The organism is Agreia sp. Leaf335 (genome assembly GCF_001423605.1).
In the GTDB taxonomy this organism is placed as follows: domain Bacteria; phylum Actinomycetota; class Actinomycetes; order Actinomycetales; family Microbacteriaceae; genus Agreia.
In genome coordinates this window covers 735,091-792,268 of record NZ_LMOQ01000001.1, presented here as the reverse complement: position 1 = coordinate 792,268, position 57,178 = coordinate 735,091, and the positions used below count along the sequence as shown (strand labels likewise).

At 67.0% G+C, this 57,178-nt stretch carries 53 protein-coding genes and 1 tRNA gene (2 of these 54 running past the window's edge); 27 read left to right on the top strand and 27 right to left on the bottom strand.

The genetic code is table 11. The features are described 5' to 3' along the window. On the bottom strand, positions 1 to 597 hold the 5' end (the start) of the coding sequence (locus tag ASF79_RS17650) for an efflux RND transporter permease subunit (RefSeq protein ID WP_055852035.1). 2,970 nt of this gene lie to the left of the window's left edge; only the first 597 of its 3,567 coding nucleotides appear in the window; the start codon lies at positions 595 to 597; its stop codon lies off the left edge, out of view. A 152-nt stretch (positions 598 to 749) separates the two neighbouring features. Between ASF79_RS17650 and ASF79_RS03795 the strand changes: the two genes are divergently transcribed. From ASF79_RS03795 to ASF79_RS03775, 5 genes are read left to right on the top strand one after another with little or no spacing between them, the layout of a single operon-like run. Next, positions 750 to 2,324, top strand: a complete 1,575-nt coding sequence (locus ASF79_RS03795; protein ID WP_055852034.1) for an AAA family ATPase — start codon at positions 750 to 752, stop codon at positions 2,322 to 2,324. Next, positions 2,321 to 3,034 (top strand): hypothetical protein, encoded by a 714-nt coding sequence (locus tag ASF79_RS03790; protein ID WP_055852031.1) that lies wholly within the window; start codon positions 2,321 to 2,323, stop codon positions 3,032 to 3,034. Before ASF79_RS03795 ends, ASF79_RS03790 begins: the two co-directional genes overlap by 4 nt. Then, on the top strand, positions 3,031 to 5,001 hold the full coding sequence (locus ASF79_RS03785; RefSeq protein ID WP_055852028.1) for a VWA domain-containing protein: 1,971 nt from the start codon (positions 3,031 to 3,033) through the stop codon (positions 4,999 to 5,001). The genes ASF79_RS03790 and ASF79_RS03785 overlap by 4 nt, the downstream gene beginning before the upstream one ends. Next, entirely contained in the window at positions 4,994 to 5,695 is a 702-nt protein-coding gene (locus tag ASF79_RS03780; protein ID WP_156366150.1) for a phosphohydrolase, read from the top strand. The genes ASF79_RS03785 and ASF79_RS03780 overlap by 8 nt, the downstream gene beginning before the upstream one ends. A gap of 8 nt (positions 5,696 to 5,703) precedes the next feature. Then, the gene (locus ASF79_RS03775) at positions 5,704 to 7,059 is read left to right on the top strand and encodes an AMP-binding protein (RefSeq protein ID WP_156366149.1); all 1,356 of its coding nucleotides are present in this window, start codon (positions 5,704 to 5,706) and stop codon (positions 7,057 to 7,059) included. Positions 7,060 to 7,067: 8 nt separating this feature from the next. Here ASF79_RS03775 and ASF79_RS03770 read toward each other — a convergent pair whose 3' ends face one another. Beyond that, entirely contained in the window at positions 7,068 to 8,444 is a 1,377-nt protein-coding gene (locus ASF79_RS03770; RefSeq protein WP_200933522.1) for a glucose-6-phosphate dehydrogenase, read from the bottom strand. A 56-nt stretch (positions 8,445 to 8,500) separates the two neighbouring features. On the opposite strand from ASF79_RS03770, the gene ASF79_RS03765 reads away from it, so the two are divergent. Further along, positions 8,501 to 10,294 (top strand): glycoside hydrolase family 15 protein, encoded by a 1,794-nt coding sequence (locus ASF79_RS03765; RefSeq protein WP_055852018.1) that lies wholly within the window; start codon positions 8,501 to 8,503, stop codon positions 10,292 to 10,294. 22 nt (positions 10,295 to 10,316) lie between these two features. On the opposite strand, the gene arfB is transcribed toward ASF79_RS03765, so the two are convergent. Beyond that, positions 10,317 to 10,739, bottom strand: a complete 423-nt coding sequence (gene arfB, locus ASF79_RS03760; RefSeq protein WP_055852015.1) for an alternative ribosome rescue aminoacyl-tRNA hydrolase ArfB — start codon at positions 10,737 to 10,739, stop codon at positions 10,317 to 10,319. Positions 10,740 to 10,775: 36 nt separating this feature from the next. On the opposite strand from arfB, the gene ASF79_RS03755 reads away from it, so the two are divergent. The 4 genes from ASF79_RS03755 to ASF79_RS03740 all read left to right on the top strand — a co-directional run bounded on the left by ASF79_RS03755 (position 10,776) and on the right by ASF79_RS03740 (position 14,562). Then, positions 10,776 to 11,510, top strand: coding sequence for an alpha/beta hydrolase (locus ASF79_RS03755; protein ID WP_055852013.1), 735 nt, complete (start codon positions 10,776 to 10,778; stop codon positions 11,508 to 11,510). Further along, complete coding sequence (locus tag ASF79_RS03750; protein WP_055853112.1) at positions 11,507 to 12,514, top strand: alpha/beta hydrolase; 1,008 nt, start codon at positions 11,507 to 11,509, stop codon at positions 12,512 to 12,514. The genes ASF79_RS03755 and ASF79_RS03750 overlap by 4 nt, the downstream gene beginning before the upstream one ends. Before the next feature lie 30 nt (positions 12,515 to 12,544). Further along, complete coding sequence (locus ASF79_RS03745; RefSeq protein WP_156366148.1) at positions 12,545 to 14,029, top strand: hypothetical protein; 1,485 nt, start codon at positions 12,545 to 12,547, stop codon at positions 14,027 to 14,029. Between the two features lie 149 nt (positions 14,030 to 14,178). After that, entirely contained in the window at positions 14,179 to 14,562 is a 384-nt protein-coding gene (locus tag ASF79_RS03740) for an MmpS family transport accessory protein (protein WP_055775312.1), read from the top strand. 51 nt (positions 14,563 to 14,613) lie between these two features. Here the strand turns inward: ASF79_RS03740 and ASF79_RS03735 are convergent. Then, positions 14,614 to 14,686, bottom strand: a tRNA-Lys gene (locus ASF79_RS03735). Between the two features lie 83 nt (positions 14,687 to 14,769). On the opposite strand from ASF79_RS03735, the gene bcp reads away from it, so the two are divergent. Then, positions 14,770 to 15,252: a thioredoxin-dependent thiol peroxidase gene (gene bcp / locus ASF79_RS03730; protein WP_055852008.1), complete on the top strand. Its 483-nt coding sequence runs from the start codon at positions 14,770 to 14,772 to the stop codon at positions 15,250 to 15,252. Between the two features lie 18 nt (positions 15,253 to 15,270). After that, positions 15,271 to 15,621, top strand: coding sequence for a DUF2200 domain-containing protein (locus tag ASF79_RS03725; protein WP_055775317.1), 351 nt, complete (start codon positions 15,271 to 15,273; stop codon positions 15,619 to 15,621). Positions 15,622 to 15,649: 28 nt separating this feature from the next. Here the strand turns inward: ASF79_RS03725 and ASF79_RS03720 are convergent, their stop codons facing one another. Then, entirely contained in the window at positions 15,650 to 16,015 is a 366-nt protein-coding gene (locus tag ASF79_RS03720; RefSeq protein WP_235500619.1) for a hypothetical protein, read from the bottom strand. A 279-nt stretch (positions 16,016 to 16,294) separates the two neighbouring features. Here ASF79_RS03720 and ASF79_RS03715 point away from each other — a divergent pair, with 279 nt between their 5' ends. Beyond that, the gene (locus ASF79_RS03715; RefSeq protein WP_044442296.1) at positions 16,295 to 16,543 is read left to right on the top strand and encodes a WhiB family transcriptional regulator; all 249 of its coding nucleotides are present in this window, start codon (positions 16,295 to 16,297) and stop codon (positions 16,541 to 16,543) included. An 85-nt stretch (positions 16,544 to 16,628) separates the two neighbouring features. Here the strand turns inward: ASF79_RS03715 and ASF79_RS03710 are convergent, their stop codons facing one another. From ASF79_RS03710 to ASF79_RS03700, 3 genes are read right to left on the bottom strand one after another with little or no spacing between them, the layout of a single operon-like run. Next, positions 16,629 to 18,122 (bottom strand): sensor histidine kinase, encoded by a 1,494-nt coding sequence (locus ASF79_RS03710; protein WP_055775320.1) that lies wholly within the window; start codon positions 18,120 to 18,122, stop codon positions 16,629 to 16,631. A gap of 4 nt (positions 18,123 to 18,126) precedes the next feature. Further along, entirely contained in the window at positions 18,127 to 19,398 is a 1,272-nt protein-coding gene (locus ASF79_RS03705; protein ID WP_055852005.1) for an AAA family ATPase, read from the bottom strand. A 5-nt stretch (positions 19,399 to 19,403) separates the two neighbouring features. After that, positions 19,404 to 20,048: a flagella basal body P-ring formation protein FlgA gene (locus ASF79_RS03700; protein ID WP_055775325.1), complete on the bottom strand. Its 645-nt coding sequence runs from the start codon at positions 20,046 to 20,048 to the stop codon at positions 19,404 to 19,406. A gap of 86 nt (positions 20,049 to 20,134) precedes the next feature. On the opposite strand from ASF79_RS03700, the gene ASF79_RS03695 reads away from it, so the two are divergent. Continuing rightward, entirely contained in the window at positions 20,135 to 20,416 is a 282-nt protein-coding gene (locus tag ASF79_RS03695; protein WP_055775327.1) for a helix-turn-helix domain-containing protein, read from the top strand. A 17-nt stretch (positions 20,417 to 20,433) separates the two neighbouring features. Here the strand turns inward: ASF79_RS03695 and ASF79_RS03690 are convergent, their stop codons facing one another. Next, entirely contained in the window at positions 20,434 to 21,048 is a 615-nt protein-coding gene (locus ASF79_RS03690; protein WP_055852002.1) for a hypothetical protein, read from the bottom strand. A gap of 341 nt (positions 21,049 to 21,389) precedes the next feature. Between ASF79_RS03690 and ASF79_RS03685 the strand changes: the two genes are divergently transcribed. After that, positions 21,390 to 21,863, top strand: a complete 474-nt coding sequence (locus ASF79_RS03685; protein ID WP_200933520.1) for an Rv3235 family protein — start codon at positions 21,390 to 21,392, stop codon at positions 21,861 to 21,863. Positions 21,864 to 21,980: 117 nt separating this feature from the next. Here ASF79_RS03685 and secA read toward each other — a convergent pair whose 3' ends face one another. The 6 genes from secA to mtrA form a co-directional block, all read right to left on the bottom strand. After that, on the bottom strand, positions 21,981 to 24,839 hold the full coding sequence (secA, locus tag ASF79_RS03680; protein WP_055851999.1) for a preprotein translocase subunit SecA: 2,859 nt from the start codon (positions 24,837 to 24,839) through the stop codon (positions 21,981 to 21,983). 170 nt (positions 24,840 to 25,009) lie between these two features. Beyond that, entirely contained in the window at positions 25,010 to 25,735 is a 726-nt protein-coding gene (hpf, locus tag ASF79_RS03675; RefSeq protein ID WP_055851995.1) for a ribosome hibernation-promoting factor, HPF/YfiA family, read from the bottom strand. A gap of 11 nt (positions 25,736 to 25,746) precedes the next feature. Then, entirely contained in the window at positions 25,747 to 26,559 is an 813-nt protein-coding gene (locus ASF79_RS03670) for a ComF family protein (RefSeq protein WP_055851993.1), read from the bottom strand. 91 nt (positions 26,560 to 26,650) lie between these two features. Then, positions 26,651 to 28,339: an LpqB family beta-propeller domain-containing protein gene (locus ASF79_RS03665; RefSeq protein ID WP_055851991.1), complete on the bottom strand. Its 1,689-nt coding sequence runs from the start codon at positions 28,337 to 28,339 to the stop codon at positions 26,651 to 26,653. After that, a complete protein-coding gene (gene mtrB, locus ASF79_RS03660) occupies positions 28,336 to 29,961 on the bottom strand; it encodes an MtrAB system histidine kinase MtrB (protein WP_055853109.1) in 1,626 nt (541 codons plus the stop codon). Before mtrB ends, ASF79_RS03665 begins: the two co-directional genes overlap by 4 nt. 69 nt (positions 29,962 to 30,030) lie before the next feature. Then, a complete protein-coding gene (gene mtrA / locus ASF79_RS03655; RefSeq protein ID WP_055775346.1) occupies positions 30,031 to 30,711 on the bottom strand; it encodes an MtrAB system response regulator MtrA in 681 nt (226 codons plus the stop codon). A 126-nt stretch (positions 30,712 to 30,837) separates the two neighbouring features. Between mtrA and ASF79_RS03650 the strand changes: the two genes are divergently transcribed. Genes ASF79_RS03650 through ASF79_RS03630 form a run of 5 tightly spaced genes read left to right on the top strand, consistent with a single transcriptional unit; the run spans position 30,838 to position 36,275 of the window. Further along, entirely contained in the window at positions 30,838 to 31,989 is a 1,152-nt protein-coding gene (locus ASF79_RS03650) for a hypothetical protein (RefSeq protein ID WP_156366147.1), read from the top strand. Between the two features lie 13 nt (positions 31,990 to 32,002). Then, positions 32,003 to 32,689: a DUF4129 domain-containing protein gene (locus ASF79_RS03645; RefSeq protein ID WP_055851985.1), complete on the top strand. Its 687-nt coding sequence runs from the start codon at positions 32,003 to 32,005 to the stop codon at positions 32,687 to 32,689. After that, positions 32,686 to 33,897: a DUF4350 domain-containing protein gene (locus ASF79_RS03640; protein WP_162239061.1), complete on the top strand. Its 1,212-nt coding sequence runs from the start codon at positions 32,686 to 32,688 to the stop codon at positions 33,895 to 33,897. The genes ASF79_RS03645 and ASF79_RS03640 overlap by 4 nt, the downstream gene beginning before the upstream one ends. Positions 33,898 to 33,943: 46 nt before the next feature. Beyond that, complete coding sequence (locus ASF79_RS03635; RefSeq protein ID WP_055775354.1) at positions 33,944 to 34,918, top strand: AAA family ATPase; 975 nt, start codon at positions 33,944 to 33,946, stop codon at positions 34,916 to 34,918. Between the two features lie 25 nt (positions 34,919 to 34,943). Next, positions 34,944 to 36,275 (top strand): DUF58 domain-containing protein, encoded by a 1,332-nt coding sequence (locus ASF79_RS03630; RefSeq protein ID WP_055851982.1) that lies wholly within the window; start codon positions 34,944 to 34,946, stop codon positions 36,273 to 36,275. Between the two features lie 18 nt (positions 36,276 to 36,293). Here the strand turns inward: ASF79_RS03630 and ASF79_RS03625 are convergent, their stop codons facing one another. Next, entirely contained in the window at positions 36,294 to 37,289 is a 996-nt protein-coding gene (locus ASF79_RS03625) for a stage II sporulation protein M (protein ID WP_055851978.1), read from the bottom strand. Between the two features lie 17 nt (positions 37,290 to 37,306). On the opposite strand from ASF79_RS03625, the gene ASF79_RS03620 reads away from it, so the two are divergent. Beyond that, entirely contained in the window at positions 37,307 to 38,182 is an 876-nt protein-coding gene (locus ASF79_RS03620; protein WP_082495662.1) for an RDD family protein, read from the top strand. On the opposite strand, the gene ASF79_RS03615 is transcribed toward ASF79_RS03620, so the two are convergent. Genes ASF79_RS03615 through ASF79_RS17010 form a run of 3 tightly spaced genes read right to left on the bottom strand, consistent with a single transcriptional unit; the run spans position 38,179 to position 40,409 of the window. Then, a complete protein-coding gene (locus ASF79_RS03615) occupies positions 38,179 to 38,652 on the bottom strand; it encodes a hypothetical protein (RefSeq protein WP_055851975.1) in 474 nt (157 codons plus the stop codon). The genes ASF79_RS03620 and ASF79_RS03615 overlap by 4 nt on opposite strands. Positions 38,653 to 38,669: 17 nt before the next feature. Continuing rightward, positions 38,670 to 40,154: an adenosylhomocysteinase gene (gene ahcY, locus ASF79_RS03610; protein WP_055851972.1), complete on the bottom strand. Its 1,485-nt coding sequence runs from the start codon at positions 40,152 to 40,154 to the stop codon at positions 38,670 to 38,672. 48 nt (positions 40,155 to 40,202) lie between these two features. Beyond that, positions 40,203 to 40,409 (bottom strand): DUF3499 family protein, encoded by a 207-nt coding sequence (locus ASF79_RS17010; RefSeq protein WP_055775369.1) that lies wholly within the window; start codon positions 40,407 to 40,409, stop codon positions 40,203 to 40,205. A gap of 114 nt (positions 40,410 to 40,523) precedes the next feature. Between ASF79_RS17010 and ASF79_RS03605 the strand changes: the two genes are divergently transcribed. Beyond that, positions 40,524 to 40,973, top strand: a complete 450-nt coding sequence (locus ASF79_RS03605; protein ID WP_055775371.1) for a metallopeptidase family protein — start codon at positions 40,524 to 40,526, stop codon at positions 40,971 to 40,973. 12 nt (positions 40,974 to 40,985) lie between these two features. On the opposite strand, the gene ASF79_RS03600 is transcribed toward ASF79_RS03605, so the two are convergent. From ASF79_RS03600 to ASF79_RS17285, 5 genes are all read right to left on the bottom strand, one after another. After that, entirely contained in the window at positions 40,986 to 42,419 is a 1,434-nt protein-coding gene (locus ASF79_RS03600; RefSeq protein WP_055851970.1) for a DUF5719 family protein, read from the bottom strand. Continuing rightward, the gene (locus ASF79_RS03595; RefSeq protein ID WP_082495661.1) at positions 42,409 to 46,209 is read right to left on the bottom strand and encodes a glycosyltransferase; all 3,801 of its coding nucleotides are present in this window, start codon (positions 46,207 to 46,209) and stop codon (positions 42,409 to 42,411) included. Before ASF79_RS03595 ends, ASF79_RS03600 begins: the two co-directional genes overlap by 11 nt. Before the next feature lie 86 nt (positions 46,210 to 46,295). Next, positions 46,296 to 46,616, bottom strand: a complete 321-nt coding sequence (locus tag ASF79_RS03590) for a WhiB family transcriptional regulator (protein ID WP_078714135.1) — start codon at positions 46,614 to 46,616, stop codon at positions 46,296 to 46,298. A 170-nt stretch (positions 46,617 to 46,786) separates the two neighbouring features. Continuing rightward, positions 46,787 to 47,746 (bottom strand): UDP-glucose 4-epimerase GalE, encoded by a 960-nt coding sequence (galE, locus tag ASF79_RS03585; protein WP_055851965.1) that lies wholly within the window; start codon positions 47,744 to 47,746, stop codon positions 46,787 to 46,789. Then, on the bottom strand, positions 47,731 to 47,886 hold the full coding sequence (locus tag ASF79_RS17285) for a hypothetical protein (RefSeq protein WP_156366146.1): 156 nt from the start codon (positions 47,884 to 47,886) through the stop codon (positions 47,731 to 47,733). Before ASF79_RS17285 ends, galE begins: the two co-directional genes overlap by 16 nt. A 71-nt stretch (positions 47,887 to 47,957) precedes the next feature. On the opposite strand from ASF79_RS17285, the gene ASF79_RS03580 reads away from it, so the two are divergent. Beyond that, positions 47,958 to 48,917, top strand: coding sequence for a GlxA family transcriptional regulator (locus tag ASF79_RS03580; protein WP_055851962.1), 960 nt, complete (start codon positions 47,958 to 47,960; stop codon positions 48,915 to 48,917). Between the two features lie 346 nt (positions 48,918 to 49,263). Beyond that, positions 49,264 to 50,109, top strand: a complete 846-nt coding sequence (locus ASF79_RS03575) for a hypothetical protein (protein WP_146077675.1) — start codon at positions 49,264 to 49,266, stop codon at positions 50,107 to 50,109. A gap of 70 nt (positions 50,110 to 50,179) precedes the next feature. Here the strand turns inward: ASF79_RS03575 and manA are convergent, their stop codons facing one another. Next, on the bottom strand, positions 50,180 to 51,412 hold the full coding sequence (manA, locus tag ASF79_RS03570) for a mannose-6-phosphate isomerase, class I (protein ID WP_055851956.1): 1,233 nt from the start codon (positions 51,410 to 51,412) through the stop codon (positions 50,180 to 50,182). A gap of 174 nt (positions 51,413 to 51,586) precedes the next feature. Here manA and ASF79_RS03565 point away from each other — a divergent pair, with 174 nt between their 5' ends. After that, entirely contained in the window at positions 51,587 to 52,765 is a 1,179-nt protein-coding gene (locus ASF79_RS03565) for an acyl-CoA dehydrogenase family protein (protein ID WP_055851954.1), read from the top strand. Here the strand turns inward: ASF79_RS03565 and ASF79_RS03560 are convergent. Next, the gene (locus tag ASF79_RS03560; RefSeq protein ID WP_055851951.1) at positions 52,762 to 53,556 is read right to left on the bottom strand and encodes a polyprenol monophosphomannose synthase; all 795 of its coding nucleotides are present in this window, start codon (positions 53,554 to 53,556) and stop codon (positions 52,762 to 52,764) included. The genes ASF79_RS03565 and ASF79_RS03560 overlap by 4 nt on opposite strands. Positions 53,557 to 53,742: 186 nt before the next feature. On the opposite strand from ASF79_RS03560, the gene ASF79_RS03555 reads away from it, so the two are divergent. Then, positions 53,743 to 55,119, top strand: coding sequence for an O-antigen ligase family protein (locus tag ASF79_RS03555; protein ID WP_235500618.1), 1,377 nt, complete (start codon positions 53,743 to 53,745; stop codon positions 55,117 to 55,119). Then, positions 55,116 to 56,426, top strand: coding sequence for an O-antigen ligase family protein (locus tag ASF79_RS03550; RefSeq protein WP_235500617.1), 1,311 nt, complete (start codon positions 55,116 to 55,118; stop codon positions 56,424 to 56,426). Before ASF79_RS03555 ends, ASF79_RS03550 begins: the two co-directional genes overlap by 4 nt. 150 nt (positions 56,427 to 56,576) lie before the next feature. On the opposite strand, the gene ASF79_RS03545 is transcribed toward ASF79_RS03550, so the two are convergent. Next, a protein-coding gene (locus ASF79_RS03545; protein ID WP_156366145.1) for a hypothetical protein crosses the window boundary here: on the bottom strand, positions 56,577 to 57,178 show its 3' portion. 1,639 nt of this gene lie beyond the right edge of the window; 602 of the gene's 2,241 nt are visible here — the last part of the coding sequence; the start codon falls outside the window, past its right edge; its stop codon occupies positions 56,577 to 56,579.

Here is a 57,178-nt window from a genome sequence, read left to right as displayed (position 1 = left end):
CTGATCGATCTTGAACGCGACGAGTGCCGCGGGATCGAGGGTGACCAGAACGCGCTCCTGGGTGCGGCCGGCCACCTCGACGCCGCGCACGCCGGGCACCTTCTTGATGGCGGGAACGAGAACCGAATCGACGCGCTCCGCAAATGTCTCGATGCTGTCATCACTGGTCAGGCCGAGAGCGAGCACGGGGATGTCGCCGGTGCTGCCATCGATGACGGTTGATGTCACGCCACTCGGCGCGGAGGTGAGCGCCGTCTTGGTGGCCGCATCAACGTCGGCGATGATCTTGCTGCCATCGCCTCCGAATGCCCACGTCACCGTAACCTGGGCCGATCCGTTGGACGTCGTCGATGTGACATCGTCGACCCCGCTCACCCCCTCCAGCGCCTGCGCGAGCGGAACGATGACCTGCTTGTCGAGCGTCGCGGGCGAGGCGCCCGCCTTGGTGACGACCACAACGGCTGTGGGCTGCTCGATGGCGGGCAGCAGCTCCTGCTTCATCGTCGATGTCGCCCACAATCCGACCCCGACGATCAGCAGGCTGAGGAGAGCGACGATCGCGCGGTTGGCGAGGCTCAGGCGGGTAAGCAGGATCATGTGGAGGCGGTCTTTCTGACGTCAGAGGTACGAACCTCCACACCATGACAGTCCGCGATCCACCGGAGCGTCCTCAGAAAGACCCACATCTACTCAGGGCACATGGGCCCCTGGTACCACTCCTGACGTCGCCCCTTTCCTAGACTGAGATCATGCCCAATCGCTGGAACAAGATCTCGGCCTCACCCACGCGAACCGGCACAGGGGCATCCCACCCTGGCCTCACTGCCGAAGACCTGTTCAGAGAGCACACGTCGCAGCCGAACGTCGCGCTCGACGAGAAGCTGCGTCAGGTCTACTACTGGCTGGTCAACAGGGCCGTCATCTCGCCGTTCTACGACATCGAGTTCTCCTTCGACGCACCCCTCAGCTTTCCGCTGGGCGACGCCGGCGCCGAGCTGCACCTGCCGACGGACCAGTCGTATTCGTCGAACGTTCTGCTGCCCCTGCTCACATTCGCCCTGGGCGGCAAGTGCCTTCTGGTCGGCGGACCCGGTCGCGGCAAGACGACCCTTGCGGTACTGATGGGGGTGATCGCCGGGGGCACACCGCAGGAGGTGCGCCGGAGTGTGCAGCAGGGCCAGCCCCAGCTCACGGTCGGCGATCTCGTCGGGATGCCGCTGCCGCGCGACCTCGTCAACGCAGCCAGCCTGCCCGAGATCGAGATCGCCTGGCGAGGCTGGCTCACCAGGCCGGTCAAGATCATCGACGAGTACAACCGGATTCCCACCAAGACCCAGTCGGCCCTCCTCACGATGGTGGCGGAGGGGTACGTCGAGAGCTACGACCAGATGCTCTCAACAGCACCCGAGTCGGGTGTCGAGAGCTGGTTCTTCACGGCCAATGATGATGCCGGAGGCGGAACCTTCCCCGTCATCCAGGCGCTCAAAGACCGGGTCGACGTGACCGTCGCCGCTCTCGGCTTCAACAGTCGCTTCTTCGATGAGCTGATCACCCGGGTCGAGGCGGGCGAGAAGCCCGAAGAGCACGTTCCCGCAGAACTCGTTTTCGCGCCGGCCGAGCAACAGGCGCTGGCCGCGGCTATCCGGGCCGTTCCCGTTCCGCGCACGGTACGTCGACAACTCGAGTTCTTCGCGAGCCAATTCGAGTTCGTGCAGCACGGTGGGCGACGCTTCGAGTACCGCACCAAAGACACGGTGATGACCGGCGGCGGCCAGGTCGGCGAGGTGATCGACAGCAATACGGGAGCCGATCTGCAGGTCGACATCGGCGCCCAGACCACGAACAGCCTCTCGGCCCGCGCCTTGCAATCGCTCATCACGTACGCGAAGGCGATGGCCTACTTCCGGGGCGTACCGGCCGTCGGCCTCGACGACGTCGCGGCGGTGCTTCCTTTCTCTCTTCGCGGCAAGCTGCTGCCGAACGAACTCCACCCCCGCTTCGAGACCGGCGCCGATCGCGAGCTCGCCACCGATTCGATCAGCTGGCTCGCCGATCTCTTCGATCAGTCCTGCCGGCAGTTCGCGTCGCTCGGACTCGCCAAGAGCGATGCCGTAGGCGAGCTGCTCGCTACCTTCGCTCAGGGCCTCGACGGCGTCAGCCAGGTTGAGGGCTCGCGCAGGCTGACCGCGATCGAGTCGCAGATCCAGGTGATCTCGCGCCAGAAGAAGCTCTACGGGCGGCACTTCGACGACCTCGTCGCGCTGAAGCATCTGCACCAGCGTTACAGCAACTACCTGCAGTGGCTCGAAAGCCGACCACGATGATCAGGCGTCCGGGGCACACGGTCAACGACACCCTCGGCCGAACGACTGCCTCGCCGCTCCCCGCCGTCGAGGGCCTCGATGCTCGGCTCGCGAGCGCCAACGTCGCGTCGTGGGGCGGAGACCCCGAGCTGTACACCCGTTTCTTCGGCACATCGCTCGAGCTCGAGCGAGGCGGATCGACGCAACAGCCGACGACACAGACCGTCTTGGCCCTCGCCGCGCTGGCGGCATGGCGCTCGGGTGTGCTCGACCTGAGGCAGGATGCGCTGGGTCGGCTCACCAAGGCGCTCGAGAGCGGCTCGGTCACGGCCTCGGTGCTGGCGAGCGCCCTCGGCCTGCAGGCGGGCGAGCTGGTGGATTTCGTTCGATGCCAGGCCGAGAGCCCATTCGGATGGCCCGCGCGGGGCTCAGGAGAGGTCGTCGTCGCCCGGGTGGGTGGCTTTCGAGGGCTCGGCGGGCCCTGGACCGCTCCCCCGGCGAGCGCTGAGCGGCTGTCATCCGACGGCGACTTTCTCATCACCCTCGCCGACGGCGAAGTCTGGCGCCTCGAGGCCGATATTTTCGGCACGAGGCTGAGCCGGGCCGAGGGCGGCCCCGACCCCGTAACTCGGCCCCGCGCCGAGCCCGCGGCATCCGAGGCGTGGCCCACCCGCGTCGCCGTCTTCGACACGTCGTATCTCGCCTGGCTCGTTCTGGGGCAGGCCGCGTGACACCCCTGTTCGCGAGCCGCGAGCACCCTCTCGACGAACGGCAGCGGGTGGCGTGGGAGACGGCTCAGGCACTCTGGGGCGTGCATCTGCACGACCCCGTGTTGCAACCCGGAGCGCGCATGCCGTCTTTCGCCTGGTTCTCGTTCCCCCCTCAGGTGGTCGTCGACCCGAGCGAGGCCGATCGGAACGGGGTCGGCGGCTTCTACGAATCGATCTTCGCGCACGAGATCGGCCATCACGTGCTCTCGCCCAGCACCCGAGTCGCCTCCTTCGCGATCGCACAGCAGATGGCTCGAGCCATAGCCGCGACCGGCCGCGACCTCATTCCCGAGCCGGACGCGAAGGCACAGATGCTGTCGAATCTCTGGTCGGACATGCTGATCAACACCCGTGTCGCCGCCATGCAGCGGCAGCGCGACGGTGTGCCCGGGGCCGATCCCGAGATGATCCGCATGTGGGGCGTCCTGTCGGCGACGCCTCCGACCGACCAGCTGTGGTGGGTCGTGCTGCGCTCCTACGAGATTCTGTGGAGCAAGCCCGCGGGGTTTCTGTGCCCCCTCTCGCCTCCGCCGCGTCCCGTGAAACCGACGAAGCGAGCGACGCCGACCACTCCTCAGGCGACCGCCAACGAGGAGCAGCGGGCCAAGGCCGTCGTCGCGGCCGCCGCGGTCGATGCACGCCTCGCCGCCGAGGCGCAGTGGGCCGAATTCGTCGTCACCAATCCCGAGCTCGACGCCGGCCTGCTTGCCGACACCGTGAGAACCTTCGGCGACGATCCGGTGAGCGGCGCGCTGCGCTTCGGCATGCTGATGGCCCCGTACCTCACGTCGGCTGCCAGCCCCACTGGGCCGTCGAGTCATAACCGACACGCGGTCGACGGTGGATGCGCGGGTCAGGCGGGCAGCGCTCCTCCTACGGCGGCCGAGCTCGAAGAGGTGCTCGGCGACCCGCGGCTGCGCGAGACCCCTGAGCATCCGGCGGTCACCAAGGCTCGCGAAGCGGGCACGATGGCCACGTCGGCGGCGGAGCATGGCATGCAGCCGGCCGACCATGAATCACGCGGTGACGCGCTGGGCCAGGGCTACGGCGTCGCTGAAACGCTCGAACTCTACGCGGCGGCCGACGCGAACGAGGTGATCGCAGCCTGGTACATCACCGAGGCGAGACGGTGGGTGAAACCGATGACCCAACCCTCGTCGCGCCCGCGCTCCGTCGATCAGACCATCCCTGGCGCCCTCGAGCAGTGGAACATCGACGACGACATCGCGTCACTCGACTGGGCGGCGACGCTCTCTCTGAACCCCACCGTCGTTCCGGGCGTCACCACCCGGCTGCGGGCGGTGCTTCCCGACGCGCCTCCGGACCAGCGAGAGAGTGTGCGGCTCGACATTTACATCGATTCGTCCGGCTCGATGCGGGCGCCGCGCGTCGGATCTCCAGCCGTGCTCGCCGGAACGATCCTGATCCTGAGCGTGCTGCGCGGCGGCGGGCGAGTGCGGGTGACCTCCTTCGCCGGACCAGGCCAGGTGGCCGGTGGCAACCGCTTCACCCGAGACCGCGCTGAGGCTCTGCGAGACCTCACCTTCTACTTCGGAGGCGGAACGACCTTTCCGCTCGACGTCTACGGCAGTCGCTACCGCGATACGCGAAGCGACCGTGGAGCTGGCGACACCGTCGCGCGGCGGCACGTCGTGGTGCTCTCCGACGATGGGCTGCGGTCGATGTTCGGCGCGGGTCAGGAGCAGTTCTCGACGACGGCCCTCGACGTGCGCCGCGTGCTCGACAGCGGCACGCTGATCGTCGAGGACCGCACCCACCAGATGGCAGACCCGGCCGCCGCGGCCGGCTACGACGTGGAGTACATCGACACCATGGACGACGCACCCGCGGCCTGCGCGCAGCTTGCCCGGCGCCTTGCCGAGCCCCGCGCATCCGGCCGCCTCGACCCGGGAGGCCGTCGTGGCTGATCGCGCGAAGGCTCGGGGAACATCTGGCCCGGCCCCCGCGCCCGAGCCTTCCTCGGCCGAGGCGCTCCTGCAGCGCTGGCTCAGCAGGAATGAGAACATCGACGCCGTCTGGGCCCAGCTGGCGCCCGGGCCGTCGGCCGATGCAGTCGCGAGCAGGATCGGGGCCGTGCCCAAGACTTTTCTCGATGATCGGGTGCGAGTCGTCGCCCTGGCCGGTGACGTTCTCGGCTCCGACCGCGGTCGCACGCCCGAACTGACCGAGGTCGTGTCCGTTCTCGACGAGGTGACCTCGACGGGCTCGTCGGCTGCGCGGCGCGGAGCTGCGATGGCGCTGTGGCTGTGGGCCGGTGACGAAGAGCTCGGAGCTCTCGATCCCCCCTTGGCGCGCGGCCACGCGGCACGGGTCCTGGCCGCCATGGCCTTCCGGCTCGCGTCCGTCGTCGACCCCGCCGAGTGGATCAGCGATGCCGAGCGACGCGACGAGGCCGCGCGCACGTTTCTCTTCTGGTCGGGGCAGCTGCCCGGAGGGGAGGATCGCGACACGGCGAGCTCCCTGCTGGTCATGAGGGACTCGCTGCAGCGAAACAGCGCACTGGCCGCAGCCGCCGCGGAACATGCGCACCGCCTCGAGGTCACACGCACACTCCAGGAGGCACGCGCCCGCGAGGCCGCCGCCCGATACACGCACGAATGAGCGACGCGATGACATCGAGCCACAGAACAGACGATCCTCTCGCCATCGCTGAATACACTCCCGGCGGTCAGATCGCGCTCGACGACTCGGAGCGCTGGCCGAGCCTGTCGCCGGCGGGCGCAAGACGCCTCGAGGCGTTGCGCACGCATCCGTTGGCCCCGGCGTGGGTGCACGCGACGGGCGACAGGCTGAGCGCCGAAGCCGCGCTGCGGGTGCGCACTCCGCTGCCTGTCGATGGCTGGCTCGAGCGGCATCTCGAGGTGGCCCGTCGGCTGCCGGCCTATCGGCGGCACGCTGACGAGCTGGTGACGCTCGCCGACTTTCCGTTGATCACGCGTGACGACCTCGTGAACGACGTCTCGGCCTTCGTTCCGCTCGACGCCGATCTGGAGCAGGCGGTGCACGGATCGAGCTCGGGCAGCACGGGCCGGGCGCTCCTCATTCCCGACGACATCGAAGACACAGCGCGGACCTTCCACCTTCTCGTCGCGCTGGCGGCGGAGCAGGGAGTCGAGTGGTCACCGGATCCCGATCGGATGGCCCTCGCCCATGTCGTGCACCAGCGCCAGGCATTCACCTACGCGTCGGTGATCAGTTCGTTCGACCAGGCCACCATGGCTCGCCTCAATCTGGCAGACGGCCAGTGGCCCGACCGCTCCACGCGTGCCCGGTTCTTCGAGGCCCAGAATCCCCAGGCCGTCAGCGGCAGCCCCACCTCACTCGCAGAACTGCTCGCACCCGAACTCGTCGCCGTTCTCCGGCCCCTGGTCATCTTCTCGGGAGCGATGGGACTCAGTGCCGCCCTGCGAGCCGAGCTCGTCGCGGCCTACGGCTGCCCCGTGATCGACATATACGGTCTGCACGAGACCCGTCCCATCGCATCCAGTGCCGATGGCGGGCCGTTCGTCATTCTCGACCGCCGGGTGCACGTGGAGATCGTCGACGAGCGCGGCCTACCCGCGGCTCGGGGCGAGCGAGGCGAGATCGTGGTGACGGCCGGCGAGAACCCTCTGCTGCCTCTCGTGCGCTATCGGACGAGCGACTACGGCACGCTCGTCGAGGTCGACGGGCGAGCCGCGATCGCCGATCTCGAGGGTCGCGAAGCCACGACATTTCTGGCGGCAGACGGCTCGCGGGTCGCCTGCGTCGATCTCACGCAGCAGCTGCAATCCGCCGGCGCACACGGCTGGTCGGTGACCCAGGATGCGACGGGCGGGGTCGAGGCCGTCGTCGCGCGCGGCGACGCGCGCCGGATCGCCACCACGCTCGAAGCACTTCTCGGTCGCCCCGTCACGGTCGTGCGCCGCGAGAGCCTGTCGGATCTCGGCGAGGGCAAGCCTCGACGATACGTCTCGCTCGCGTAGACAGGCGGTCAGCCGATCGGCGCCCAGCCGCTCGGGCCTTTCGACCCGGCCTTGTAGCTGTCGAGCGGAACGTCGTCTGCACGCCACGCCTCGAGCACGGGCGCGACGATGCGCCATCCCTCGACGGCCGAGTCGCCGCGAACCCCGAGCGACGGATCTCCATCGAGGATTCCCGCGAGCACCTCGCGGTAGGCCAGCAGCTGACCGTCGCCGAACATCGCCTCGAGCTGCGTCTTCTCGAGCTCGTAGGGGTCTCCCGGCCCGTTCACATTGACCTCGAGCGACATCTTGTCGGGCGCCAGAAAGATGCGCAGAACGTTCGGATGCGCGGTGCCGGTCAGCCCGGTCGGCACGCGGTTGGCCTTCTTGAAGGTGATGGCGATCTCTCGACGCCGCTCCGCGAGCGCCTTGCCGCTGCGGAGGGTGAAGGGCACGCCCATCCAGCGCCATGTGTCGACCTGCACGGTGATCTCGGCGAGCGTCTCTGTCTTGCGCGACGCGACGACGCCGGGCTCCTTCGAGTAGGCCGGCATCTCGCGGCCGTCGACGTCACCGGCCGTGTAGCGTGCGCGCCTCGACGAGGTCGACGGGTCGCCACCTTTGAGGCTCGTCGCGCGCAGCACGATCTCCTTCGCGTCGCGCAGATCGTCGGCACCCAGCGTCGACGGCGGCTCCATGGCGACCACGGCCATCACCTGCAGCAGGTGGCTCTGGATCATGTCGATGAGTGCACCGGCCGTGTCGTAGTAGCCGGCCCTGCCCTCGAGTCCGAGCTGCTCGTCGTAGACGATGTCGATCTTCTCGATGTGCTCGGCGTTCCAGATCGGCTCGAACATGCGGTTCGCGAAGCGCAGGCCGAGGAGGTTGAAGACGGTCGAGCGACCGAGGAAGTGGTCGACGCGATGGATCTGGTTCTCGGGCACCAGGCGCGCGAGCTGGGCGTTCAGTGCCTCGGCACTCGCGACGTCGGTGCCGAACGGCTTCTCGAGGGCCAGGGTCAGACCCGCCGGCCGCGTCACCTTCTCGAGCGCCTCGCACGCCGCGACGGCGACGGCGGGCGGCAGGGCGAAGTAGATCGCGGGTGCGACCTCGCACGAGTCGATGAGCTGTTGCAGGACGGCAGGGTCGGTGACGTCGGCCTTGAGGTAGGTGGCCGTGGTTCGAGTGTGCTCGCCCGACGGTCCGGTGCAGTCGACGGCGGAGAATGCCGTATCGACGACCTTCCTGAAATCGTCGTCGCTCCAGTCGGCGCCCCCCACGCCGATCAGCTGCAGATGACGTTCGTTCTGCTCGCCGAGCAGCTGGCCGAGACCGGGCAGCAGCAGACGCGACGTGAGGTCTCCCGATGCTCCGAGAATGATCAACGATGACAGTTTCTTCGACATGGTAGACAGGCTAGTCGTCGGCGCTGCTCACAGCTGGATGGTGTCAGGATGGGGTCATGAGCCTGGCCATCGAAGATTATGCCCTGATCAGCGATTGCCACACGGCAGCCCTCGTCGGTCGCGACGGAAGCATCGATTGGCTCTGCCTCCCCCGCTACGACTCGCCCTCGACGTTCGGCGCGCTTCTCGGTGACGAGGACCACGGGCGCTGGCTGCTCGCGCCGAGCTCCCCCGACGCCACCGCCACCCGCGTCTACGACGGCAGCTCCTTCGTTCTGGTCACGACCTGGACGACACCGACCGGCGTGGTCGAGGTCACCGATCTGATGCCGCACGGTGACCGACGCGCAGACGTTCTGCGGCGGGTTCGCGGCGTCTCGGGGCACGTCGAGATGATCGAGGAGCTGGTGATCCGGTTCGGATACGCGACGGCCGTGCCCTGGGTGCGGCAGTCGAGCGAGAACGGCCATCCGCTGCTGGTCGCCATCGCGGGCCCGGATGCCCTGGTGCGCCGGGGCCCCCGACTCACCGCCGTCGACACCCGGCACCAGGGCCGGTTCGCGGTTCGAGAGGGAAGTCACGTCGACATCTCGCTGACGTGGTTCCCGTCGCACCGGCAGCCGCCGGCACAGCTCGATTTCGACGAGCGCGTCGCCGCGAGCAAGGCGTGGTGGGCCGAGTGGTCGAAGTCGCTCACCCACGAGGGGCCGTACGGGCCGGAGGTCATCCGCTCGCTGCTCGTTCTGCGTGCGCTCAGCCACGAGGACACCGGAGGCATCGTGGCCGCCGCCACGACCTCGCTGCCCGAGACGCAGGGCGGCGTGCGCAACTGGGACTACCGCTACGTCTGGCTGCGCGACGCGTCTCTCACTCTGCAGGTTCTGCTCTCGCACGGCTTCGCCGAAGAGGCGGTGAACTGGCGCGGCTGGCTGTTGCGCGCCATCGCGGGCGACCCCGCAGACATTCAGATCATGTACGGGCTGGCCGGCGAACGAGACCTGCCCGAGCGCGAGATCACGAGCCTGCCCGGCTACCAAGGCGCGTCTCCCGTGCGCATCGGAAACGGCGCCGCTCTGCAGTACCAGGCCGACGTGATCGGCGAGGTGATGATGGCGCTGCACGAGGCGCGTCTCGCGGGCGCAGAGGAGACCGAGTTCAGCTGGCCGCTGCAGAGGGCGCTGATGAGCTTCGTGGAAGAGAACTGGACCAGGCCCGACAACGGCATCTGGGAGATCAGGGGCGAGCTGCAGCACTTCACCCATTCGCGGGTCATGATCTGGGTGGCCCTCGATCGAGCCGTGCGCGGCGTGCGCGAGTTCGGGCTCGACGGACCCGCTGAGAAGTGGGAGAAGCTGCGCGACGAGGTGCGGGCCGAGATCGAGGAGAACGGGTGGGATGCCCAGCGCGGCACCTACACCCAGTACTACGGCAGCACCGAGGTCGACGCGTCTCTGCTGCTCCTGCCCCAGACCGGGTTCTGCGCCCCGACGGATGCGCGGATGCTCGGCACGGTGAAGGCGATCGAGAGCGACCTCCTCAACGACTCGCTGGTGATGCGCTACCGCACCGAGAGCGACGTCGACGGGTTGCCCGCCGGCGAGCATCCGTTTCTGGCCTGCTCGTTCTGGTTGGTCGAGCAGTGGGCGGGATCAGGCCGACTGGACGACGCCGTCATTCTGATGGACAGGCTCGTCTCGTTCACGAACGACGTCGGGTTGCTCTCGGAGGAGTACGACCCGGCCGCGGGTCGACAGATGGGCAACACCCCTCAGGCCCTGTCGCATCTCGCGCTGGTGAGGGCCGCCGACGCCATCGCCCGGCACTCGCCGCCCACCACTGAGGAGAACTGACAGGGGCGACCCGACCAGGGCGCTAGTCGGCCGAGGGGCGCTGTCGCTGCTGCTTCGTCTCCGACCGCCGCTTCTTTCCTGCTAGATGACGCCTGGCCGAGCCTCTCGTGGGCTTGGTCGCGCGACGGAGCGGAGCGGCAGGCGCCAGCGCCTCGCGCACGATGTCGCCGAGATGCTCGAGAGCGGTCTCGCGGTTACGCAGCTGGGAGCGCTGCGCAGAGACCGTCACCGTGATGCCACCGTTGGTGAGGCGTCGGCCCAGCCTGCTCACGAGCCGCTCCCGCTGCGATTCGCCGAGAACGAGGGAATCCACCACATTCCACGTCAGCTGCACGCGGCTGTCGGAGGTGTTGACGTGCTGGCCACCCGGACCGGACGATCGCGAGAATCGCCAGGCGAGCTCCGCCGCCGGGATGGTGAGTTCGTCTGTCACCTCGAGGTCCATCCTCACAGCGTCGCACGATCAGGGAGAATTGGCCCCATGTCCTCCCGCCGTCGTGGTGCGCTGCGCACTGCCGTTCTCGTTCTCGTCGCCGCGATCGTCGTGGGGGCCAGCGGTTTTCTCGTCTACGCCAACGTGACCTCCGCTGCCGAGCGCGAGCCCCTCGCCGAGGTCGCCGACGATCCAGCCGTTCTGATCGACTACTCGCGCGACTCCGTGGTGCTCACTCCGGCCTCTGATCCGAACGGCGAGGGCCTCGTCTTCATCGCGGGTGCCAAGATCGAACCCGTCGCCTACGCCTACAAGCTGTCGGGGCTCGTCGACGCCGGATACACCGTGGTGATCGTGCGCCCGTTCCTCAACTTCGGTCTCTTCGAGACCCGGCCTCTCTCCGCCTTCACCGCGCTCGCTCCGGGCGTCTCCGACTGGTACGTCGGCGGGCATTCGCTTGGAGGCGTGAAGGCCTGCATGTACGCCGATTCTCCCGAGGTGAGGGGTCTCGTGCTCTTCGGCTCGTACTGCGCGAACGACTTGTCCGGCTCCGCTATGGCGGTCGTCTCTCTGTCTGGAAGCGACGACGGCCTCAGCACACCCGAGAAGATCGACGCGAACAAAGCGGCCCTTCCTGCCGACACGACCTTCGTCGAGATCGACGGCGCGAATCACGCCGCGTTCGGCGACTACGGCCTGCAGGCGGGCGACGGCGAGTCGTCGATCGACGACTCCGACATGCGCGACGCCATCACCGAGGCGATCACGGGAGCGTGGCGATGAGCGGACGACGATCACGCGCGATCACCCGCTGGGTGGTGCTCGCCGGCATCGCAGCTGCAGCGGCGGTCTCCGCGTGGAGGCTCAGCCCCTGGCCCTCCGCCCTCATCGTGCGCTCCGTCTTCGATCGTGACGGGGCGCGGGTTCTGAAGGCTTTGCGCGCACACTCTCCCGGCGGCATCGACCGGACCACCGGCATCCGGTATCGCCCGCACGACCCGCAGGCGCTGCTGGATGCCTATTGGCCGGCCGGCACGTCGGCTCCTCGACCTACCGTGATCTGGACGCACGGCGGCGCGTGGATCTCGGGCGGGCGGGCCAACGCCGCGCCGTACTTCGAGCTGCTCGCCGCGGCGGGCTTCACCGTCGTGAGCCTCGACTACACGCGCGGCCCCGCGAGCCGCTACCCGGGCGCCGTCCGCCAGTTGAACGACGCCCACGCTTATGTCGTGGCACACGCCGACGAGCTGAACGTCGACGCGGATCGCATCGTGCTGGCCGGGGATTCCGCGGGCGCCCAGCTCTCGAGCCAGCTGGCGACGGCGATCACCGACCCGGCCTACGCGGCGGAGCTCGGCATCCGGCCTGGGCTCACCGCCCAGCAGGTGCGCGGCGTGATTCTGCACTGCGGCATCTACGAGATGTCTGGACTTCTGCGCTCGACCGGCATCACCGGATGGGGCAATCGGGCGGCGCTCCACGCCTACATCGGAGGGCTCGGCTTCGCCTCGTCGCCCTCTCTGAAACAGATGTCGATGATGCGCCGAGCGACGGCCTCCTTTCCGCCGACTTTCATCAGCGGAGGCAACAGCGATCCGCTGACAGACGCCCAGGCGAAGCCGTTCGCGGAACGACTCGAGTCGCTGGGTGTCGATGTGACACGCCTCTTCTGGCCCCACGATCATGCGCCCACGCTCGGGCACGAATACCAATTCGACCTCGACCGGCCCGAGGGACTTGCCGCGCTGCGCCTCGCGATCGACTTCGTCAGACGCCACACTGTGTAGAGCCGATACCCCCTGAACGAGAAGGACCCCATGAGCGACAACGACGACAAGGCCCCAGACCAGCTCGGTGCGAACCCGTTGCCCGCCTTCCCCGGCGCCGGCGCCGAGCCGGACGCACCGGCGACTCCGCCGACGTCCTCAGAGCCGGAGCAGCCCGCAGTGCCGGCGCAGCCCGCAGCGCCTCAGCAACCCTCCGAGCCGCAGCAACCCGCAGCGCCTCAGGCGCCGACTGGTCCGTCGACTCCACCTGCCCCTCCTGCCCCGCCTGCCCCAGGGGCACCGCAGGAGCCGTATATGCCGCCCGTTCCGCCCGCTCCGCCCGCAGCGCAGGCGCCCTATGTTCCCCAGGCTCCGTCGTCGCCCCAGAACTCGGGCGCACCCCAGCCGCCGCAGTACGGCTCCGCACCTCAGCCTGGCGCCGCACCGTACGCGTCTCCGCAGTACGGCTCGCAGCCCGGAGGTGCGTACACGCCGCCGACCAAGCCCAAGGGCAAGCTGGGCACCGGCGCGATCATCGGCATCGTCGGCGGAGCGATCGTGTTGGTCCTCCTCCTCGTCATCGGGGTCGGTTTCGGCGTGTCGCGCATCGCCGGCAACTCCGGTGGCGGCGGGGGCGGGGGCGGCGGAGAGACCTCGTCTGAGGCATCGTCTCCCTCTGACGCGGTCGAGGGCTATCTGACCGCCATCTCCGAAAGCGATGCCAAGACCGCGCTCAGCTACCTCGGCTCGCCTCCCGGCGACAGCACGCTGCTGACCGACGAGGCTCTGGAGGCCTCGAACAAGCTCGGCCCGATCACCGAGATCGAGGTACCCAAGTCAGACGGCGACAGCGGTTCCGCCGATGTGACGGCGTCGTACCTGATGAACGGCGAGCCCGTCAGCACCACGTTCACCGCGTCCGACTACGACGACGACGGCAAGTGGGAGATCGGCGGCGGTACCGGTTCCATCTACACGCGTTCCTTCGACGGCCTCGGTCTGACCATCAACGGCGTGGCGGTCGACGCCGAACAGGTCGACGTGTTCCCCGGAACGTACGAGCTGGCCACCTCGCTGAAGAACTTCACGCTGACCGGCCCCACCACGGTGACCGTGACGGAGTCGTACGAATCTGCCGACACGAGCGAGATCAAGCCCGCCCTCACCGACGAGGCGCTGCAGCAGTTCCGCAGCCTCGTGCGGTCGGCGGTCGACGCCTGCATCGCCTCGACCACGCTGACGGCCGGATGCGGTATCGACATTCCCGCGACCATCAGCGATGGAACCCAGCTGGCCGACGGCACGATCACTCGGAGCCTCAGCGCCGACGCGAACGCCACGCTCGACTCGCTCAAGGCCACGCCGAGCTACGACAACCCGACGCTGGTGGAAGGCGAGTACATCGGTTCGCCGACCGTCACCGCCGACTGCACGAAAGACGGAGCGACCGGGCGCTGCTCGATCTACTTCGCCCCTGCACTCGGAAAGCCGTCAGTCGACATGGCTTCTGACAACCCGGTCGTGAAGTGGGACTGAGCTAGGTCGCGCTGAGGCGCCGTTCCGCGCTGAAGGGGCTCGAGGTCGCACTGACCTCGGGCCCCTTCGTCGTCTTTCACCACGGGCGCGGATTCACATCAGATGCGCGTCTGCGAGACTGCCAGAGGCAAAGAAAGAAGGGTGCGACCATGCGCAAACTACTCGCGGCCGGTGTGCTCGCACTGTCGGCACTCGCGCTCACCGGATGCGCCGCCGCGAACGACGAGGCGACAGACGAGCACGTCGTCGTCTATTCGATCACCAGCGACGCGAGCTCGTCGACCTCGCTCACCTACGTCATCGTCGACGGCGCAGACGTATCACTGGCTCAGGCAGACGACGCGACATTGCCCTGGTCCAAGACGGTGACGATCGCCGACGGAGCGTTCAGCAACAGCATTCTGCGCCTGGCTGGCCAGCTCGGAGCAACGGGCTCGACGATCACCTGCGATATCAGTGTGGATGGCACGTCTATCGCGTCGCAGACCTCGACGGGGCCCTCCGCAGCTGTCACCTGCCAGGGCGCCAATTAGACCAGATTAAAGAAAAATGGCCCGGCTATCGTGACGATGCCGGGCCTTCGGTGCACCCCCCCGGACTTGAACCGGGAACCCACTGATTAAGAGTCAGTTGCTCTGCCAATTGAGCTAGAGGTGCCTTGGCGCGAAACTGCGGCGCCGAGGGAAAACACTACCATGAACTATGAGCGTCGTGTGACGCTTTCGATATCGAGGAGAACCATGACCGACACCGCTTCGCGCTTGACCGCCGGTACGCCCGCCCCCGAGTTCACGCTCCTCGACCAGGATGGCGCCGAGGTGTCGCTCAGCGACTTCCGCGGGCAGAAGACGATCGTGTACTTCTACCCTGAGGCCGACACCCCCGGATGCACCACGCAGGCGTGCGACTTCCGCGACAACCTCAATTCGCTCGCTGGCGCCGGCTACCAGGTGCTCGGCGTCTCACGCGACAAGCCGGCCAAGCTCGCGGCATTCAAAGAGAACCAGAACCTCACGTTCCCGCTTCTCTCCGACCCCGACAAGACCGTGCACGAGGCGTATGCCACCTGGGGTGAGAAATCTCTCTACGGCAAGATCGTCACCGGCGTCATCCGCTCGACCTTCGTGCTCGACGAGAACGGCGTCATCACCCACGCGCTCTACAACGTCAAGGCGACGGGCCACGTGGCCTCGTTGCGCAAGAAGCTGGGTATCGACAGCTGAGCCGAAAGGAGTCGAGCCATGGAACGGCATCGCATCTTCAGCACGAGTTTCGCGAGCATCTATCCGCACTACGTGGCCAAAGCCGAACGCAAGGGCCAGAGTCCGTCAGACGTCGATCTGGTCATCCGCTGGCTCACGGGGTACAGCCAAGCCGAGCTCGAGCAGACGATCTCCGACGAGGTGACGCTCGAGCAGTTCTTCGATGAGGCGCCGGCGTTCAATCCGAACGCGACGCTCATCACCGGAGTCATCTGCGGCATCCGGGTCGAAGAGATCGACGACCCGCTCATGCAGAAGATCCGCTATATGGACAAGCTCGTCGATGAGGTCGGTCGCGGAAAGAAGATGACCTCCATCCTCCGCTCCTGATCGACGGCGCTCGCGAACCCGGCCCGCGCTAGCCGAGCCGACGCGTGGCCGCGACCACGGGCGGACTCATTAGCAGGAGAATCGCGACGACGGCCGGAATCAGCAGCGCCCACCCGAGCGACGGAACGGCGAAAACGCCCTGAAAGCATCCGATCGCGACAGCGATCTGCAGAAGCTGCCAGGTCAAAGCCGCGCCCCGCACCCAGCTCTGCCGGCGCAGCAGGCCCACGACCATCGCCCAGAGCGCACACGCGAGGCCCGCGGAGAGAAGCAGGATGACCACGGCCGACGCGAACGAATCGGGTGTGGCGGTGAGCAGTTCGAAGACGAGCCAGACCGTCACGCCCGTCGCGAGGGCCGCCTCTGCTGCGAGCACAACGGAGAGAGCGATCAACAGAATCGGTCGTCGCGACGACTGATCCGATATCTGTTCACCGGAATTTGGCTTCGAATTCAGCGGTTCACTCACAGCCGTTACCCCTAGAAAAGTCTTGATTTGCAATTACCAGTATGCGACCATATTTGAGGTCAATGTTGCTCACAGTGACGTGGGTGGATGCAGATTTCTTTTTGCAGCAGTCCCTGTGCCATTGACCTTCACCCGAATCTTAGGCCGAGCCTTTTTCTACAACCGTAGGGCAGCCCAAGCTTCCGCACTATAAGGAGCACCCCCATGGATTGGCGCGACAAAGCAGCCTGCCTCACAGCAGACCCCGAGCTGTTCTTCCCCGTCGGCAACACCGGCCCCGCTGTCGATCAGATCGACAAGGCCAAGACCGTGTGTGCACGCTGCACGGTCACCGAGATCTGCCTTCAGTACGCCCTCGAGACCGGTCAGGACTCGGGCGTGTGGGGTGGACTAAGCGAAGACGAGCGCCGCGCTCTGAAGCGTCGCGCCGCCCGCGCGCGCCGCGCCTCCTAGCCGACACAGCACACACGAGCCGCGATATCGCGGGCTGTCGTTCTTACCCGCGACAGTTCACGAAATCGCGGCTCGTTCGTGTTTGCTACGGCTTCGTGAGCCAGCGGAACGGGATCTCGATCGTGACGACCGTGCCCGAGCCCACCATCGTGTGCCAGTCGATCGTGCCGCCAAGCTCGCCCTGAATCAGGGTGCGCACGATCTGCGTTCCCAGACCCGAGCCGACCTTGCCTTCCGGCAGGCCGGTTCCGTTGTCGCGCACCTCGACGGTCAGGTTCTCTTCCGAGCGCGTGGCCACGATCTCGACCTGACCCTCCTGCCCGGCGAGCCCGTGCTCGACTGCGTTCGTGACGAGCTCGGTGAGCGCCAGTGCGAGCGGAGTGGCGTACTCGCTGGGAAGAACGCCGAAGCTTCCGCTCGACTTCGGATGCACGGTGGTGTTGTGGGCCGAGGCCACCTCGGCGACCAGCAGCAGCACACGGTCGAACACCTCGTCGAAGTCGACGCGCTGATTGAGGCCCTCGCTGAGGGTGTCGTGCACGACGGCGATGGCCGCGACCCGACGCATGGCCTGGGTCAGGGCGTCCTTCGCGTCCTCTGAGTGCGTTCGACGGGCCTGGATGCGCAAAAGCGATGCGACGGTCTGCAGGTTGTTCTTGACCCGGTGGTGGATCTCGCGGATCGTCGCGTCTTTCGTGATGAGCTCCCGCTCGGTGTGCCGCAGCTCGGTCACGTCACGGCACAGCACGATCGCACCGAAGCGCGTGCCCTGCAGGCGCAGCGGAATGGCGCGCAGAGAGACCGTGACGCCCTTCGCCTCGATGTCTGTGCGCCACGGCGCTCGGCCGGTCACGACCAGCGGCAGCGACTCGTCGACCTCAAGCCGGCCACCGAGGAGCGTCGTCGTGACCTCGGCGAGCGACTGTCCCTCGAGCTCTTCGGGAAAGCCCATGCGGTTGAACGCCGACAGACCGTTGGGGCTGGCGAACGTGACGATGCCGTCGGCGTCGAGTCTGATCAGACCGTCGGATGCGCGGGGTGCGCCTCGGCGCGGCCCGGTCGGGGCGCCCAGGTCGGGGAAATCGCCCGTTCCGATCATGGCGAAGAGATCATTTGCGCACTCGTTGAACGTCAGCTCTTGACGACTGGGAGTGCGGGTCTCGCTCAGGTTGGTGTGCCGAGTGATGACCGCGATGGGGTTGTCGGTGGTCTGTCGATCGTTGGGAACGAGGCGGCGGAGCACGGGAACGGCACGCACGCGGGTGGGGGTCTCCTCGTACCAGTCGGGTGCCGCGGTGTCGACGATCACCGAGTTGCGGAACGCTTCGGTGACCTGGGTATTCCACTCGGGCTTGATCTTCTGACCGACGAAGTCGCGATAGAACAGGGTCGCCGAGCTCGACGGGCGCGCGTGGGCGACCGCGAGGAAGGAATCATCGGCGGTGGGAACCCAGAGCACGATGTCCGCGAAGGCGAGATCGGCGAGCAGCTGCCAGTCGCTGACCAGCAGATGCAGCCATTCGACATCGGCTTCGGAGGAGCGGCCCTGGGCAAGTACGAGATCACTGAGCGTCGACACCTGCCTAGCCTAGGCGACGGGCGCGTAGGGTCTGCAGCGGCCCGGTCTTCTGTGCCTGTCGAGCGGCTCGTCGTGCCTCCCTTCTCGACGTTCCCTGCGCCGACGGCGGCAGGATGTCGGCGTCGACCAGCTGCGCGATGGCCGCGCGCACGGGGGAACGCGGGGCCGCATCGTGGATCGTCTTTCCCGAGAGAACGGCCGCGTCGACGCCCGGCACATCGAGGGGAACGAAGACCGCGTCGTCGAGCCCTCCGAACCGCCTCAGCGTCTGGCGTACCTGGTGCTGCGCGTTGCTGCCCACAGAACTGGCGCGCAAACGGTTGATCACGACGGAGACCTGCGCGGTCTCGATCTGTTCGAGAAGATCGACATGAGCTCTGAGGAACCGGGAGAGGCCGATGGGGTCGGCCGCCCCGACGGCGACGACGTGGTCGGCCTGCCGCAGCGCTGCCAAGGTCGCCGCGTTCCGCCGAGGCGCGAACATGTCGCTCGCGATCTCCTCGTCGGCTTCGAGGTTGAATCCGGTGTCGACGACCACATAGTCGACCCACTGACGGCAGGTGCTGAGCACGTTCGTCACCCGGTCTGCCCCGAGTTCTGGCCACCGGGAGGCTCGCCCGATTCCGCTCAGAATCCAGAACTCCGACCTCGACGAGACGTAGCGAGACGCCACGCGCTCGAGCTCTGCGAGCGTCAGGCTGTCGCGCGCCGCAAGGCGGCAGGCGGCAGCGAACGAGGGCGACTCATCGAGCATGCCGAGACTGGGCGCCACCGCTCCCCCGTAGGTGTCGGCATCGACCAGCGCGACGGTGCGCCCGCGGAACGCCAGCTCTGCGGCGAGCTGGATGGCGATGGTCGTGCGACCCGGCGCACCGGCCGGCCCCCAGACGGCGATCACCGTTCCGGCGCCGCGTTGGGCGGGAGCACCCAAAGGCACGGCGATGCCGCCACGCAGCAGTGCCTCGATGTCGCTCCACGGAGCGCGCACGTCGACGACCTCGAACAGCCCGAGCGAAAGCGCATACCGTCGTTCGGCGTCATCGCCGGCCACGGCCACGATGCGCACGCCGACTTCATCTGCCTCGGCGAGAACATCGAGGGTCAGATGCCGACGGGTCGCCGACACGATAATGCCGTCGATGGCGCCGCCCCGCACGGCCTCGATCAAGGCGTGAGCTGAATCGACCCGGGCAACGATGTCATGGTCGGCTGCGCCGATCTCGTGGACGAGCCGCTCACTCGCATCATCATCGAGACAGGTGACGACCGAGAGCATCCCGGTCACCGTGAGGCCACTGGCTCGTCGTCGGGAACGATCGCGAGCGCCGCCCCGTTCGCCATCGCCTCGAGCACCGATGCCACGGACTCTCGCGGCACCCTGAGCTCGACCTGCATCTCGGAGCCGGATGCGACGATGCCAGTCGGCTCGATCACCGAGACGACCTCGGCCTCGGCCACCAGCACGACCGGAGCCTCGAAAGTCGTGCCCGATTCGGAGGCCGCCGACGCCCACAGGGTGACCCGAGACGATCGCTCGACGACCGCGGGAACAGGGCCGGACACGGTGACGACCACCTGCGCTTCGTCACCGGCACGAACCGTTCCGACGGCGCCCTTCGGCACGAGCTCTCCCTGGCGGATGGGCCTGACCGCGACGACTCCGTCGGCTGGGATGTCGTCAGGATCGAGGTAGTGCTCTTCTGCCGAACCGAGTCGCACGTGCGCGACGGCGAGGTCGTCGGCGGTGAACAGCTCGCCGGTGTTCAGAGTCGACGACGCCACGAAGACATCGGCGGTCTGATCGACGGTGGCCACCAACCAGGTGACCCCGAGCGCCGAGACGACGACGAGAGCAACGCCGATGACGAAACGGGGATCGAAGACGAACGAGCGGTGGGCTCTGGCACGGGGAGCGGATCGGTCCATACGCACATGGTGCCAACGATCGACGGCACGCGGGAAAGTTATCCACAGGCCCGTCGCGACAGGTGACGCGGTTTCATAATTGAGGAATGAACGGACCCGATTCTCCTGATCGACTCGGTCGCTTCCTCACTCTCGCCGACACGGCCGACGTGCTGAATGTGTCGGCGCGGCAGGTGTACTCCCTCGTTCGATCCGGCGAGCTGCCGGCCATCAAAGTCGGAGCGAGCGGTCATTGGCGCATCGAACGCGACGTTCTCGAGTCGTATATCGAGGCGATGTACGAAGAGAGTCGGCGACTGTCGCTCTGGAATCAATCCGATGCCGCGCCGCTGCCCGAGCTGTCTGACGGGCGCATCATCAGACGGTGAGCGCAGAACCGCGTGCATCACACGGCGATCATCACGAGGCAGTCGAACGAGATCAGACGGTAGCCCGCCACCTCGGCGTCGCGCCGTGGCGATGTGGCCTCGTGCAGTGCGAGGTCGAAGTGATCCCGACCCACGCGGTCGATGGTCCCGAACAGGGACTCCGTCTGCAGCGTCACGTCGACCGTGGTTCTGCGGCGACAGAGGTCGCGTAGAAGAAACGCGAGGCCGAGCCTGTCGGTGATGGCCGCGGGTGCCTCGGGCGAATGCGGCTCGAGCGAGTGCCGGATCTGCCTTCTCGTGAGCGACAACCCCTGAACGGCTCCGAGCGGCACGATGCACTGCTTCTGTGCACGCTCGAGGCCTCCGCCGGCGACGAGGCCGAGGTCGGCAGCAAACCAGTCCTTGCCGATGGTCGTCACTCTGGCAGACAGAGTGACGCCCCCGACGAGGGTGAACGTGATCGAGTAGTTCGCTCCGCGGTCGGAGACGGCCACGACCTGACGAAGCCTGTCACGCAGCGACAGCCGACCGAGTCGAAGCCGCTCCTCCTCTTCGTGAAGGTCGTTCTCCTCGGCGTTCAGCCCGTACTCGAGTTGACTCTCGAGATCAGAGAACAGGTTGTCCCATCGCATAGGAGGAACCGTAACGGGTCTTGGATGCCGCCCGCGCAATCTATCCACAGGGCAGAAACGCTTGTAGACACCATCAGTCGAGCCCTGGTTAAGTATCCAGATATCCCCCGAGTGGGGGTAAGAACACCACTGTTGTCACTGACAGTGCATCGAGAGTCCATCTGGGGAACGAACGGGACGACCGATTCACCAAGGTCACTGCGGCGCGCCCGCGCTCGTCGCAGCACGCTGCTGAAGCAGCTGCTCACCTTCTACACGCCGGTACTGCCAGAGAAGACACCATGCCGAGTCACCTCCCAGCACACTCCCCCGTCGAACCGAGCGCACGTCGAGGCTCAGCCGTGCTTCGAGCCGTGCCGCCGATCCGGCCAGACACCGCGACGACCTCGCAGGCCGAGCCCGAACGTCTCGAGCCGGAGCGTCTCGAGCCGGAACGTCTCGAATACTTCGATGCCCAGCCCACCTCGACGTCTTCGCTTCCGAACCCGGTACCGCTCATGGAGAATCTCGCGCGATGCGTACTCGAGGTCCTCGCCGGAGCTCGCGATCTCGACCAGCTCTCCCGATGGGTGGCAGACGACGTCTACCGGCATCTCCTCAAGCGCGTGGTGCTGTCGACCCGGGCTCGTCAGGCACGAGGAGCGCCTGCCGGTCGACCGTCGTTCCGCATCGGAAACACGATTACCTGCGAACCGGCCGACGGAGTCGTCGAAGGCGTCGTCATCGTGCATGGCAAGGCGCGCACCCGTGCCGTCGCGATCCGCCTCGAGGGCCTCGACAAGCGGTGGCGCGCAAGCGCGATCAACGTTCTCTGAGCCTGGTCTCGATACGTCGGCTCCTTCGTCGCACGATTACTCGACCAGCGCCGACGTGGCACTGGTCGAGCAAACAGCCTACGTCAGGCCCCTTCGACAGACTCAGGGAGCGAGGGCCTACTTCTTCTTGCTCTGCTTGCGTCGGTCTGCGCGGTTGTTGGCCGCGGGCGCGTTGCTCGGTCGCTTGGCCTGCGGGCCCGAGGCGGGCCGCTTCGCGCCCTGCTGACCGGATGCCGCCGGGGCGGCCGCCGGAGCTGACGCTCCCCGAGAGAACGACGAGGCGACCGGAGCAGCCTCCTCTTCGGCCTTTTTCGCGGCACGAGCCGTGGCCGCCTGCTCGATCTGGCCCTTCTCGTTGCGCACCTCGACTCCGCCGGAGTCGCTCGGAGCCGAGTAGCTGAGCTTCTCCGTGACCGTCGAGTCCTCGAGGCCCTTGGCCTGCACCACGGGGGCATCGACTTCGCCGGCCGGCGTGTTGACCTGCACGTCGAGGTTGAACAGGAAGCCCACGGTCTCTTCGCGGATCTGGCCCATCATCGACTGGAAGAGGGCGAATCCTTCGCGCTGGTACTCGACGAGCGGGTCGCGCTGAGCCATCGCACGCAGGCCGATGCCGTCTTTCAGGTAGTCCATCTCGTACAGGTGGTCGCGCCAGCGTCGGTCGATGACCGACAGCACGACCCGGCGTTCGAGCTCGCGCATCGCAGTCTCGCCCAGGGTCTCTTCGCGCTTCTTGTACGCCAGCTGCGCGTCGGAGAGGATCTCGCGTCGCACGAAGGTGCGATCGATTCGACCCTTGCTTCCGCCCGCCTCTGCGACGACCTCGTCGATGGTGATCGACACGGGGTACAGCGTCTTCAGCTCGGTCCAGAGCGCGTCGAAGTCCCAGTCGTCTCCGGTGCCGGAGCCCGCGTGGGTGTCGATGACGTCGTCGACGACGTCGACGAGGAACTTCTGAGCCCGGTCTTCGAGGTCTTCGCCCTCGAGGATGTGGCGGCGATCCGAATAGATGGCCTCGCGCTGGCGGTTCAGCACGTCGTCGTACTTCAGCACGTTCTTGCGGATCTCGGCGTTGCGGCCCTCGACCTGCGACTGAGCGCTGCGGATGGCTCGCGAGACGACCTTCGACTCGATCGCGAGATCGTCGGGAACGTTGCTGCGACCCATGAGGCTCTCGGCGGCACCCGCGTTGAACAGGCGCATCAGGTCGTCGGTGAGCGACAGGTAGAACCGGCTCTCGCCCGGGTCTCCCTGACGACCGGAACGACCCCGGAGCTGGTTGTCGATTCGACGTGACTCGTGGCGCTCGGTTCCGAGGACATAGAGACCCCCGGCCTCCACGACCTTGTCGGCCTCCTCCTGCACGTCGGCCTTGACCTTCGCGAACACGGCGTCCCACTCGGCCTCGTACTCCTCCGGAGTATCGACCGGGCTCAGACCGCGCGAGTTCATCTCGGCGACCGCGAGGAACTCGGCGTTTCCACCGAGCATCACGTCGGTTCCACGACCGGCCATGTTCGTGGCGACGGTGACCGAACCGAGTCGACCCGCCTGGGCCACGATGGCGGCCTCACGAGCGTGGTTCTTAGCGTTCAGCACCTCGTGCCGAACACCCTTCTTGGCCAGAAGTCGCGACAGGTACTCGCTCTTCTCGACGCTCGTCGTTCCGACCAGCACCGGCTGGCCCTTCTCGTGACGCTCGACGATGTCTTCGACGACCTGGTCGAACTTCGCCTGCTCATTCTTGTAGACGAGGTCGGACTGGTCGATGCGCTGCATCTTGCGGTTCGTCGGAATGGCGACGACGCCGAGCTTGTAGGTCGACATGAACTCGGCGGCCTCGGTCTCGGCCGTACCGGTCATGCCCGACAGCTTGTCGTACAGCCGGAAGTAGTTCTGGAGGGTCACCGTCGCGAGGGTCTGGTTCTCTGCCTTGACAGCCACGCCCTCCTTGGCCTCGATGGCCTGGTGGATTCCCTCGTTGTAGCGACGTCCGGCGAGGATACGGCCGGTGTGCTCGTCGACGATGAGAACCTCGCCGTTCAGCACGACGTAGTCCTTGTCTTTCTTGAACAGCGCCCGCGCCTTAATCGCGTTGTTGAGGAACGAGATCAGCGGCGTGTTGGCCGACTCGTAGAGGTTGTCGATGCCGAGGTAATCTTCGACCTTCTCGATGCCCGGTTCGAGGATTCCGACCGTGCGCTTCTTTTCATCGACCTCGTAGTCTTCGTCGATGACCAGGCGGGTCGAGATGCCCGCGAACTCGGTGAACCAGCGGTTCGCTTCTCCTGAAGCAGGGCCGGAGATGATGAGCGGGGTGCGAGCCTCGTCGATGAGGATCGAGTCGACCTCGTCGACGACCGCGAAGTTGTGGCCGCGCTGCACCATGTCGCTGGCCTGCCACGCCATGTTGTCGCGCAGGTAGTCGAAGCCGAACTCGTTGTTCGTGCCGTAGGTGATGTCGGCCTCGTACTGAACGCGGCGTTCGGCCGGCGTCTGACCCGAGAGGATGACGCCGGTGGTCATGCCCAGGGCGCGGAAGACGCGGCCCATGAGTTCTGACTGGTAGCTCGCGAGGTAGTCGTTGACCGTGACGACGTGCACGCCCTTGCTGGTGAGCGCATTGAGATACGCCGGCAGGGTCGCCACGAGGGTCTTTCCTTCACCGGTCTTCATCTCGGCGATGTTGCCCAGGTGGAGGGCCGCGCCACCCATGAGCTGAACGTCGAAGTGACGCAGCCCGAGCGTGCGGCGCGCGGCTTCGCGAACGGCCGCGAACGCCTCGGGAAGCAGGTGATCGAGGCTCTCGCCGTCTTCGTAGCGCTTGCGCAGCGCAGGGGTCTCCTCTTTCAATTCCTCGTCAGTGAGGTCTTTGAACCCGTCTTCGAGTGCGTTGATCGCCTTCGCGTAGCCCTCGAGCCTGCGAAGAATGCGACCTTCACCGACACGAAGAACCTTTTCAAGAACTGAAGCCACAGAGAGTCTCCTACTGCTGATATTGCGGCGCATTTGGCCGACAATCCCAGCAATTCTAGCCTGCCTTGTCTGTGCGCCACCGGAATCGCGCCTGAATCTGCGCTCAACGCGACGAAGGCCCGACCCTGTGCAGGGTCGGGCCTTCGTCGGCGTACTCTACGCCGGGCGACTCAACGGGCGGATGCGCCGGCTGCCGCGGCCGTTGCGACGGCGCTTGCGGCTTCAGCCGGGTTGTCGTCGAGGCCGATGACTCCGTACTCCCATCCCTTGCGTCGGTAGACGACGCTGGGTCGGTGACTCTCTGCATCGATGAACAGGTAGAAGTCGTGCCCCACGAGCTCCATGTAATAGAGCGCGTCGTCGACTGTCATCGGAGACGCTGGGAACACCTTCTCTCGGATGACGACCGGCGAGTACTCGGAGTAGTCGTCATCCTCGGAGTAGCTCGGCGTGTCCGGTTCCTCGGCCCGCGGCGCTACAGCTCCTGTGCTGTCGACGCTGTTCAGTACTTCGGCATCGGCGGGCGTGATGTCGATGACGGAGAAGCCACCCGTCGAGGCCTCGCGAAGCGAGACCGGACGATGCTTTCCGCGGTGGACCTTCTTGCGGTCCTTGGCCCGGCGCACGCGCTCCATCAGTTTGGCGAGGGCGAGGTCGAATGCCGCGTACTTGTCGCTTGCGGCGCTCTCGGCTCGAACGATGGGTCCAGGACCGATCAACGTCAGTTCGACCCGGTCGTCGCCGGAAGTCCCGGTGGCCGAGTTGTGCCGGCAGAGTTTGACCTCGAGCGCGAGTGCCTTATCGGCGAGATGTTCGACCTTCTCGGCCTTCTCCGTCGCGTAATCCCGAAATCGATCGGTGATTCCTAGGTTTCGTCCGGTGATGTTGATTTCCAAGGCGATCTCTCCTAGTCCAAGACGCGGCGCCCGAGTCGAGGGCGATTGGATTCCGCGCCTTTTCCCCCACCGTAGACCCGCTGGCTGACTAAGTCACCGTGCAATTCACTGTTTGTTCGCTTGACTTTTGCTGTATGGGCGAGAGCAGCCGCACCCCATACGGACGCTCCCCCGCACTCGGCCGCGCGACGGCACTCGAGCAGGGTCGCCCCCGTCGTCACCACGTCGTCGATGAGCAGCAGATGCCGCCCCTCGAGCCGCGTCGAGACCGCCTCGATGGATCCAGAGAGGTTGGCCCATCGCTCGTCGGCGCCGAGGGATGCTTGATCGCGCGGAGTGCGACGATAGCGGAGACCGGTGGCGCGATGCGGCTGCGGCCCGGCCCAGCGGAGGAGAGACTCGACGGGGTTGTAACCGCGCAGTCTGAAGGCCGAGCGCGACGATGGAACGACGAGTGTCTCGAGGCGAGCACCGGCCGGAAGATGTGGTTCGATCGCTTCGAGGGCGTCCGCAACGGCCACCCCGAGCAGCCGTCCGAGCGGCCGCGCGCCGTCGAGCCGCGCGCTCTCTTTGAGCGCGTGCAGGATCTCTTTCGGCACTCCCTCGTAGCCGACCGCGAACCACAGCGGCAGATCGCCGCTGCCCGACGCAGGAGCGCCCGGGGCCACGAGCAGGTGGCGCCCGACACGATCGGGCGCGACGAGCGCCGAGCGGCAGTCGGCACAGATGCCACGGTCCGCTGTGCCGCACCCCGCGCATTCCACGGGCAGGAGCACGGCGAGACCGTCGAGCATCGCCTCGACGAGGCGGCCACGGGCATCCATCGCTCGATCATGCTCTGCGTGGCGCCCGGCGCCGGCGCAGCGAGCGGATCTGTGCAGAACCCGCTCGTCTACCCGGCGTCGAGGAGAGGACTCAGTACTGGGTCGCCAGGATCGCGACGTCGGCCGCTCTCACCTGCCACGTGTTGGCGCTCTGCTGCAGGATATTGCCGTCGGACGACAGGACGCGGAGTCCGACGACGTCGTTCGACCCCACGATCGAGACGACTTTCGACGCATCGGCCAACTGCGTGGTCGTGCCTCCGATCTGCTGCTGCACGATCGAGTTGTCGCCCGAGGGGGTGAGCGTGACCGACGCGACCGACAGGGAGTCGACCCACGTCGCATCCACCGCCGTGCCCTGGCCTTCGGCGAGGTCGACCGGCTCACCGAGGCCCGTGGGCGTGCCGTCTTTGTCGCGGAAGACCGAGGCGACCACGAGGCGCGGCTCGCCATCCATCGTGAGGAACGCGAGCACCCTCGCGCCGTCACGCGAGACGTCGAGCGACACGATCTGGCCAGCTCCGTCCCACGTGGCGGTGAAGCTCGACGGCGTGCGGCCCGCCGCCGAGACGCGGATGTCGAGAGGCGACCCACTGGGGACCGTCCATACGAAGCCCTCGGGGTCGATGCTGGGCGCGATGAGCCCCGGCCGATCGTCGACGATGCCGGGGGTGGATGCGGGAGCGACGGCGTACACACCGGCCGCCGTTCCGACCGCGGCCAGTTGCAGACCGGGCACCGAATCCGAGAGGCCTATCGAGGTGGCATCCAGTGAGGCGACATCGTCACTGATCCCCTCTACGGGTGTCAGCGAGCTGCCGGTGAAGAATCCGAACTGACCGGAGCGCAGTACCAGTGCGCGGCTGTCGACCCGGGGCGTCGTGATGGGCCCGGAGTCGCTCGAGGTGGAGAGGGGAACCTCTGTCGAGTCCACGGTCAAACGGACGGTCGCCACCCCGCTGAGTGCGAGCAGACTGGAGCGCAGCTGCACCTGCATTCGTTCGAGAGTCGCCTCGCTCGAATCGAGCACGGGGCCCGACAGATCGACGGATGCGACTCCGGCGTCGACGGGAACGCTCGTCACGCCCGTGCCTTCGGGGAACGCCGAGACGACGGCACCGCCGAGCCAGGCCGACGGCCCGTTGATGAGCGCCCGGGCGATGCGCGTGCCCGTATTGGATGCGACGCGCGGGAACCAGCGCACGTCGGGGACCAGACGTTGGTAGCTGGGATCGAAGAAGTACAGCGGATAGGAGCTGTAGACCTCGGCGAACTCCGTCGAGAGCATCACGATGCCGTCGGGCGCCGTATTGATGCGCCACTGACCGTCCTCCTGCACGAACGTGTAGCTGCGGCTGACCGGCGCCGCCGATGGCACCGTGCTGTACTCGCCGTTGGAGTCGACCGTGGCGATCGGGCTGAGCTTCAGGTCGACCGAGGTCTCCGAGATCTTCTGGGTGCTGCGCCCGCTCTGGTCGATGGTGACGCCCGCGTCGGGCTTCCATTGATCGGCGAAGTTCTTGCTGAGGAATGACCTCGCCACGTCGAAGTTGTTGAGGGGGTTCAACGCGGCCCGGATGAATCCGCGGAGGATGTCCTCCTGACTCTCGTCGACCCTCGGGCCCGAGGGCTGGAAGATGATGTCGATCTCGTCCGATGTCGCGAGTACGTCACCCTTCTCCACGGGTCCGGTACTCGGAATGCCGACGCATCCCGCCAGCAGCAGCACGGTCAGCGACGCCATGGCGGCGATGATGGCTCGGGATCGAAATCGCGTCATGACGTCTCTCCGTTGAAGGCCTGCTCGTCGAAGGTGTTGTGTGTCTGGGCTTCGCCATCGGCGTCGAGGGGAGGAAGAGGGAGCGGTGAGACCCCGATCGGCCGTCCCTTGAGACGGGGCAGGGTGAGTCGGAAGCAGGAACCCGCGCCCGGTTCGCTCCACAACTCCAACTCTCCGCCGTGCAGGGCCGCGTCTTCGAGGGAGATCGCGAGGCCCAGCCCGGTGCCGCCGATGGTTCTCTTGCGCGACGGATCGGCGCGCCAGAAGCGGTCGAAGACGCGCGACGCGGCCTCGGGGGTCATTCCGATTCCGTAGTCTCGCACCGCGAGCGCGACGGCCGAGGCCGTGCTGTCGATGGACACGACGATCGGGCGGCCCTCACCGTGCTCGATCGCGTTGCCCAGCAGGTTGCGCACGATGCGCCGGATGCGTCGCGCGTCGATGTCTGCTTCGAAGTAACCGCCGAGGGCTACGAGGCGCAGTTCACTTCCGGCCTGCAGCGCCAGTTGGCTCATCTCGTCGATGGAGTCTTCGACGAGATACACGAGGCTGGTGGGTTCTGTCTCGAGCTCGGCGGAGCCCGCATCGAAGCGGCTGATCTCGAGCAGGTCGCTGAGGAGCAGCTCGAAGCGCTCCGTCTGCGTGTGCAGGAGCTCTGCGGTGCGCGAGGTCGCGGGAGGGAACGACTCCCTTTGATCGAAAAGCACGTCGCCGGCCAATCGGATCGTGGTGAGCGGCGTACGCAATTCATGCGAGACGTCCGAGACGAATCGCTGCTGCACGCGGGAGAGGTCGGCCAGCTGCGTGATCTGCGATTGGATGCTGTCGGCCATGCCATTGAACGATCGCGCCAGCGTGGTGATCACGTCATCGCCTTTCTCCGGAATCCGCACCTCGAGCTCGCCGGCAGCGAGCTTGGCGCTCGTCTCTGCGGCGACCCGGATGGGCTCGACGACGAGTCTGACCACGACCCAGGCGATCACACCGATGAGAAGGCTCAAAGCGAGCGCGGCCAGCAGGAGGGTCTGCTGAACGAACACAAGCGTGCGGTCGGCCTCGGCGAGGTCGTAGCCGAGGTAGAGCTCGTACTCGCCGGCCCCGGGAACGAAGAGCGGCGTTCCCACCACGATTCCCGGCACGGCGTTCTGCCCGTCGCGTAGAGAGACGGATTGCCAGTACTGGCTCTGGTCATCGCTGCCCGACGAGACCTGCTTGCGCAGTTCGGGAGAGATGACATCGACCAGCTTGAGTGCACTGAACGAGATGGCCGAGTTGGGTCCCGTCTCGCTTCCCGGCGTGACATACAGCGCCACCAGCCTCGACGACGTCGACGCCGTGATGGCGTTCTGCACCGAGTTCTGCAGAGAGAGGCTGGCGGCCTGCCCGGTCACGTCAGACGAGTCGAAGATCGTCTGTGCCGAGGTCGCCGCGCGCTTCGACTCGATCAGCACCTGATCGAGTCGCGAGTTGAAGAGATCGTTGCTGATGCTCGTCGACACGAAGGCGCCGGTGGCGGAGAGGGCGACCGCAGAGAGAGCGACCGTGATCACGATCGTGCGGAACTGCAGTGAACGGCGCCACCCGCGTGCGATCTGCCTCGGCCATGTGCGCCACTCGCGCATGATCGTGGGCCCGATTCGGCTCGTGCGACGCCCCTCGACGGTGGCGATGCTGTCGGTCGACACAGCGTGCTACGAGACCTGACCCGCCCGGTAGCCGACGCCACGAACGGTCATCACGATGCGCGGGTTGTCGGGATCTTCTTCGACCTTGGCGCGGAGCCTCTGCACGTGCACGTTCACCAACCGGGTATCGGCCTTGTAGTGGTAGCCCCACACCTGCTCGAGCAGCATCTCGCGGGTGAAGACCTGCTGCGGCTTGGCGGCGAGAGCATGCAGAAGATCGAACTCGAGCGGGGTGAGCCCGATGCGCACATCGCCCCGGCGCACCTCGTGCCCGGCGACATCGAGTTCGAGATCGCCCACCTGCAGCAACTCGGGCGATCCGGCGGCGCTCGGTCGCAGACGCGTTCGGATGCGCGCCACCAGTTCTTTGGGATTGAACGGCTTGACGACGTAGTCGTCTGCGCCGGCCTCGAGCCCCTTCACCACGTCTGTGGTGTCGGCCTTCGCCGTGAGCATGATCACCGGTGTACCCGACTCCGCTCGGATCAGGCGGCAGACCTCGATGCCGTCGAGACCCGGCAGCATCAGATCGAGAAGCACCAGATCGGGCTTCGACTCACGGAAGATGCCGAGCGCCTCCGCACCGTCAGCGCAGAACACCGGCTCGAATCCTTCGGCACGCAGAACGATGCCGATCATCTCTGCCAGGGCGGTGTCATCGTCGACGACCAGTATGCGAGCATCCATGCGCTACAGATTAGTCGAGGCGAGGCCCTCTTGATTGACAGCCGCCTGCGGGCTGGCGCGGTGTATGGAAGCATGGGAGCACGTGACATGCCGGGGGAACACCGATACGACGATGAAGGATCACCGGTGAGCGACAGCCAGAAACCATACGGGGGCATCCCGCAGGCCTCTTTCGGCCCGCCCTCGACCAGCCACCCGCAGCTGCCACCGCCGGCGCCGGGCGCCTGGGCCCCTCCGCCCCGACCGGGACTGCTTCCGTTGCGTCCGCTCGGCTTCGGCACCCTGCTCGGTGCACCGTTCCAGGTGCTTCGACGCAATCCGGGTGCCACGTTCGGCAGCGCTCTGATCACGCAGCTCGTCACGTCGATCGTCACCGTCTTCGTCATCGGCGGGGTCGGTATCTTGGCGTTCGGTCGCATCGACAGCGCCCTGCCCGAGGATCGCGACGCGGTCACCGCCGGAGCCTGGGCGACAGTCATCCTCGCCAGCCTCATCCCCCTCGCACTGTCGATCCTCGGCTCGGCACTGCTGCAAGGAGTGCTCGTCGTCGAGGTGGCCCGCGGCACTCTGGGTGAGAAGAATCGCATGGGCGTGCTCTGGAAGGCCGCCGGGCGCAGACTCTGGCCTCTCGTCGCGTGGTTCGCCGTTCTGCTGGGTGTGATCGTGCTCGCCGTCGGGGCGCTCGTCGGTCTCGCGGTGCTCGTCGGCGTCGTCGGCAGCGCGGCGATCGGCGACGCCGCGATCGGCGTCGCGATCGGCGTGGGAGTGCTGGGCGCGCTCGCGCTGACCGCATCCGGCATCTGGTTGGGAACGAAGACCGCCCTCGTACCCTCGATCATCGTGCTCGAGCGGCGGGGAATGGTCTCGTCGATCCGGCGCTCGTGGGGTCTCACCAAGAACTCCTTCTGGAAGACCTTCGGGGTTCTCGCTCTCATCGGCGTGATCCTCTACGCGGCGACGCAGATCATCACGACGCCCATATCGTTCATCGGCGGTCTGGCGAGCAGTTTCCTCTTTCCGACCGGCGCATCAGAGGACTCGGCCACGTTCGTCGTCGTGCTTCTCGCGACCTACGGGCTCGCCCTTCTCGTCAGCCTCATTCTGGGATCCATCGCCGCCGTCGTGCAGTCGTCGGCCGTCGCTATCGTCTACATCGATCTCCGGATGCGCCGCGAGGGCCTCGACCTCGATCTGATGCGCTACGTCGAGGCGCGGCACAGCGGCGGCGCACACGACGTGACAGACCCCTATCTCGTGTCGTCTCAGAGAAACGGCTGACCTCTTTATTCCTATGCTCTCGATCCTCGCTCTGCCCGTGCTGTCCGTCACCGACGTTCCCGTCGATCCCGACGCTCCCGATGCGCGCAAGCTGCTGATCGACGAGCTCGCCAAACCCGAGTACGCGGCGGCGCGGCCCACCCTGATCGATCGCATCGCGCAGGCAATCCAGGACTGGCTCGATTCGTTCCGCGCCCCGGAGGACGGCTCCGTGCCCGATCTCTTTCCGCTGGTCGTCACCGTTCTCATCGTGGGACTCATCGTGGCCGCGTTCATCGTCTTCGGCCGCCCCCGGCTGCAACGAAAGAGCCGAGCGGCGGGCGCCCTGTTCTCTGATTCATTGGATGCTCGGAGCGCGGCCGAGCTGCGCGCTTCCGCTCAGGCGGCTGCGGCCTCGGGCGACTTCGTGGTGGCGATCGAAGAGATGTTCCGCGCCGTCGCACGACAGCTGGCCGAACGCACGGTGGTCTCCGTCACGCCAGGAACGACGGCACAGGAATTCGCCGCCCGAGCGGGACGAGCGTTCCCTGACTATGTCGACGCCTTCACGAGCGGAGCACGGGCCTTCGACGGGGTGCGCTACCTCGACAGGCCGGGCACGAGAGAAGCCTTCGACGAGGTCGCCGCGCTCGATCGCGACATCAGCGCGGCCAGGCCGGCCCGGCTCGAGCGGGTCGCCGACTCGGGAGCATCGCTGTGATCGCGGACACGACGGAGCGCGGCACGCCAGCCCGCGCCGAGGTCACGACGCCCACGCTCCGCGCGGCGGTGAAACGATGGCGGTTCTGGCTCATTCTCGCGGCGGTCGCGATCGTCGGTCTGCTCGTCGTGGCCGTCGCATCCGGCACAGCCGGTGGGAGTCGTGCCCCGTACTCGATCACGAACGCCGCGCCCGAGGGCAGCAAGGCCCTGGCCGAAGTGCTGCGTCAACAGGGTGTCGATGTCGTACAGGCCGACACCATGCAGGAGGCGCGAGCCGCCCTGGACGCGGCTCCCACCGCCACTCTCGCTTTCGCCGACCCCGGAGGATACCTGAACGACGCGCGACTCGACGAGGCCGCCGAGCTCGCCGATCGGGTCGTGCTGTTCTTGCCGGGGTTCGACGAGCTCCGCGCCTTCGCGCCAGAGATCGCCTCGGCCGGGGCACCCCGCGACACCGACGGCGTCGAGGCTGAATGCTCCCTACCGGCGGCCGAGCGCGCCGGCAGCATCATCGGCGACGGACGCGCGTACCGTGCACCCGCCGGCAGCGATGCCGAGCTCTGCTTCCGCGCCTCCGACGACGCGTACTACCTCGTCCACGACGACACCCCGAACGGCACGGTCACGGTTCTGGGCGCGGCCGATGTCCTCAGCAACGAGGGCATCACCGGAGCGGGGAACGCCGCGCTCGCCCTCGGCCTCCTGGGCGAAGACGCCACCCTCGTCTGGTACGTGCCCACGGCATCCGACGTCGAGGCCGACGGGCCCGCGGACATCACCTCGCTGACGCCCGACTGGGTCACGCCCGTGCTCGTGCTCGTCGTCTTCACCTTCATCGCCGCGGCCGTCTGGCGAGGGCGCAGGCTCGGCGCGCTCGTCGTCGAGAACCTGCCGGTCACCGTGCGCTCACGAGAGACCATGGAAGGACGCGCGCGCCTCTACGCTCGGGCCGGCGCCCGCACGCACGCACTGGATTCGCTGCGGATCGGAACGATCACGCGGTTGTCGAAGATCCTGGGACTCCCCCGCAATGCCACGGTCGACGAGGTGATCGCCTCGGTCGCCGCTGTTCTCCCCGGCAGGCCGCTCGGCGACATCCAATCGATTCTCGTTGCCGCCATGCCCTCGAACGAGGCCGATCTCGTCGCGTACTCCGATCGCCTGCTCGAACTCGAAGGCGCCGTGACCCGGGCGGTCCGTCCGTGACCGTCTCGCCGCCCCTCCTGCCCGCGTCCACACCGAAAGGCCGACCATGACAGACCAACCAGAACAGACACCCGACCAGCTCCGAGAGGCCCTGGGGCGCGTGCGCACCGAGGTGGCCAAGGCCGTGGTCGGCCAGGACGGCGCGGTGACGGGTCTCATCGTCGCCCTGCTCGCGAAGGGGCATGTGCTGCTCGAGGGCGTTCCCGGCGTGGCGAAGACCCTGCTGGTGCGGTCGCTGAGTCACGCGCTCTCGCTCGACACGACGAGGGTGCAGTTCACCCCCGACCTCATGCCCGGAGACGTGACAGGGTCGCTCGTGTACGACGCGAAGTCCGGTGACTTCGAATTCCGCGAGGGCCCCGTATTCACGAACATCCTGCTGGCCGATGAGATCAACCGCACCCCACCCAAGACGCAGTCCGCCCTGCTCGAGGCGATGGAGGAGCGACAGGTCAGCGTCGACGGCCTCAGCCGGCCCCTGCCCGACCCGTTCCTGGTTGCGGCGACGATGAACCCCATCGAGTACGAGGGCACCTACACGCTGCCCGAAGCGCAGCTCGACCGTTTTATGCTCAAACTCGTCCTCGATCTGCCCCCGCGTGACACCGAGATCGCCGTGCTGCAGCGCCACGCCGCCGGGTTCAACCCGCGAGACCTGACGGGGGCCGGAATGAGCGCGGTGCTCGGCGCCAGCGAGCTCCGCCAGGCGCAGGCATCGGTTGCGGCCGTCGGTGCAAGTGCCGATGTGCTCGCCTACGTCGTCGACCTGGCACGGGCCACGCGGCAGAGCCCATCGGTCAAACTCGGAGTCAGCCCGCGCGGAGGTACAGCGCTTCTCGCCTCTGCCAAGGCGTGGGCCTGGCTCAACGGCTCACCCGCGATCACTCCCGATCACGTGCAGGCGATGGTTCTGCCGGTGCTGCGCCACCGCATCCAGCTCCGACCCGAGGCCGAACTCGAGGGCGTCTCGGTCGACTCGATCCTGCGCTCGATCCTGAGCCAGGTGCAGGTGCCGATCTGATGAGCCGGCGAAAGCACCTCCGCTGATGGCCGTCTCCGGTCGCTTCGTTCTGCTCGTCGCTCTCGGCGTCATCCCCGTGGTTCTCATCGGCGAGGCCTACCGACAGGCCGAACTCACGCTCGCGCTCTGGCTTCTGCTGGCCGTGGCACTCGGCATCGTCGATCTCGCTCTGGCCGCATCGCCGCGCCGCCTCGTCGTAGAGAGGGTGCTGCCGAATCGCGTTCGTCTCGGCGAGACGGTCTCGAGCGAACTCTTCATCACGAACGAGAACCGCCGCGTACTGCGGGGCCTCGTTCGCGACGCCTGGCAGCCGTCGGCCGGCGCCGTCGTGACGCGTCAGCACGTCGTGGTGCCCTCCTCCGAACGTCGGATGCTGCGCACAACGCTCACACCTTTCCGTCGGGGTGACCGTCGCACGGCCGGCGTCACCGTCAGGAGCTTCGGACCTCTCGGCCTGTGGGCCAGGCAGGCGACGCTGACGAGCCCGGGGCGGGTGCGTGTTCTTCCCCCCTTCAACTCCCGCAAGCACCTACCTTCGCGTCTCGCACGACTTCGAGAGCTCGACGGCGCGACCAGTGTGCAGATCAGGGGCCAGGGAACGGAGTTCGACAGTCTGCGCGAGTACGTGCGCGGCGACGACGTACGCTCGATCGACTGGCGCGCCACAGCCCGGCAGGGGGATGCTCGGGCCGGGCACGAGCAGAAACTCATGGTCCGCACGTGGCGGCCCGAGCGAGATCGCCGCATCGTGATCGTGATCGACACCGGCCGCACCCAGGCCGCTCGAATCGACGACGAGCCGCGTATCGACACGTCGATCGAGGCGTCTCTTCTGCTCGCGGCCCTCGCGACGCGGGCCGGCGACCGTGTCGACCTGATCGCGTGGGACCGCCGCATCCGGGGTCGTGTCACGGGAGCGAGCGGCGGCGAGTTGTTGAACCGAATGGTCGACACGATGGCCACCGTCGACCCCGAACTACTCGAGACGGACTGGTCGTCGGTAGCCGCGCAGGTGCGAGCCGTCACCAACCAGCAGGCTCTCGTGGTGCTCTTGACGACCATCGATACTCCCGCGTCGTCGAGTGGACTTCTCAGTGTGCTGCCCCAGCTGGCCCAGCGGCATACAGTTCTGGTGGCCGCCGTCTCCGATCCCGAGATTCTGAGCGCCGTGTCGCAGCGCGGTGATCGCGACGAGACGTACAGGGCCGCTTCGGCGGAGCGTTCGCTGCTCGACATGGCTCGGGTCACCGCGGCGATCACGCGGCTCGGCGGCGATGTCGTGACGGGTTCGCCCTCTGCCCTGCCCCCGATGCTCGCGGACCGCTACCTCGCGCTGAAGGCGGCAGGACGCCTGTAACCGCGGCGCACGCGCCGGTCAGCCCGCGACGAGCTGCTTCGCTCCGGACTCGAACTCCTCGAGATCACCCGTCTGTCCAGCCCGCACCGCTGCTCGACCCACGACGAGCATGTACGCGAGGAACGCCGCGAGCGCCACGGCTCCGATGCCGATCTTCACGGCCCAGGGCCACGGCTGCGGCGTCACGAACCCTTCGATGATGCCGGAGATGAAGAGCACGATCACGAGCCCGAGGGCCACCGTGAAGAGCGCGCGGCCGTCTTCGGCGAGCGCCTGCGACCGCGTTCGCGCCCCGGGCGCGATCCACGCCCAGAAGATGCGGAGCCCGCCCGCGCCGGCCACGAAGATCGCGGTGAGCTCGAGGAGTCCGTGCGGCAGGATGTAGAGGAAGAACGTGTCGCCCTCGCCGTAGTGGAAGAGCACCGCGGCGTTGAGGCCCAAGTTCTGGGCGTTCGTCATGATCAGCATCGGCACGTAGAACCCGGTGATGCCGAAGGCGATGCACTGCGCCGCGAGCCAGGCGTTGTTCGTCCACACCTGTCCTGTGAACGACGCCGCGGGGTTCTCGGAGTAGTAGTTGACGAAGTCCTCGTCGGCGAGCTTCTTGAGGTCTGCGTCGGATCCCAGATTGGCGAGCACCTGCGGGTCGTTCGATACCCAGAAGGCGTACAGCGCGGCCACACCGACGGTCACGAGCGCGAGCGCGAGAGTGAGCCACCGGATGCGATAGAGCGCGGCCGGCAACTGGAACACGAAGAACGCCGGGATCTGCCTCAGGAGATTGGTACCGGCGCCCGTGAAGCGGAGCCTGGCGCGCGAGAGGTAGAGCGAGAGTTGGGCGCCCTGAGAGGTCGATCCGACGGTCGTCTTGATGGCCGACAGATCGGACGCGCCGGCCTGATAGCGCTCGATGAGCTCGTCGGCGTCGGTGCCCGAGAGTTCTCGGCTCTTGCTCAGAGCGTCGAGTCTGGACCACTCGTCACGGTGGGCAGCAGTGTAGGCATCGAGATCCATCTGCTTGAATTGTATTCATGACGGACTCCCGTGTCGCCTCTCCGGCCGCCGGATTCGCCGACCCGCTCGCCGATGCCTACACCGACGACGAGCTTCTGATCGGCGAGGCGGTGGCGCTCGACGTGCGTCCCGCCGGCTTCGTTCTGCGTGCCGGAGGCGGTCTGATCGATTTCGTCATCTCGATCGCCCTCCTGATCGCGCTGATGTTGGGCATCGGTGCACTCGGCCAGAGCGGTGTCATCGACGAGGCGCTCCTCGCTACCCTGAGTGTCTCGGCGCTCGTTCTGTGTTTCGTCGTCGTGCCGACGACGCTCGAGGTGGTGCTGAAGGGCCGATCCGTCGGCAAGCTCGCGGTCGGCGCGCGCATCGTGCGAGACGACGGCGGCGCCATCTCGATCAGGCACTCCGTGATTCGGGGTCTCGTCGGCGTACTCGAGATCTACATGACCCTGGGCTCGATCGCGGTGGTCACGTCTCTTCTCAACGGCAAGTCGAAGAGGCTCGGCGATCTCCTCGCGGGAACCTACAGCCAACACGAGCGGGTGCCCGTGCCTGTGAGCCACGCCCGTGGCGTTCCCGTCATGCTCCAGGCCTGGGCCGACGTCGCCGACGTCGCCCGAATGCCCGATCGGCTCGGCAACCGGGTGAGCCAGTTCCTCGTCCAGGCCTCCAGCATGGCCCCCGCCACCCGAGAGCGCATCGCCGCCGAACTCGCTGTCGAGGTCACGCCCTTCGTCTCACCCATCCCGAGCGTGCATCCCGCGCTGTTCCTGTCGGGCGTCGCCGCCGTTCGCCGCGATCGCGAATACGCCGCGCTCGAACGTCAGAAGACGGCGCTGAACCGGCTCGACCCGATCCTGCAGAGTCTGCCGCACGGGTTCCCGCGCCGCTAGCCGGCTCCCACGCCCGCGACGATCGGGTACCAGTGCTTCTCACGCAGACTCGATGCCTCACTCGCGATCGTCAGCCACTCCCCCTCGATGGCCGGATCCGCCGCCGTAGTCCAGAGACCGAAGTGCGCCTCGGGCGTCGGCCACGCGTAGTCGGCCGCCCCGGTAGCGACCACATTGCGCACGGCGCCGATGAAAGTGAGGTCGCACAGAGCACCGATCACGTCGTGCGCCAGCGTCGCCACCGTCTGGATGCCGGTGGGGTCGTCGTCACCGGTGATCCGCGTGGGCAGATCGAGGCGGCCCGACTCCGGGCGCGCGACGCAGAAGGCCTCGTCGCCTCGCACGAGCAGAAGTCGCACCATGCTCATCGGATGTGGCGGAATCCCGCCCCGGAATGCCTCAGCACGCCCGCCCGCCGGAAGCCACGGTGCGTTCTCCGTGACCTGGACGAGCGTCTCGTCGGGTCGCACAGACGAACCTCGTGGCCTCAGTAGCGGTAGTGATCGACCTTGTACGGGCCCTCGACCGGCACGCCGATGTACGCCGCCTGTCGGGGCGTGAGCTCCGTCAGTTCGACGCCCAGCGCATCGAGGTGCAGGCGCGCGACCTTCTCGTCGAGGTGCTTCGGCAGCACATAGACGCCGATAGGGTAGCGCTCGGTGAACGCGTAGAGCTCGATCTGGGCGAGCACCTGATTGGTGAAGGAGTTGCTCATCACGAAGCTCGGGTGGCCGGTGGCGTTGCCGAGGTTCATCAGACGTCCCTCCGACAGCACGAGAACGCTTCGCCCCGTGGGCAGGCGCCACTCGTGCACCTGCGGCTTGATCTCGATCTTGACGGCACCGTCGAGCTTCTCGAGCCCCGCCATGTCGATCTCGTTGTCGAAGTGGCCGACGTTGGCGATGATCGCCAGATGCTTGAGACCCAGGATGTGATCGACCGTCACGACGTTCTCGTTGCCGGTTCCGGTGACGATGATGTCGACGTCGCCGATCACGCTCTCGAGCCGCGCGACCTGGTAGCCGTCCATCGCCGCCTGCAGCGCGCAGATCGGGTCGACCTCGCTCACGATGACCCGAGCACCCTGGCCCCTGAGCGCCTCGGCCGCGCCCTTTCCGACGTCGCCATAGCCGACCACGAACACGACCTTGCCGCCGATGAGAACGTCTGTCGCGCGGTTCAGGCCATCCGGAAGCGAGTGGCGGATGCCGTACTTGTTGTCGAACTTGCTCTTGGTGACCGAGTCGTTGACGTTGATGGCGGGAAAGAGCAGCTCGCCAGCGAACATGAGTTCGTAGAGGCGGTGCACCCCTGTGGTCGTCTCTTCAGAGACGCCCTGGATGTCGGCGGCGATGCGGGTCCAGCGGTCGGTCGACGACGCGAGCGATCGACGCAGCAGGTCGAGCACGACACCGTACTCGTCGCTGTCGGAGGGCTGGCTGTCGGGCACGGCTCCGTCGAGCTCGAACTGGCGACCCTTGTGCACGAGCATCGTGGCGTCGCCACCGTCGTCGAGGATCATGTTCGGACCCGTGTAGTCGGCTCCGTCGGCCTCGGCCTCGGCAGACCAGTCGAAGGCCTGCTCGGTGCACCACCAGTATTCCTCGAGGGTCTCGCCCTTCCAGGCGAAGACGGGCACGCCGACCGGCGCGTCGGGTGTTCCCGTGGCACCGACGACGATGGCGGCGGCCGCCTCGTCTTGAGTCGAGAAGATGTTGCAGCTGACCCAGCGCACCCGGGCACCCAGAGCGGTGAGGGTCTCGATCAGCACCGCCGTCTGCACCGTCATGTGCAGCGATCCCATGATGCGAGCTCCGGCGAGCGGCTGAGACTCGGCGAACTCTTCGCGGAGCGACATGAGCCCGGGCATCTCGTTCTCGGCGAGGCGGATCTGATGGCGGCCGGCCTCGGCCAACGTCAGGTCGGCGACCTTGAAGGGCAGAGTGGTCACCGGGGCAGCAGCAGAAGTCATGCTCTCATTCTAAAGAGATGCGGCGGGCCATGCCCGGGAGGTGCGTGCTTACTGGGTGAACTGAACGTGTCGCATGACCTGCCAGCCCTGCGGGGCCTTGAGGCGATCCGAGTGACGGGTGCACAGGTCGTAGCTGTGCGGCTCGTGGCTGAGGCTCAGCGGGCCCAACACGGCGAGAGAATCGGCGTAGACATACGTGAGAGTGGCGACCGCCTCATCGGGGCACGCTACTCGGGAACACGGTCGATTCGTCATCACCCTTCACCGTACGCCCGTGTGGTCCGCACGGCGGTCAGGATCGATCGTGTGTCGCGCGGTGCACCACGCCCTCGGTCTGTCTCGTCGCGCCGCAGAGAATAGACTCTCGCCATGGCTCGCTCACGTCGCATCGCACCGGCCTCGTCTCGAGGAGCCGGTCGCAACCGCCACGGCAGGGGCCTCCGCTCGGCGGTCACGGGCCCCCACCTGCCCATGATGAACACTCGCATCGACTTCTTCGACACCACCGTCGCATCGACGGCGGAGTACCTGCGGAGCGTCTGGCCGAACGAACTCGCGGATGCGGTCTTCGAGATCGGTGCCCTGCCCTACGGCGCGAATGGCAAGCCCGGAACCGCCGACACCGGGGTCGAGCGCTGGCGTGTGCTGGGCGACCGCATCATCCTCTACCGCGTGCCGATCGAGCGCCTCGCCCACCTCCACCGAGACGACGAGGCGCACCGACGCATGCTGATCGAGAGCTGCGTCTTTCGAGCTGTGGCCGACTATCTCGGCAAAGATCCATGGGATCTCGCGCCCGAGGGCTTCCGTCACTTCTGAGGAAGCGCCCAGCTACGGGTAGACGACGATCGGGGCTGCCGACTCGCTCGGCGCTGCCACGGTGTAGCCCGAGAGCTGACCGTCGCCGCTGTAGCCCACGCTGATGCTCACGGCCGATGACATCGACGCCGTGTAGACGGTGTTCGGCTGCGCGTCGAGACCCTTCGTTCCGCCCGCGGGCACCGCGATCTTGACCTCGTTGCCCGCCGCCGTGCGCAGGGTCACGTCGGCCTCGTCGTCGCCCGTATTCGCGATATGGATGCGCGGGGACGGCCCGGGCGCGATCGGCACGAGCACATCGGCCTTGAGCGGCGCGGCCGCCTGATTCCAGGCGAAGTCGATGGCCCCCGACGCCAACACGGAGGTGCGCGCGGCGGCGACGATCGGCTGGGTCGACTCGAGGCTCACCGAGTAGCTTCCGTCGGGAAGGTCCTTCAGGGGCAACTCGCTGACGACTCCGCCAGGTGCGCTGAGAGTGTAGGAACCGTCGGCCGAGCCAGAGCTCTCGCTGGCGACCGAGACCGTGATGGTGGCATCGGCATCGCCCGGAACGTAGACGCGCAGGGCCGCCTGCAAGTCTGCGTAGCCGTCGGCCGAGAGGCGCTCGGCGATCGCGGAGGTTCCGGTGATCTTCACCCCGGCGAAGACGAGATCGGTCGACGGCGCTGCCGTCGGGCCGGTCAGTTCGATGCCACCGGGCTCGAGACCGCGGATGACGGTCTGTTGCAGACTGGCCGCGACATATCCCCCGGTGCTGACGATGTGAACGGCCGGGTACTTGGCGTTCGGAGCGAAGCCGGCGAGCGAGAAGACGCGCTGCGACTTGGCCGGCACGGTGATCCCGGTCGAACCGGGTGCATCGAGTCGTCCGTTCTCGGCGAAGAAGGTCATGTCGACATCGGCCGTGACCTCGGTCGGGTTGCTCAGCAGCACGAAGCTCGTGCGTCCGACGGTCGTCGCGCCACCGACGAGCCAGGTATCGGCCTGCGCCTCAGCGCAGTTCGTCGCGGCGAGACCCGAGATGTCCTCCTGCGCGACAGCCACGGACTGCGCGGCGGCGATGAGCACACCGGGGTCGGCGGACGGCGCGGTCACGGCCGTCGGAGCGGTGGCATCCCCGACACTCGAGTTGTCGGGAGCCGCGAGGGGCGCCTGCTCGATGTCGACGCCGGATTCATCGGCACCGCTGCTGCGCTTCGGCGTGCCCACGCCAGACGCCGCGGTGGCGTCGGCGCCAGCACCGTTCGAGAGCTGGAGAAGCGATCCGGCACAGACGAGGCTCTGCGGCACCGGGGTAGGCGCGACCTCGACCGACGGAACGGAGACCGAGTACTTCGGCAGAGGAATCAGGACGGCTCCCGCCACGAGCGCCGCTCCCACCCCGAGGGTCAGGGCGGCTCCCAGAGCGCGGGCGCTGGTGGCGATTACGGTGCGCTTAGCGGCCATCGTGGTCGTCCTCCTCCTGGCTCAGGTCGATCGGTTTCACTCGCATCACGGTCTCCGCGTCGGGGTCGTACCCCTCGTCGATGTCGTCGGGCATGGCACGCGGATGCGAGAACGCCGGTTCGGAGTCGGCCTCGGGTTCGTGGTCGGCCTGCTTCGGTGACGCCGTCGGCGGCGGCGTGTAGACGAAAGCATCGTCGGCCACGGGCGCGGGGGTCGACAGCGTGGACCTGTCGACGTCGGCCCGCGGAGCAGGCTCGATTCTGGGCGCCGGCTCGGATTCGTGCGCAGGCTCAGGCTCTGGTTCCGGCGCAGGCTCGGGTTCGGGCGCGGGCTCAGTCGACGCTTCGGGCTGCAACTCCGGCTCGGGCTCGTGGACGGCCTCCGGCGACTCCACGAATTCTCCGGTCGGCTCGGCCTCGACCGGCGGCAACTCGGTCGACGCCGGGGCTTCGACGAGCTCGGCGAGCGACGGCGTCGTGTGCTCGTGCTCGACAAGGACGTCAGGCGCAGGCGCTCCGATGAGATCGAAATCCTCCCCCGGGTGGATGACGGTGCCGGGGGCTGCAGCGGAGGACTCGGACTCAGACTCCGGCGTCTGTTCGGCGGCAGCAGGCTCCACCGCGGGCGTGGCTGGGCTGATAGAAGGAGCGGACTCGGTCATCGGCGGCTCCGACGCTGTCTCCGTCGCCGGCTCCGACACCGTCGCCGGGCCTGTCGTCGATTCGCCGGGTGCGACCTCGGGCGCGGACGCCACGGCCACCGAACTCGCGGCGACCGCCGCAGCAGCGGCTTCCGCCTCCGCGTCGGGTCGAGGCTTGCGCGCGAAGAGCCGGCTCCGCAGGGAGCCGCGCGGCACCGGGGTAGCGGCCGCCTCCGTGGCCCTGCCATCCGGCGTCTTGGCTTTTTCTACGTCGTCATCGTCGTCGTCACCCTCGACATCGGGCTCGTCGGGAATGGTAGCCCCTGCAGGCTCGAGGGCACTCACCGCGCGGGTGCCGTGGGGCTGCAGGCGCCCAGCCGGAAGGGCCAGAAGCAGCATCAGAAGGAAGACGATGCCCTGCACGACGAGCACGAGCACACCCGTGGGCGACCCGAGGTTGCTGGGCTTCGGCTCGGGCAGGCTCGAGATTCCGTCGGTTCCCGTGACCTGCCACAGAGTGCCGGCGAACGTCTTTCCCACCGTCGTCAGAGAGGCGTTGGCATCGAAGGCGGCCGTCGAGCGGGTCGTGGTCGTCGCCAGCGCAGGATCGGTGTCGCCCGGCGCCGGGTTGGCAAGCAGCACGAACTCCACTCCGAGGTCGGCCAGACGAGAAGTGCTGTCGCTGCCGCTCTGCGAGGCGAGGTTGCCGATGAGGTCTGCCAGCTCGGCGTCGCGCGTCGCGTCTCGGTTGGTCGAAGCGAGTGTCGACTGGTCGTCGAGGGTCACGCCGGTTCCGGTGACAATCGCAGACTTGATACCTCCGTCACGCTGCGGCGTGAGTACGAGCGTGCCGACCCGGGGTGTGGATGCCGCCTCGGCTGTGACGAAGGCCGGCAGCAGGCGGCCATCCGTGGTCTGGATGGCGGAGCTTCCGAGGAGCGTCGAAGCGACGAGCGGCACCGCGACGACGACGACGGTGGTCGCGGCCAGGAATCCCGGAGCGAGCGAGAACCGCTTGAGCGCGTGCAGGCCGACGACCGCAGCGCAGATGAGCCCGAGCCAGTAGAAGCTGAGGCCGGGTCCGGCCCAGAGCGTCACGGGATCGGCACCGACAGCATCGAGCGAGATGCGAGTGGAGGCGATCGCCGTGGCGAGGCCGAGAAGCGCACCGACGACGGCGATGATCGCCCGCGTGACGCTCGGGCCCGGCAGAACCAGCGCGAGAATCGCGGCCAACACGAGCGGAACGACGGCGATCGCCAGCACGATCTGAAGAACCGACGAATCGATGCCGACCATCGATGCCAGGCCGGTCCATCCGCTCTGGGCCGTGTCGGGGATACCACTCACCAGCGCGAGGATAGACCCGGGTTCACGCACGACGGGGACGCCCGGATCTGCAAGCAGACCCAGCGGGTTGCCGGCGCGGAACTGATCCCAGGCCAATGGAAGGAAGAGCGCGACGGCGGGAATGGGGATGCCGACGTAGCGCGCGACGTTACGGCCCGCGGTGGCGACGGACACGATCCAGATGATGAGCAGGGCGGGCCACAGCGATGGCGCGCCTGCGAGGGTGACCGCGAACAGGATCGCGGCCATGGCGGACGCCGACCACGACTTGCGGGCGGCCAGACCGGCGAGCACGAGCCACGGCAGCATCAGATGCGCGAGGACGGAGCCGACGGCTCCCTCGTCGAGCGAGGCGAGAAAGGTGGGCGCCAGAGTCCAGAGCACGGCGGCGACTGCCCGCAGCCAGGGCTTGTCGGTGAGGCGAGCAGCGAGGAACCACGCGGCCAGCGCCGCGAGCGGCAGTGCGGCCAGATAGAGACCCACGATCGCCAGCGACGGAGACCAGAACGTGATCGATCCGAGAACGGCCAGCACGGTCGTGAACGGGTCGGCCGCACCGACGAAGCCCAGACCGATGTCGCGCCAGCCGTAGCCGACGTGGCTCCACAGCTCGCCCAGGGTGGAACTCACCGGAAGCAACGAACCCCCCGTCAGGGCCACCGCACCGATGAGGGGCACGAACATGATGAGACCGAGAACCGCGAAGATCAGAACGGTCGTGACGCCACCCGTGGCGATGAACTGGATGCGGTCCTTCTCACCGCGCAGATGAGTGAGGGCGATCTCGCGCTGCAGAGAGCGCCGACGTCGCACCTCGTCGCCCGGGATGCGAAGCGGAGCGATGGTGTTCCATCCGACCCGTTTGGCGGAACGCAGGTTTCGGCGCGCCTCGGTCACACGTGACCCGAAGGCCGTTCGGAACGCGGCGGAGAGCTCGCCGCCGATGGCGCCGGGCTGCTTGCGCACCAACTGCGCGAGGCTGCGCGCAATCGCGAGGGGAACGAGCGAGAGCCAGTGGAAGACCACGGCGAAGGCGGGCGCGTAGGCAAGACGTCGGTGCAGCTGCGCCGCTCGGCGGTCGGCCTGGCGCTTTCGCCGGGCGCGCCCCTTCTCGCTCCGACCCGGGCCCGCGAGGCCCACTCCGGCCGATGCGATTCGCGCAGCCGGAACTCCCATGACCCGGTGACCGGCCAGGCGCACCCGCACGCTGAAGTCGAGCCCGTTGTCGGCGGTCGGAAGGGCATCATCGAAACCGGAGAGGTCGTTCCACACCGTGTGACGAACGAGCATGCCGGCTGCGCCGACGCCGAGTACGTCGCTCATGCGGTCGTGCTGCGCCTGATCGAGCTCGGTCTCGGCCATCGAGTAGGTGGCGCCGAATCGGGTCAGCGTCTCGCCGAACTCGCTGATGTAGTCGGGGTGCTCCCAATCCATCTGTTTCGGTCCGGCCGCGGCGACGGACGGGTTGACCTCGACCGCGGCGAGCAGAGCTGCCAGAGCATCGGGTTCCGGAGCCGTGTCATGGGCGAGCAGCCACAGCCACTCGTTCTCGTCTGCGGGCGGCGGAACCACCCCGAGGGCATGAGCAACGGCCGTGCCGAAACTGAGGCGCCCGGAGGCCTGGATGAAGTGGGTCGGCTGAGCGCCGGCGAGGAGCGCCGGCGTCGTATCGGTCGAACCGACGTCGACGACGATGAGACTGTCGGGCTGCCTCGTCTGCGCCTTCAAGGCGTCGAGGGTGCGCGGAAGAAAGTCCGCTCCGTTGGAGGCGACTAGGACTGCTGTAACTCGGGCGCGCATATCACTTAGACCCTAGGCGCCGCGCGCGCAACCGGCCGATCAGGCACCGGCGTGCCGGGATATCGGTACGAGCGTCGGTTGAGTCGCTAGGCCTGTTTGCGCAGCTTGCGACGCTCGCGCTCGGAGAGACCGCCCCAGATGCCGAACCGCTCGTCGTTCTTGAGCGCGTACTCGAGGCACTGGGCCTTCACCTCGCACGACGTGCAGATGCGCTTCGCGTCGCGGGTAGACCCGCCCTTTTCAGGGAAGAAGGCCTCGGGATCGGTCTGAGCACACAGCGAATCGGTCTGCCAGGCGAGAGGATTCTCGTCGTCTACCGGTGTCTGTTGACGTACGCCAGGAACACCGAGATTGACGGGATCGACGAACCAGTCCTCTGGGACGCCTGAGCGGTATTCCATAGCCATACCACGCTCTACCTTCTGATCTGCATTCGACCTGCCGAACCCCTCCCGCTAATTACACCCGTGTAGTTCGCCTGAGTCAAGTCGCGGATCGTAAACCCTCAACTGCGTCTAGAGGGTTTGGCGAAACACCGTGTCTTGCTAATCGACGCTCGCCCGACACGCCAAATCGACTAGCCCGCCCGGCGCGCCGTCCACGCGCTGCGCACCATTTCGTCGAGCGTGTGGCGCATCCGCCAATCGAGGTCGCGCGCGGCCAATTCGCCTGACGCGACGATGCGGGCCGGGTCACCGGGGCGGCGAGGTGCGATCTCGGGCGCGAAGGGAATCCCCGTGCCCTCGGCCATCGCGGTCATGATCTGGCCGACGGATGCGCCTTCACCGCTACCGAGGTTGTAGGCGGGCTCGAGCGGCTCGCCGGCATCCAGGCGCCGCGCCGCGGCCACATGCGACAGCGCGAGGTCGGAGACGTGGATGTAGTCGCGGACGCACGTGCCGTCAGGCGTGTCGTAGTCGTCGCCGTTGATGCGGGGGACGCGCCCATCGAGGAGCGCGTCGAAGACGAGCGGGAAGAGATTGTGCGGGCTGGTGTCGAACAGATCGGGGTAGCCGGAGCCGACCACGTTGAAGTAGCGCAGGGAGGTGTGAGCGAGACCCGCTGCCACACCCTGGTCGCGCAGCAGCCACTCGCCGATGAGCTTCGACTCGCCATAGGGCGACTCGGGGTTCTTCGCAGTGGACTCGGTCACCAGGTCGGTGTCGGGGGTTCCGTACACGGCAGCGCTCGAGGAGAACACGATGCTGCTGACCCCGGCGTCGGCCATCGCACCGAGGAGCACCTGCGTGCCCGTGACGTTCTGCTCGTACGTGTGCAGCGGACGCGTCACCGAGACACCGGCGTACTTGTAGCCGGCGACGTGCACGACTCCCGAGATGGAGTGGTCTTCGAAGGTCTGGCGCAGCAGATCGGCGTCGAGGATGCTGCCGTCGACGAAGGGAACACCATCGTCGACGAAGCTGCGGTGCCCGCTCGACAGATCATCGATGACGACGACGTCGATGCCCTGCTCGAGGAATGCCCGCACCACGTGCGAGCCGATGTAGCCCGCGCCTCCCGTTACCAACCACGCCATTCGTCGACTCCTTTACCCAGCGGAACGCGACGGTACCCATCGCGCATCAAGTCTCGCACCGTCCAGCCAATGCCGATCGCCGCCAGAACACCCATCATCACCAGAAAAATCATCATGGCAGTAACGATATGAATTGCCATATTCAGCCACCAGATGGAAGGATGTCAACGGAGCACGTTTTACTGCCACCTTCATCGATCGAGAGAATCCCATGCTGAAAAAGGTCGTTCTGATCGCACTCCCCCACGTCGCGCCGTTCGAGTTCGGCGTCATCTGCGAGGTGTTCGGCATCGACCGCGCCGATATGGGCGGACCGACGTTCGACTTCACGATCGCTGCCGCCGAGCCCGGCCCGATTCCGACGAGCATGGGCTACGACATGATGATCATGAACGACCTCGGCACCGCCGCCGACGCCGACCTCATCGCGATTCCGGCACACCTCATCGACGAAGACATCCACCCCGAGGTGCTTCGGGTGCTGCACGAGGCGAACGACCGCGGCGCATGGATTCTGACGGTCTGCAGCGGCGCGTTCACCCTGGCGAAATCCGGCTTGCTAAATGGCAAGCGCGCCGCGACGCACTGGATGCACGCCGACCGACTCGCTCGGGACTTTCCCGAGATCGAGGTCGATCCCGACGTTCTCTTCGTTCAAGACGGCAACATCATCACGGGCGCGGGCACCGCTGCCGGTATCGACGCTGCGCTCCACCTCGTGCGCACGGAGCTGGGCGCCGCGGCGGCGAACGTGATCGCCCGCCGCATGGTGGTTCCCCCGCAGCGCGCCGGAGGCCAGGCGCAGTTCATCGCCGCCCCCATGCCCGCAGAGCCGAGCGACTCCTTCGCCGGCGTCACAGAGTGGATGCTCGAGAACCTCGATCGCGACCTCAGTGTCGACGAGCTGGCACGCAAGGCCCTGATGTCCTCCCGCACGTTCGCGCGGCGGTTCCGCGCCGACCTCGGCACCACCCCCGCGGCGTGGCTCAACAAGCAGCGCCTGATGCGCGCGCAGCAGCTCTTGGAGGAGACCACTCTCGGCCTCGAGGCCGTCGCCGCCGAGACGGGCTTCGGATCGGCCGCCGTCATGCGACACCACTTCGTGAAGACCCTGCAGACGACGCCGGCGAACTACCGACGAACCTTCTGCGTGAGAGAGCTCGTCAGCTGATCCGCTGCCGCCGCCGCGCGCGCTAAGTCAGCACGAATGGGAGACACGCCGCTGTCGGTCGTGGTTTCTACAGTGCGTCGGCCGAATCGTGCTGACTTAGTCGCCTCGAGCCTCGTCACTACCTCCCTCCTGCACAAGGGCCCTCGCGGGACAGTTGCCAACGACGTTCGCAGAATCGACTGAACAGCCCTCCAAGCAGCTCATCCTTGTGATCGTGATCGATCATTCCGCCCTAGCGGTGGCCCGCCTTGCCGACCAGACCGGAGGCATCGCGTCGCGCGCGACCCTCCTACGGGCGGGTGCCTCACCACGCTCGATAGAACGAGCTCGCCAGGCGAAGTTGATCATGTCCGAGCGTCGGGGACTCTACGCCAGCGCAGCAGCAGACCTCGATCAACGCAGAGCTGTTCGGATGGGCGGCCTCGTCGGCTGCATCAGCGCGCTGCGGCGATCCGGCGTCTGGGCGGGGTTGGACACGCGCCTGCATGTTCACGTGCCCGCTGGCTCGAAGCGACTGCGCGTCGACGAGGTGGCTGCCGTCGGCCGAGACAGGAGCACCCCGCGCAGCGATACGAGCTTTCTTGCCGAAGCAGGCGCACCTCGCGTGCATTGGCAGCGTCCCGTCGAGCAAATCCCCTTCGGCAGGGACTGCGGCACCACCGACTGGATCGTTCCTCCTCTCCTCGCCCTCAGGCAAGCCGTGCTGTGTCAAGACGAGGAGCACGCGATCGCCTCGATCGACTCCGCGTTGCACACGCGCTTCATCGCGCACGGCCAACTCGATCTGCTCTTCGAGACCCTCCCGTCACGCCTGCGCCGCCTTCGAAGAGAACTCGACCCGCTGGCTGATTCGGGTACCGAGTCCATCTTTCGGGTACGCCTGCGCAGGCTCGGCCATGTCGTCGAGTTGCAACGAGCAGTGCCGGGCTCGAGCAAGTTCGATGCTCTCGTCGATGACGTCGTCGCCATCGATCTCGACAGCAAACGATGGCACTCCGACGACCGCCAGCAGATCTGGGACTACGACAAGACTCTCCAGTCCATCGCCTGGGGCCGCCCAGTGATCAGGATCCTTCCTCACCACCTGTTCGAGTACTGGCCAGAGACGCTGCAGGCCATCGAACGAGCGGTTGACGACGCCCGAAAACTGCGGCGCTACAGACGCGGCAGACCTAAGTCAGCACGTTTCTAGCAAAATGCCGTCGCTACCCCACCGCCGGGCGGCGTGCCCTCGAGAACGTGCTGATTTAGCCCGGCGCGAGCTACGCGGGGGCGCCCGGCGCCGCCAGGAACACGGTTCCCACGCCCGTGAACGTGATCGCGCCCTCCTCGGGAGTGATGAACACCGACTGGCCCCGGTCGAGGGTGATGTCGCTGCGTTCACCGTGGATCTCGAACGAGCCCTCGGTGCAGATCGCGATCGCGGCGCCGTCCGGCCTGTAGGCCGCCCGCTCGTTCAGCTCGGTGTGGATGCGGACGAGCACGAAGTCGGGAACGCCCGGCCGGAACTCCTCGACACCCTGGGAGGGGAACGTGGGACGGATGTACGGCACGGGCAGCGGGTCGAAGTCGAGCACCGACAGCAGCTCGGGAACGTCGATGTACTTCGGCGTGAGTCCGCCGCGCAGCACGTTGTCCGAGGCAGCCATCAGCTCGACGCCGAGGCCCTTCAAATACGCGTGGATGTTGCCGGCCGGCAGATACAGCGCCTCGCCGGCCGAGAGGGTCACCCTGTTGAGTAACAGCGACATCACGATGCCCGCGTCGCCGGGATACTCGGCGGCCAGGTCGCGGACGGTCTGCAGCGAGGCTGCGTAGTCACCCGCTGCCGTCGGCTCATGACGGGCCGCGAGTTCGGAGACCGTGCGCACGAGCGCGGTCACCTCCTCCGAACCGGCGAGGAGCCACTCGACCAGTTCTCGTAGCACCTGGGAGTCGTCGCCGCCCGCGAGCGCTCGCGAGACGAACGGGGCGAGAACGGCCGAGCCAGCGGCATCCGATTCTGCCTGCCAACGCTCGAGCAGCGTCACGATGTCGCGGATCTCGGCCAGGGGCCGGAACCCGCAGAGGGCCTCGAAGGTCTCGCTCAACGCGACGATGACCTCGGGCTTGTGCAGGGCGTCTTTGTAGTTGCGGTTGGGTGCATCGAGAGCAAGGCCGGCGGCGTTCTCGGCCTCGAAGCCCTGCCGCGCACGCTCGAGCGTGGGGTGCGCCTGCAGAGACAGGGGCGCGGCGGCCGCGAGGATCTTGAGCAGGAACGGGAGCTGCTTGTGCCCTCCGAGCGAGCCCTCCGGGTCATTCGCGATCCACTCCGCGAGGTTCTGGGCGCCGTGAGGGGTCGAGCCGTCGACGATCCTCGAGGGCGAGCCGGGGTGCGCCCCGAGCCAGAGCTCGGCCTGCGGCCCTCCGGATGCCGGGGTTCCGAGAAGGTCGGCGATCGCAGTGGTCGAACCCCACGAGTAGTCGCGAGGAGTATTGGTGATTCCAACGAACACGTCGGGGCCCTTCTGAACAGTCGTCGATGATCGATCGGTCGGTACGTTTATGAGCGACCTACAACGCCGCGCGGCGCGGTCTGCCGAGTCTTAGCCCAAACTACCAATCGGTTGGAGGCAAGACCTGCGCGCTGGTTGAGTTGCACCCGAACACCCCTGAGCAACGGAGCACACATGTCTTTGGAACCCCTCGCCAGCGACTTCTACGGTTACGAGTCGATGCTGACCGACCAGGAGAAGACCGCCCTCGCGGCGATCCGCGCGTACCTCGAGAACGAGGTCAAGCCGGTCGTGAACGGCCACTGGGAGAAGGCGACGTTCCCGCACGAGATCATCAAGGGACTCGCCGAGCTCGACGTCTACCGGTTCGGCTGGGACGAGACGAAGCCCTTCGACAACTCCGCCGTCTTCCGCGGATTCGTCGCCCTCGAGCTCGGCCGCATCGACGCCTCCGTAGCCACCCACGTGGGCGTGCAGAACGGCCTCGCCATGGGCGCGATCAACGTCACCGGCTCAGACGAGCAGCGCGCAGAGTGGCTGCCCCGGATGGCCGCCGGCGAGGTCGTAGGCGCGTTCGGCCTGACCGAGCCCACCTCGGGCTCCGACTCCGCCCAGGGACTCAAGACCACGGCGACCCGCGACGGCGACGAGTGGGTGCTGAACGGAGAGAAGCGCTGGATCGGGCACGCCACCTTCAGCGACATCACCGTGATCTGGGCCAAGGACACCGCCGACAACCAGGTGAAGGGCTTCATCGTTCCCACCGACACCGCCGGCTATCGGGCCACGAAGATCGAGAACAAGCAGAGCCTGCGCATCGTGCAGAACGCGGACATCACCCTCACCGACGTGCGCATCCCCGACTCTCTTCGCCTGCAGAACGCGAACTCGTTCCGCGACACCGCGAAGGTGCTGCGACTGACCCGCGCCGAGGTCGCGTGGGCTGCCGTCGGCAACTCGATCGGCGCCTACGAGGCCGCGCTGCGCTACACAAAGGAGCGCGTGCAGTTCGGCAAGCCCATCGCCTCGCACCAGCTAATCCAAGACCTGCTCGTGAAGTCGATCGGCAACATCACGGCCAGCCTCGGCATGGTCGTGCGGGTCTCGCAGATGCTCGATGAGGGCATCCAGCGCGACGAGCACTCGGCCCTCGCCAAGGCCTACACGACGGCCCGGATGCGCGAGACGGTCGCGTGGTGCCGCGAGGCGCTCGGCGGCAACGGCATCGTGCTCGACTACGACGTGGCCCGGCACTTCGCCGACGCCGAGGCGCTGTACTCCTACGAGGGCACCCGCGAGATGAACACCCTCATCGTGGGGCGCGCGCTCACCGGCTTCGCCGCGTTCGTCTAACGGCGCGGGGCCGTTCCGATCGAGCGTCGACGGAACGGCCAGCGCCGCTGGATACCCCACTGGGTCACCCGAAGCATCGCCTCGACCACGATGGCCCGGCTCATCTTGGACTCGCCGCGCTCGCGTTCGCGGAACTCGATCGGAAGCTCGATCACGGAGCCGCCGCCGTCGAGGACACGGAGGGTCATATCCACCTGGAAGCAGTAGCCCTTCGAGTCGACGGATCGAAGATCCATGCTCGCGATGCTGTCTGCCCGATACACCCGGAAACCTGCGGTGACATCGTGCACCGCGATCCCCAGCATGAGCCGCGCATAGACGTTGCCCGCTCGGCTCAGCAGCTGCCTGCTGAGTGGCCAGTTCACCACTGAGCCACCGGGTACCCACCGGGAACCGATGGCGAGCTGTCTGCGGGAGTCGCCGCTCGCGGCCAGACTCTCGACGAGGGCCGGCAGCCGCTCGGGCGGATGCGAGCCATCGGCATCCATCTCGATCAGGTAGTCGTAACCGCGCTCGAGACCCCAGCCGAAGCCTTCGACGTAGGCCGAGCCGAGGCCGAGCTTGCCCGCTCGATGAAGCACGTGGATCCGCTCGTCGGCCTCGCTCGCATCGTCGGCGATCTTGGCGGTGCCGTCGACGCTGTTGTCATCGACGACGAGCAGATGCGCTGCCGGCATCGAGGCGAAGACGCGGTCGACGATCCACGTGAGGTTCTCTGCCTCGTTATAGGTGGGAACGATGACGAGGCACCCTGCGCCTACTAGTGAATCGGCGTTGAGTGAATCTGACATCTGTTTTTCTCGATTGCTGATGATGTGCACTGCTGAATGCAGCGGCGCTGGTGAGTATCTGACGGCCTCAGCAAGGTTATTGGGTCGACGAGCATGCGGCGGCGCTCGCAGGGCATCATCACAGGCACGAAGAGGCAGGGACGTGTGGGAAAGCCAGAGGAGAGCGCGCTCGGTAGTCTTGCCTCTATGAACTCCGTGACCAGCACCGGCCGCTCCGCACTGGCCGTGCTCACGTTCTTCACCCTTTTCGCCGGAGATTTCTGGCGCAACCTCATCGGCTGGTACGGCTTCGCGGCTCTCGCCCTCGCCGTCGTCATCACGCTGGTCGTCTTGATCACCCGCGATCGAGGATGGCGCCAGCTCACATGGCGCCGTGTTCCGCTCTCTCTGGCCGCGTTCCTGGCCCTCGCCGTGGTGTCGATCGCCTGGTCCTTCTACCCCGGGGCAACGCTGCTCGGACTCGTTGCCCAGTCGGGCCCCGTCGTCGCCGCGATCTTCCTCGCCACCTCGATGACCTGGCCCCGCATCCTCACCGCGCTGGGGCGGGCCACCAGGTGGATTCTCGGACTGTCGTTGCTGTTCGAGTTCATCGTCGCCGTCTTCGTGCGCCGACCGATCATTCCGTTCTGGGTCGACTACGGCGATGGAAAATTGCCGAACGCCTTCTTCTGGAGCCAGGCCGACCTCTTCACCGGCGCTCCGATTCAGGGCATCGTCGGCAACCGCAATCTGCTGGCCTTCATCGCCGTGATCGCGCTGGTCTGTCTCGTGCTCGAACTCACCTCCAGATCGCTCGGTCGCAGGCGCTCCTATGCCTGGATCGCCATAGCCGTGGCGACTCTGGCGCTCACCCGGTCGACCACGGCCATCGCCGTGCTCGTCGTCGTGGCCGCGGCCGCGGGCATCCTGATTCTCATGCGGCGCTCGAACGCGAGGCAGCGCCGAGTGGTACTCGCGTCGAGCACGGTCGGCGTCGCCGCAGCCGCGGTTCTGATCGGGGTGTTCTCGTCGCAGATTCTGCGACTCTTCGGCAAGAGTTCAGACCTCACCGGCCGCTTCGACATCTGGGACGCCGTCACCGCGCTCGCACAGCAACGCCCCGTCTTCGGCTGGGGCTGGGTGAGCTACTGGGTGCCGTGGGTCGAGCCGTTCACCCACCTCGCCGAGCGCAAAGGCGTGACCTATCTCCAGGCGCACAACGCGTGGCTCGACGTGTGGCTGCAGCTCGGCATCGTCGGGTTGGTGCTGTTCATCGCTGCGGTCGTCGGCGCGTGCTGGCGGGCCTGGTGGTTCGCGGTCGACCCGCAATTGGATGCTCGGGGCACGCCGCTTCCGTTCGTTCCGGTCACGCTCTTGCCCGCTCTCATACTCACCCTGCTCGTCGCCCAGTCGTTCGTGGAATCGCGCATGCTCGTCGAAGGCGGATTCGCGCTGCTCGCGCTCATGGCGCTGAAGACGAGGCGCGACGTGGGCGCAACTGAGATCGACCTCACGGTGCCCGACGGTGGTCCGGTGGAGTCCGACAGGCCCGCACTGCTTCGACGGGCCGGCTTCTCACGGTGAGACTCTCCGAGCACCCCGGCTGGGCGGTGGTCGCGGCGATCTTCGGCTCTCCGCGGTTCTCGGCCGTGCTTGCCACGACGGCCATCGGGTCTGCGCTGTCGGTGAATCTCATCAAGGCGACGATGGGCTGGGCGGGGCTGATCGGCATCCTGAGCACTCTCGTCGTGTTTGCGACCGTCTCTCTGATCGCGCGACGCAAAGACCTCGACTGGCACGGAGTGCTGCCGCTGTCGCTCGTTGTCTTTCTCGCCTGGTGCGCCATCACGATCGTGTGGAGTCGGTATCAGTCGTCGAGCGTGACCGGGGTGATCTACCAGCTCACGTTCGCGTTCCTCGCCCTGTACGTCGCCCTGGTGCGTGATCTCATTCAGATCGTGCGGGCGGTCGGCGACGTCATGCGTGTGCTGCTCACGGCCTCTCTCGCGCTCGAGATCCTGTCTGGCCTGCTGCTCGACCTTCCGATCGTGTTTCTGCGCATTCAGGGCAACCTCGACGAGGGAGGGCCGCTGCAGGGCATCTTTGGCTCACGCAACATGCTGGGCTTCATCGCCCTGATCGCGCTCGTCACCTTTTTGGTGGAACGCAATACCCGGTCTGTGCCGCGAGGACTCAGCCTGTACTCCATCGTTCTGGCGGCGGTATTGCTGCTCGGGTCGCGCTCGCCGATCTCGCTCGGAGTCGCCGGCATCGTGCTCGTCGCAGCGGCCGCGGTGCTCGCGCTGCGCCGCGCTCGCCCCGAGCTTCGGCGGAGCCTGCAGATCGGAATGCTCGTCATTCTCGTGATCGGAACCCTCAGCGCGTACTTCGTGCGCACGCGCATCCTGGCGATCGTGGGGGCGAGGTCGGAGTTCACGTATCGTCTCGAGATCTGGAACCAGCTGTCGAGCCTCATCGACTACAACCAGCTGGAGGGCTGGGGCTGGGTCGGTCTGTGGCGGCCCAACGTGTCGCCGTTCTTCGCCCTCGACTTCGTGGGCAACCGTCAGCACACCTCGGGACTCAACGCCTTCATCGACGTGTACTTTCAGGCCGGACTCATCGGCCTCGCGATCTTCGTGGGCATGGCGGGGTTGGCGCTCGTGCGTTCCTGGATTCTGGCGACATCGAAGAAGAGCGTCATCTACATGTGGCCGGCGCTCATTCTGATCGTGCTGCTCGTGACGAGCATGGCCGAGAGCGTCATGCTCGTCGAGTACGGCTGGATGTTCTTCGTGATGTGCATGGTGAAAGCAGCGCACTCGCTGAGCTGGCGACAGGGGCTCGCGCTGAAGCCGCCGACGACGGAGCTGCCACGGTCGGGGTCGTAGGCGGGTAATTAGATGCGCCATCTCCGACGGAACGGGCACACATACCTCAGGTCGACCGCAGACATTGCCTAGACGAGGATGGCTCGACCTCGCCAAGAAGCACTCGTACCTTCGCGGAACCTGACACGATTCTCTGCCGAAAGTGGCGGATCAGGCGCGCGGACCGGACGGGATGAGGGCGGCGAGGCGCGCCGACACCGAGGTATATCCGACTGTCGCCCCTCCTAGCTCGTTGTATCTACTCAGGGACGCTATAGGAAGCTTTTTGCCCCCTTGGAGCAAATAGATTGACCCGTCGGGCGTGCGGATGAAGCTTGTCGCCGGCTTCCCCACGGAGAAAGCGCTACATGTGAGCGAATCTAAAGACGTTGACGGCAGAGGATACAAGGGGGCGGTGTTTGCATCCAGCGCGTGCAGCTCGCCGCCTCCCGCCACGTACGTGGTGGGACCGCAGACGAGCGCGTAACCCAAGCGAACCGTACCTTGGTCTGCATACGCTGCCAGCTGAGCATCCGTTACATAAGAGAATCCACCCACCCCAGCCTCGCTCGCCGGATCGAACGAGTCGAGCGCAACCTTCTTTGAGATGCCGTCGATGATATAAATCGTCCCGTTGCTCGCCGTACGCGCCAGTGACGCAACCCGAAGTACCGCGGGGCCCGTCGAGATAAGCGACATGAACGGCGGCGCCATCGACGTGATCGACGGACTTCCCCCTGGGCTCAACGAAACCAGAGCATCCCACGAGCCCA

Coding starts and splice junctions, on each gene's coding strand:
- ASF79_RS03635 (WP_055775354.1), top strand. CDS start 33,944: ATGACAGACCAACCAGAACAGACACCCGACCAGCTCCGAGAGGCCCTG.
- ASF79_RS03575 (WP_146077675.1), top strand. CDS start 49,264: ATGTCCGAGCGTCGGGGACTCTACGCCAGCGCAGCAGCAGACCTCGAT.
- ASF79_RS03625 (WP_055851978.1), bottom strand. CDS start 37,289: ATGGATCTCGATGCCTACACTGCTGCCCACCGTGACGAGTGGTCCAGA.
- ASF79_RS03605 (WP_055775371.1), top strand. CDS start 40,524: ATGGCTCGCTCACGTCGCATCGCACCGGCCTCGTCTCGAGGAGCCGGT.
- ASF79_RS03560 (WP_055851951.1), bottom strand. CDS start 53,556: ATGTCAGATTCACTCAACGCCGATTCACTAGTAGGCGCAGGGTGCCTC.
- ASF79_RS03665 (WP_055851991.1), bottom strand. CDS start 28,339: ATGACGCGATTTCGATCCCGAGCCATCATCGCCGCCATGGCGTCGCTG.
- ASF79_RS03790 (WP_055852031.1), top strand. CDS start 2,321: ATGATCAGGCGTCCGGGGCACACGGTCAACGACACCCTCGGCCGAACG.
- ahcY (WP_055851972.1), bottom strand. CDS start 40,154: ATGACTTCTGCTGCTGCCCCGGTGACCACTCTGCCCTTCAAGGTCGCC.
- ASF79_RS03555 (WP_235500618.1), top strand. CDS start 53,743: ATGAACTCCGTGACCAGCACCGGCCGCTCCGCACTGGCCGTGCTCACG.
- mtrA (WP_055775346.1), bottom strand. CDS start 30,711: ATGGATGCTCGCATACTGGTCGTCGACGATGACACCGCCCTGGCAGAG.
- ASF79_RS03700 (WP_055775325.1), bottom strand. CDS start 20,048: ATGGACCGATCCGCTCCCCGTGCCAGAGCCCACCGCTCGTTCGTCTTC.
- ASF79_RS03595 (WP_082495661.1), bottom strand. CDS start 46,209: ATGCGCGCCCGAGTTACAGCAGTCCTAGTCGCCTCCAACGGAGCGGAC.
- galE (WP_055851965.1), bottom strand. CDS start 47,746: ATGGCGTGGTTGGTAACGGGAGGCGCGGGCTACATCGGCTCGCACGTG.
- ASF79_RS03695 (WP_055775327.1), top strand. CDS start 20,135: ATGAACGGACCCGATTCTCCTGATCGACTCGGTCGCTTCCTCACTCTC.
- ASF79_RS03725 (WP_055775317.1), top strand. CDS start 15,271: ATGGAACGGCATCGCATCTTCAGCACGAGTTTCGCGAGCATCTATCCG.
- ASF79_RS03690 (WP_055852002.1), bottom strand. CDS start 21,048: ATGCGATGGGACAACCTGTTCTCTGATCTCGAGAGTCAACTCGAGTAC.
- ASF79_RS03580 (WP_055851962.1), top strand. CDS start 47,958: ATGCTGAAAAAGGTCGTTCTGATCGCACTCCCCCACGTCGCGCCGTTC.
- arfB (WP_055852015.1), bottom strand. CDS start 10,739: ATGGACCTCGAGGTGACAGACGAACTCACCATCCCGGCGGCGGAGCTC.
- ASF79_RS03715 (WP_044442296.1), top strand. CDS start 16,295: ATGGATTGGCGCGACAAAGCAGCCTGCCTCACAGCAGACCCCGAGCTG.
- ASF79_RS03590 (WP_078714135.1), bottom strand. CDS start 46,616: ATGGCTATGGAATACCGCTCAGGCGTCCCAGAGGACTGGTTCGTCGAT.
- ASF79_RS03755 (WP_055852013.1), top strand. CDS start 10,776: ATGTCCTCCCGCCGTCGTGGTGCGCTGCGCACTGCCGTTCTCGTTCTC.
- ASF79_RS03745 (WP_156366148.1), top strand. CDS start 12,545: ATGAGCGACAACGACGACAAGGCCCCAGACCAGCTCGGTGCGAACCCG.
- ASF79_RS03600 (WP_055851970.1), bottom strand. CDS start 42,419: ATGGCCGCTAAGCGCACCGTAATCGCCACCAGCGCCCGCGCTCTGGGA.
- ASF79_RS03795 (WP_055852034.1), top strand. CDS start 750: ATGCCCAATCGCTGGAACAAGATCTCGGCCTCACCCACGCGAACCGGC.
- ASF79_RS03770 (WP_200933522.1), bottom strand. CDS start 8,444: ATGTCGAAGAAACTGTCATCGTTGATCATTCTCGGAGCATCGGGAGAC.
- ASF79_RS03705 (WP_055852005.1), bottom strand. CDS start 19,398: ATGCTCTCGGTCGTCACCTGTCTCGATGATGATGCGAGTGAGCGGCTC.
- ASF79_RS03750 (WP_055853112.1), top strand. CDS start 11,507: ATGAGCGGACGACGATCACGCGCGATCACCCGCTGGGTGGTGCTCGCC.
- ASF79_RS03670 (WP_055851993.1), bottom strand. CDS start 26,559: ATGGATGCCCGTGGCCGCCTCGTCGAGGCGATGCTCGACGGTCTCGCC.
- ASF79_RS03740 (WP_055775312.1), top strand. CDS start 14,179: ATGCGCAAACTACTCGCGGCCGGTGTGCTCGCACTGTCGGCACTCGCG.
- mtrB (WP_055853109.1), bottom strand. CDS start 29,961: ATGCGCGAGTGGCGCACATGGCCGAGGCAGATCGCACGCGGGTGGCGC.
- ASF79_RS03765 (WP_055852018.1), top strand. CDS start 8,501: ATGAGCCTGGCCATCGAAGATTATGCCCTGATCAGCGATTGCCACACG.
- ASF79_RS03645 (WP_055851985.1), top strand. CDS start 32,003: ATGCTCTCGATCCTCGCTCTGCCCGTGCTGTCCGTCACCGACGTTCCC.
- ASF79_RS03620 (WP_082495662.1), top strand. CDS start 37,307: ATGACGGACTCCCGTGTCGCCTCTCCGGCCGCCGGATTCGCCGACCCG.
- ASF79_RS17285 (WP_156366146.1), bottom strand. CDS start 47,886: ATGGCAATTCATATCGTTACTGCCATGATGATTTTTCTGGTGATGATG.
- ASF79_RS03565 (WP_055851954.1), top strand. CDS start 51,587: ATGTCTTTGGAACCCCTCGCCAGCGACTTCTACGGTTACGAGTCGATG.
- ASF79_RS03630 (WP_055851982.1), top strand. CDS start 34,944: ATGGCCGTCTCCGGTCGCTTCGTTCTGCTCGTCGCTCTCGGCGTCATC.
- ASF79_RS17010 (WP_055775369.1), bottom strand. CDS start 40,409: ATGACGAATCGACCGTGTTCCCGAGTAGCGTGCCCCGATGAGGCGGTC.
- ASF79_RS03775 (WP_156366149.1), top strand. CDS start 5,704: ATGACATCGAGCCACAGAACAGACGATCCTCTCGCCATCGCTGAATAC.
- bcp (WP_055852008.1), top strand. CDS start 14,770: ATGACCGACACCGCTTCGCGCTTGACCGCCGGTACGCCCGCCCCCGAG.